Annotated in this window: 50 protein-coding genes (2 of these 50 cut by a window edge); 27 read left to right on the top strand and 23 right to left on the bottom strand. The window is 46.2% G+C overall.

Annotated features, from left to right (window positions below; genetic code table 11):
• From ACXACM_RS05730 to ACXACM_RS05720, 3 genes are all read left to right on the top strand, one after another.
• Positions 1 to 449, top strand: partial view of a DUF808 domain-containing protein gene (locus tag ACXACM_RS05730; RefSeq protein ID WP_474820397.1) — the final stretch only. The gene continues 457 nt to the left of window position 1, outside the view; only the last 449 of its 906 coding nucleotides appear in the window; the start codon falls outside the window, past its left edge; it ends in the stop codon at positions 447 to 449.
• Between the two features lie 21 nt (positions 450 to 470).
• Complete coding sequence (locus ACXACM_RS05725) at positions 471 to 2,195, top strand: DUF4153 domain-containing protein (RefSeq protein ID WP_474820396.1); 1,725 nt, start codon at positions 471 to 473, stop codon at positions 2,193 to 2,195.
• A 288-nt stretch (positions 2,196 to 2,483) separates the two neighbouring features.
• Positions 2,484 to 2,777, top strand: coding sequence for a hypothetical protein (locus ACXACM_RS05720; protein ID WP_474820395.1), 294 nt, complete (start codon positions 2,484 to 2,486; stop codon positions 2,775 to 2,777).
• A gap of 209 nt (positions 2,778 to 2,986) precedes the next feature.
• Here ACXACM_RS05720 and mrcB read toward each other — a convergent pair whose 3' ends face one another.
• Positions 2,987 to 5,317: a penicillin-binding protein 1B gene (gene mrcB / locus ACXACM_RS05715; RefSeq protein WP_474820394.1), complete on the bottom strand. Its 2,331-nt coding sequence runs from the start codon at positions 5,315 to 5,317 to the stop codon at positions 2,987 to 2,989.
• Positions 5,318 to 5,469: 152 nt separating this feature from the next.
• Here mrcB and ACXACM_RS05710 point away from each other — a divergent pair, with 152 nt between their 5' ends.
• Both ACXACM_RS05710 and ACXACM_RS05705 read left to right on the top strand, forming a co-directional pair.
• On the top strand, positions 5,470 to 5,706 hold the full coding sequence (locus ACXACM_RS05710) for a DUF6489 family protein (RefSeq protein ID WP_474820392.1): 237 nt from the start codon (positions 5,470 to 5,472) through the stop codon (positions 5,704 to 5,706).
• Between the two features lie 15 nt (positions 5,707 to 5,721).
• Entirely contained in the window at positions 5,722 to 7,497 is a 1,776-nt protein-coding gene (locus ACXACM_RS05705) for a PHA/PHB synthase family protein (RefSeq protein WP_474820391.1), read from the top strand.
• 49 nt (positions 7,498 to 7,546) lie between these two features.
• On the opposite strand, the gene ACXACM_RS05700 is transcribed toward ACXACM_RS05705, so the two are convergent.
• Positions 7,547 to 7,945 (bottom strand): DUF4168 domain-containing protein, encoded by a 399-nt coding sequence (locus ACXACM_RS05700; RefSeq protein ID WP_474820390.1) that lies wholly within the window; start codon positions 7,943 to 7,945, stop codon positions 7,547 to 7,549.
• A gap of 224 nt (positions 7,946 to 8,169) precedes the next feature.
• Between ACXACM_RS05700 and phaR the strand changes: the two genes are divergently transcribed.
• The 5 genes from phaR (at position 8,170) to ACXACM_RS05675 (ending at position 12,404) form a co-directional block, all read left to right on the top strand.
• The gene (gene phaR / locus ACXACM_RS05695) at positions 8,170 to 8,586 is read left to right on the top strand and encodes a polyhydroxyalkanoate synthesis repressor PhaR (protein WP_474820388.1); all 417 of its coding nucleotides are present in this window, start codon (positions 8,170 to 8,172) and stop codon (positions 8,584 to 8,586) included.
• A 172-nt stretch (positions 8,587 to 8,758) separates the two neighbouring features.
• Positions 8,759 to 9,376, top strand: coding sequence for a phasin family protein (locus tag ACXACM_RS05690; protein ID WP_474820387.1), 618 nt, complete (start codon positions 8,759 to 8,761; stop codon positions 9,374 to 9,376).
• A gap of 26 nt (positions 9,377 to 9,402) precedes the next feature.
• Complete coding sequence (locus tag ACXACM_RS05685; RefSeq protein WP_474820386.1) at positions 9,403 to 9,750, top strand: phasin family protein; 348 nt, start codon at positions 9,403 to 9,405, stop codon at positions 9,748 to 9,750.
• Positions 9,751 to 9,849: 99 nt separating this feature from the next.
• Positions 9,850 to 11,067, top strand: coding sequence for a polyhydroxyalkanoate depolymerase (locus ACXACM_RS05680; RefSeq protein WP_474820385.1), 1,218 nt, complete (start codon positions 9,850 to 9,852; stop codon positions 11,065 to 11,067).
• Between the two features lie 122 nt (positions 11,068 to 11,189).
• Entirely contained in the window at positions 11,190 to 12,404 is a 1,215-nt protein-coding gene (locus ACXACM_RS05675) for a lytic murein transglycosylase (RefSeq protein WP_474820384.1), read from the top strand.
• Between the two features lie 14 nt (positions 12,405 to 12,418).
• On the opposite strand, the gene phbB is transcribed toward ACXACM_RS05675, so the two are convergent.
• A complete protein-coding gene (phbB, locus tag ACXACM_RS05670; RefSeq protein ID WP_474820383.1) occupies positions 12,419 to 13,141 on the bottom strand; it encodes an acetoacetyl-CoA reductase in 723 nt (240 codons plus the stop codon).
• Positions 13,142 to 13,417: 276 nt separating this feature from the next.
• Positions 13,418 to 15,913, bottom strand: coding sequence for an ATP-dependent helicase HrpB (gene hrpB, locus ACXACM_RS05665; RefSeq protein WP_474820382.1), 2,496 nt, complete (start codon positions 15,911 to 15,913; stop codon positions 13,418 to 13,420).
• A 92-nt stretch (positions 15,914 to 16,005) separates the two neighbouring features.
• Between hrpB and thpR the strand changes: the two genes are divergently transcribed.
• The 3 genes from thpR (at position 16,006) to ACXACM_RS05650 (ending at position 19,916) form a co-directional block, all read left to right on the top strand.
• Positions 16,006 to 16,593, top strand: coding sequence for an RNA 2',3'-cyclic phosphodiesterase (gene thpR, locus ACXACM_RS05660; RefSeq protein ID WP_474820381.1), 588 nt, complete (start codon positions 16,006 to 16,008; stop codon positions 16,591 to 16,593).
• A gap of 78 nt (positions 16,594 to 16,671) precedes the next feature.
• Positions 16,672 to 17,526, top strand: a complete 855-nt coding sequence (gene purU, locus ACXACM_RS05655; RefSeq protein ID WP_474820380.1) for a formyltetrahydrofolate deformylase — start codon at positions 16,672 to 16,674, stop codon at positions 17,524 to 17,526.
• 206 nt (positions 17,527 to 17,732) lie between these two features.
• Positions 17,733 to 19,916, top strand: coding sequence for a M3 family metallopeptidase (locus tag ACXACM_RS05650; protein WP_474820378.1), 2,184 nt, complete (start codon positions 17,733 to 17,735; stop codon positions 19,914 to 19,916).
• 53 nt (positions 19,917 to 19,969) lie between these two features.
• On the opposite strand, the gene ACXACM_RS05645 is transcribed toward ACXACM_RS05650, so the two are convergent.
• Together ACXACM_RS05645 and ACXACM_RS05640 are read right to left on the bottom strand one after the other, a co-directional pair.
• On the bottom strand, positions 19,970 to 20,551 hold the full coding sequence (locus ACXACM_RS05645) for a hypothetical protein (RefSeq protein WP_474820377.1): 582 nt from the start codon (positions 20,549 to 20,551) through the stop codon (positions 19,970 to 19,972).
• Positions 20,552 to 20,697: 146 nt separating this feature from the next.
• Complete coding sequence (locus ACXACM_RS05640) at positions 20,698 to 21,534, bottom strand: hypothetical protein (RefSeq protein WP_474820376.1); 837 nt, start codon at positions 21,532 to 21,534, stop codon at positions 20,698 to 20,700.
• 202 nt (positions 21,535 to 21,736) lie between these two features.
• On the opposite strand from ACXACM_RS05640, the gene ACXACM_RS05635 reads away from it, so the two are divergent.
• The gene (locus tag ACXACM_RS05635) at positions 21,737 to 23,536 is read left to right on the top strand and encodes a cation:proton antiporter (RefSeq protein ID WP_474820374.1); all 1,800 of its coding nucleotides are present in this window, start codon (positions 21,737 to 21,739) and stop codon (positions 23,534 to 23,536) included.
• A gap of 260 nt (positions 23,537 to 23,796) precedes the next feature.
• Here the strand turns inward: ACXACM_RS05635 and waaA are convergent, their stop codons facing one another.
• Positions 23,797 to 25,113 (bottom strand): lipid IV(A) 3-deoxy-D-manno-octulosonic acid transferase, encoded by a 1,317-nt coding sequence (gene waaA, locus ACXACM_RS05630; protein WP_474820373.1) that lies wholly within the window; start codon positions 25,111 to 25,113, stop codon positions 23,797 to 23,799.
• A gap of 40 nt (positions 25,114 to 25,153) precedes the next feature.
• Here waaA and ACXACM_RS05625 point away from each other — a divergent pair, with 40 nt between their 5' ends.
• The 3 genes from ACXACM_RS05625 to ACXACM_RS05615 all read left to right on the top strand — a co-directional run bounded on the left by ACXACM_RS05625 (position 25,154) and on the right by ACXACM_RS05615 (position 28,361).
• Entirely contained in the window at positions 25,154 to 26,248 is a 1,095-nt protein-coding gene (locus tag ACXACM_RS05625; RefSeq protein ID WP_474820372.1) for a glycosyltransferase family 9 protein, read from the top strand.
• Positions 26,245 to 27,339 carry a glycosyltransferase gene (locus tag ACXACM_RS05620; RefSeq protein WP_474820370.1) on the top strand — a complete coding sequence of 365 codons (1,095 nt, stop codon included), beginning with the start codon at positions 26,245 to 26,247 and terminating at the stop codon, positions 27,337 to 27,339. The genes ACXACM_RS05625 and ACXACM_RS05620 overlap by 4 nt, the downstream gene beginning before the upstream one ends.
• Before the next feature lie 212 nt (positions 27,340 to 27,551).
• Complete coding sequence (locus tag ACXACM_RS05615; protein WP_474820369.1) at positions 27,552 to 28,361, top strand: VWA domain-containing protein; 810 nt, start codon at positions 27,552 to 27,554, stop codon at positions 28,359 to 28,361.
• 85 nt (positions 28,362 to 28,446) lie between these two features.
• Here ACXACM_RS05615 and rplI read toward each other — a convergent pair whose 3' ends face one another.
• The 11 genes from rplI to ACXACM_RS05560 all read right to left on the bottom strand — a co-directional run bounded on the left by rplI (position 28,447) and on the right by ACXACM_RS05560 (position 38,299).
• Positions 28,447 to 28,899, bottom strand: coding sequence for a 50S ribosomal protein L9 (gene rplI / locus ACXACM_RS05610; RefSeq protein ID WP_474820368.1), 453 nt, complete (start codon positions 28,897 to 28,899; stop codon positions 28,447 to 28,449).
• A 20-nt stretch (positions 28,900 to 28,919) separates the two neighbouring features.
• Positions 28,920 to 29,150: a 30S ribosomal protein S18 gene (gene rpsR, locus ACXACM_RS05605; protein ID WP_070126454.1), complete on the bottom strand. Its 231-nt coding sequence runs from the start codon at positions 29,148 to 29,150 to the stop codon at positions 28,920 to 28,922.
• An 11-nt stretch (positions 29,151 to 29,161) separates the two neighbouring features.
• On the bottom strand, positions 29,162 to 29,560 hold the full coding sequence (gene rpsF, locus ACXACM_RS05600) for a 30S ribosomal protein S6 (RefSeq protein WP_474820366.1): 399 nt from the start codon (positions 29,558 to 29,560) through the stop codon (positions 29,162 to 29,164).
• 157 nt (positions 29,561 to 29,717) lie between these two features.
• A complete protein-coding gene (locus ACXACM_RS05595) occupies positions 29,718 to 30,590 on the bottom strand; it encodes an EamA family transporter (RefSeq protein ID WP_474820365.1) in 873 nt (290 codons plus the stop codon).
• A 106-nt stretch (positions 30,591 to 30,696) separates the two neighbouring features.
• Positions 30,697 to 31,440, bottom strand: coding sequence for a 3-keto-disaccharide hydrolase (locus tag ACXACM_RS05590; protein ID WP_474824237.1), 744 nt, complete (start codon positions 31,438 to 31,440; stop codon positions 30,697 to 30,699).
• 148 nt (positions 31,441 to 31,588) lie between these two features.
• Positions 31,589 to 32,200: a gluconate 2-dehydrogenase subunit 3 family protein gene (locus tag ACXACM_RS05585; RefSeq protein WP_474820363.1), complete on the bottom strand. Its 612-nt coding sequence runs from the start codon at positions 32,198 to 32,200 to the stop codon at positions 31,589 to 31,591.
• 1 nt (position 32,201) lies between these two features.
• Positions 32,202 to 33,884: a GMC oxidoreductase gene (locus ACXACM_RS05580; RefSeq protein ID WP_474820362.1), complete on the bottom strand. Its 1,683-nt coding sequence runs from the start codon at positions 33,882 to 33,884 to the stop codon at positions 32,202 to 32,204.
• Positions 33,885 to 33,925: 41 nt separating this feature from the next.
• Complete coding sequence (locus ACXACM_RS05575; protein WP_474820361.1) at positions 33,926 to 34,819, bottom strand: hydroxypyruvate isomerase family protein; 894 nt, start codon at positions 34,817 to 34,819, stop codon at positions 33,926 to 33,928.
• Entirely contained in the window at positions 34,812 to 36,026 is a 1,215-nt protein-coding gene (locus tag ACXACM_RS05570) for a nucleoside permease (RefSeq protein ID WP_474820359.1), read from the bottom strand. The genes ACXACM_RS05575 and ACXACM_RS05570 overlap by 8 nt, the downstream gene beginning before the upstream one ends.
• A gap of 33 nt (positions 36,027 to 36,059) precedes the next feature.
• Positions 36,060 to 37,115: a sugar phosphate isomerase/epimerase family protein gene (locus ACXACM_RS05565; RefSeq protein ID WP_474820357.1), complete on the bottom strand. Its 1,056-nt coding sequence runs from the start codon at positions 37,113 to 37,115 to the stop codon at positions 36,060 to 36,062.
• A 35-nt stretch (positions 37,116 to 37,150) separates the two neighbouring features.
• A complete protein-coding gene (locus tag ACXACM_RS05560) occupies positions 37,151 to 38,299 on the bottom strand; it encodes a Gfo/Idh/MocA family protein (RefSeq protein WP_474824236.1) in 1,149 nt (382 codons plus the stop codon).
• Positions 38,300 to 38,598: 299 nt separating this feature from the next.
• Between ACXACM_RS05560 and ACXACM_RS05555 the strand changes: the two genes are divergently transcribed.
• Together ACXACM_RS05555 and ACXACM_RS05550 are read left to right on the top strand one after the other, a co-directional pair.
• Positions 38,599 to 39,663, top strand: coding sequence for a LacI family DNA-binding transcriptional regulator (locus tag ACXACM_RS05555; RefSeq protein WP_474824235.1), 1,065 nt, complete (start codon positions 38,599 to 38,601; stop codon positions 39,661 to 39,663).
• A 10-nt stretch (positions 39,664 to 39,673) separates the two neighbouring features.
• A complete protein-coding gene (locus tag ACXACM_RS05550) occupies positions 39,674 to 40,573 on the top strand; it encodes a sugar phosphate isomerase/epimerase family protein (protein ID WP_474820356.1) in 900 nt (299 codons plus the stop codon).
• Positions 40,574 to 40,628: 55 nt separating this feature from the next.
• Here the strand turns inward: ACXACM_RS05550 and acnA are convergent, their stop codons facing one another.
• On the bottom strand, positions 40,629 to 43,346 hold the full coding sequence (gene acnA, locus ACXACM_RS05545; protein WP_474820355.1) for an aconitate hydratase AcnA: 2,718 nt from the start codon (positions 43,344 to 43,346) through the stop codon (positions 40,629 to 40,631).
• Positions 43,347 to 43,566: 220 nt separating this feature from the next.
• On the opposite strand from acnA, the gene ACXACM_RS05540 reads away from it, so the two are divergent.
• Positions 43,567 to 44,235, top strand: coding sequence for a haloacid dehalogenase type II (locus tag ACXACM_RS05540; protein WP_474820353.1), 669 nt, complete (start codon positions 43,567 to 43,569; stop codon positions 44,233 to 44,235).
• Positions 44,236 to 44,250: 15 nt separating this feature from the next.
• Here ACXACM_RS05540 and ACXACM_RS05535 read toward each other — a convergent pair whose 3' ends face one another.
• From ACXACM_RS05535 to ACXACM_RS05525, 3 genes are all read right to left on the bottom strand, one after another.
• Entirely contained in the window at positions 44,251 to 45,666 is a 1,416-nt protein-coding gene (locus ACXACM_RS05535) for a sugar porter family MFS transporter (protein WP_474820351.1), read from the bottom strand.
• A gap of 34 nt (positions 45,667 to 45,700) precedes the next feature.
• Positions 45,701 to 46,480, bottom strand: coding sequence for a ThuA domain-containing protein (locus tag ACXACM_RS05530; RefSeq protein ID WP_474820350.1), 780 nt, complete (start codon positions 46,478 to 46,480; stop codon positions 45,701 to 45,703).
• Between the two features lie 232 nt (positions 46,481 to 46,712).
• The gene (locus ACXACM_RS05525; RefSeq protein WP_474820349.1) at positions 46,713 to 47,900 is read right to left on the bottom strand and encodes a XylR family transcriptional regulator; all 1,188 of its coding nucleotides are present in this window, start codon (positions 47,898 to 47,900) and stop codon (positions 46,713 to 46,715) included.
• A gap of 211 nt (positions 47,901 to 48,111) precedes the next feature.
• On the opposite strand from ACXACM_RS05525, the gene ACXACM_RS05520 reads away from it, so the two are divergent.
• On the top strand, positions 48,112 to 48,804 hold the full coding sequence (locus ACXACM_RS05520) for an NUDIX hydrolase (RefSeq protein WP_474820347.1): 693 nt from the start codon (positions 48,112 to 48,114) through the stop codon (positions 48,802 to 48,804).
• 51 nt (positions 48,805 to 48,855) lie between these two features.
• Here ACXACM_RS05520 and ACXACM_RS05515 read toward each other — a convergent pair whose 3' ends face one another.
• Positions 48,856 to 49,995: an endo-1,4-beta-xylanase gene (locus ACXACM_RS05515; protein ID WP_474820346.1), complete on the bottom strand. Its 1,140-nt coding sequence runs from the start codon at positions 49,993 to 49,995 to the stop codon at positions 48,856 to 48,858.
• A 187-nt stretch (positions 49,996 to 50,182) separates the two neighbouring features.
• Here ACXACM_RS05515 and ACXACM_RS05510 point away from each other — a divergent pair, with 187 nt between their 5' ends.
• From ACXACM_RS05510 to ACXACM_RS05485, 6 genes are all read left to right on the top strand, one after another.
• Positions 50,183 to 51,514: a glycoside-pentoside-hexuronide (GPH):cation symporter gene (locus ACXACM_RS05510; protein ID WP_474820345.1), complete on the top strand. Its 1,332-nt coding sequence runs from the start codon at positions 50,183 to 50,185 to the stop codon at positions 51,512 to 51,514.
• 14 nt (positions 51,515 to 51,528) lie between these two features.
• Positions 51,529 to 52,572: a glycoside hydrolase family 43 protein gene (locus ACXACM_RS05505; protein WP_474820344.1), complete on the top strand. Its 1,044-nt coding sequence runs from the start codon at positions 51,529 to 51,531 to the stop codon at positions 52,570 to 52,572.
• Between the two features lie 61 nt (positions 52,573 to 52,633).
• Complete coding sequence (locus tag ACXACM_RS05500; protein ID WP_474820342.1) at positions 52,634 to 53,764, top strand: endo-1,4-beta-xylanase; 1,131 nt, start codon at positions 52,634 to 52,636, stop codon at positions 53,762 to 53,764.
• 169 nt (positions 53,765 to 53,933) lie between these two features.
• The gene (gene xylB, locus ACXACM_RS05495; RefSeq protein ID WP_474820340.1) at positions 53,934 to 55,382 is read left to right on the top strand and encodes a xylulokinase; all 1,449 of its coding nucleotides are present in this window, start codon (positions 53,934 to 53,936) and stop codon (positions 55,380 to 55,382) included.
• A 139-nt stretch (positions 55,383 to 55,521) separates the two neighbouring features.
• Positions 55,522 to 56,841: a xylose isomerase gene (gene xylA / locus ACXACM_RS05490; RefSeq protein WP_474820339.1), complete on the top strand. Its 1,320-nt coding sequence runs from the start codon at positions 55,522 to 55,524 to the stop codon at positions 56,839 to 56,841.
• Positions 56,842 to 56,959: 118 nt separating this feature from the next.
• A protein-coding gene (locus tag ACXACM_RS05485; RefSeq protein WP_474820338.1) for a Gfo/Idh/MocA family protein crosses the window boundary here: on the top strand, positions 56,960 to 57,671 show its 5' portion. Its footprint extends 260 nt past the window's final position; only the first 712 of its 972 coding nucleotides appear in the window; the start codon lies at positions 56,960 to 56,962; its stop codon lies off the right edge, out of view.

The raw sequence follows: 57,671 nt of genomic DNA, 5'->3' as shown, positions 1-57,671 counted from the left end.
CAGAAATTATTGTTATTGCCCTGGGCAGTGTTCAGACAGCAGATTTCGCCACGCAGGTTGGCGTGCTGTGCGCCTTGAGTATCGCTATTACTGCCGGCGTCTACGGCTTAGTTGCTGGTATCGTAAAGATGGACGACGCAGGGCTGTACTTACTCAGAAAGTCTCTCACCGGAGACTATAATCAGTTTCAACGATTCAGTGGCAGAGCCCTGTTAATCGCTGCACCGTTATTAATGAAGACGCTGGCATTTGTCGGCACTATTGCTATGTTCCTCGTAGGGGGCGGCATACTCACGCACAACATTCCATTTCTTCACCATCTGGCTGAGAGCGTCTCGGGTTTCATACCCGTCCTGGAAGCTGTTACCCCTATTGTATTTGACGGTATAGCTGGCTTTATTGCTGGTTCAATTATCGTGGCTGCGTTGTCACTGTTTAGCAAAAAATAAATCAAAAAGGATTCAACAAGAATGGACTCATCGGACACGCAAACTGGATTGCCTAAACGCCTTATGTTGACGCTATCAGCGTTTCAAGGCATTGCTTTGACATTACTTTATCTTAGCGTGGAACATCAATGGTGGCTGGGGCAAAATCCTACTTGGTTTACTGCGTTGGCCACCTTTGCATTTAGCTTTCCACTACTGATGTTGCTTTGTACAACCCGCGAAAATGCCGTTCAAGCCGCGTGCTATATATTGCCATTTACCCTGCTGCTTTCTTTACTCGGTGCTTATGTGGGGTTCCAGAACGAACCCATCGAGTATGTCAGCAATGAATCGGCTATGTTTATCTTTGGTTTTACCGCGCTTTTGGCCTGTTTCAAGGGGCTTATGTACATACAGTTGCGCCTCAGTGGGACACCTTTAACCTATGCGTCGTTATTCCGCATCTCTTGGCGCAATTTTCTTATTTTCGTTGAATCCTTACTTTTTAAGTTTATCTTCCTGGGGATTTTACACCTTGGAGCTGGCTTGTTCAGCATTGTAGGTATCGACCTTTTTTCAACCTTGCTCGACAAAGCCTGGTTTACCATTCCAGTACTATGCCTCGCTTTTGGATTTGCGGTGGTGATTTTCAGAAATATTATTCATACCGTCGATAACATCGCCACCATTTTGCAAACCCTAATAAAATTTCTTTTACCCGCACTTTCCATTGTATCGTTAGGGTTTCTTATAACCTTGCCTTTTACTGGCCTGACCGCGCTATGGGAAACGGGAAATGGCACTTTTTTGGTGATGAGCCTGCAGTTACTGTCTCTGTTTTTCATTAATGCAGTGTATCAACAGGGTGAGAAAAACCAGCCATACCATCTTCTGTTACACCGTTTAATTTTAACTGCTACTGCACTCTTACCTGTTTATAGTCTTATCTCAGGTTATGGTTTATTACTGCGTATAATGCAATACGGATGGACACTTGACCGCTGTTGGGCGGTGCTCATTTGGGTGCTGCTTGCATGTTTCTCGTTTAGTTACCTCGTGGGTATTGTGAGGTTACGCGACCAATGGTTATCAGCATTGAGTAAAATTAACATCACTATGGGGTTAGTTTTTCTCGCGATGATGTTGTTAGTCAATTCTCCTATTTTAAATTTTCAGTACATTGCCGCTCAAAGTCAGTTGGCCCGTCTCGATAAAAGTGCCACTACATTCGACAAGTTCGACTACTACTATTTTGAAAACAACCTGGGACGTCAAGGCTACCTCGCCATTCAAACGCTCAAAACCCAAGTAGCCGAAACCAACCCTGAAATTCTTGCCATCATAGAACGAATGTATATTCCAGCCCCTGAAGGCGATAAAGATATTACTGAAGAAGCGTTTATCGCCCGTATTAATTATTGGCCAGATGATGCAAGTGCCCCACCGTCATTACTCACTGCATTATACGAACGGGAAGTGGGTAACGATTGGCAGGATCATCGCACGTTTAGTTACTATTTACTGCGAATAGATATGAACGAGGATGGTGAGGTGGAGTCCATTTTCATCCGGGAAAACAATCACACCACGCAGGCGACACTTTGGCTTCTTAACAACGAAGAGTGGAATGCGCACTACATGCCTTCTGTGAATGGCAAGGCTGCGCTCCTCCAGCCCGCTTTGGAAAATGGCGATGTCAAAGTAGTTGAGCCCACCTGGTATGACGTTCAAATTGGAGATATGCGCCTGCGCGCACCTTCACAATAAGCCACATCATTTTTGTCTAGTTACGCAGGCATAAACACAGATGCCTGTGCTAGCTTTTCTCTCTGGTTTTTTTAACCAATATAGCTGGCGAAAAATACTAAAAATTAGTAAAAACCTCATCTCCTGTATCTCAGTAATTATCTTAATATAATTAAATTAATTTAAAATCAAATAGTTAAACTTTTTTCTCGATCTGGCACAACTATCGCAAAAGTAAATGCGACTTAACGATTAACTGCCATGAAGTCAGTAGGAGTGCAGTTTTTTAACACTATCTTTGGAGGAAATATGTTTACTTTACGTCGTCAAATTACCGCACTTACTATTTTAGCTTCAGCGGCTTTAGCAGCACCATCTATGGCAGAGCAAAACACAGTTACACCATTACATCAGTATTTGGATGCCGTGGTTGAACAGCAAATTGTACAGGTGCGCAGCGATATCAATCTTGAGGTTACGCAACTCATTGCTAATGCTACGTACAACGCAGAGCCAGAAATTAACGAACAGACATTAATTGCTGACGTCACGGTCACTGATATTAGCGAACTTGCGGATCAGGAAAACCGCGAAGGAGAATAATGATGATCACATCCAGCGCCCTTCTATTGCTTGCTCTTAGTCCGGTTGGCGCTTTTGTGGCAAGTGCGATGATTTTCAGCGGCGTTAAACTGCTTAACGACCGCTTAAACTAATCCCAACGAGCTCCCGTAGGGCCCTTCCCTCAGAAGAGACATCACAGCAGATACCAGTTTCACTCATGGGCTGTCATGTCTCTTCCTGGGGGCTTTTTACTCATTCCCGAATAAGCGTTCCCACCAGCTTTTTTTCTCTTTTTCTTGTCGAATCGGTTGCCCGTAACAATCTTGACTGGCCGGTGGTAATACATCCAGTATTGCAGGAACACTCATAGAATCAGGACAGCCAGCAATGACTACCTCACCTGTGACTTTGTCAAAATGCGCGATTCCTAGCCCTTCAGGGAATCGTCGAGATAATGATTTCGGCTCCTGCAGCTTTTGATAATTGATGAACACAGGCAGTGCTCCTCCGGCTCCGGTAAGCAGTATTGGCTGGTTATCATCATTACCTACCCACACCGTGATAACATTGTTTCGGTCAAAACCACTAAACCAACTATCCCTATAATCGTCAGTCGTACCAGTTTTACCCCCCATATTGACTCCGGGGAACGTTCTACCGATGCGCGTAGCAGTGCCTTCGGTCGTTACCTTATAAAGTGCGTAATTGAGTAGATAAGTGGCAGCCTCATCTACGCGCTGAGAATAAAACTCCGCATGCTGCCAGATTAAGCGGTCGTTCGATGACACCACCGAAGAAACAGTATGAAGGGGAATATAACGACCATTATTAGAAATCGTCTGATACATCTGGTTTGTTTCGTAGGGTGTTAACGACATCGCCCCCAGAGTCATGGCGGGTACTTCGGGGAACTCACTTTCCACACCCAGACGACGAATGGTATCTGTAATATTCTCCAGTCCCACTTGCATCCCCAGGTTGACAGTTGGTACGTTTAGCGAGTGTGCTAACCCATCAATCAAAGGCACCTGGCCACGGAATTTTTTATCCGCGTTCTTAGGAGACCAGGTTTTACCGCTGGTGTTTTCAAGTGTAATAGGCTCATCTGCCAGAGGCGTAGCCAAATTGTATGCAACAGGGTCTTCCAGCGCTGTCAGGTAGACAGCGGGTTTGATAAGAGAGCCCACCTGACGCTTGGCATCCAAAGCACGGTTGAACCCCTTAAACCCGGCTTCTCTGCTTCCCACAATTGCCCTCACTTCACCACTAGCAATGTCCGTTACCAACATAGCGCCTTGTAAAATGGCTTTACGATCAGATTGCAGGCCCTCCAAAGTATCCCGCATTGCTCTTTCTGCCCGGCGCTGTGCATATATATCCAGCGTGGTGAATACCTTTACTCCTGAATCACGCAATTGCGGGTCAGCGAGTATAGTGGACAGCTCTCTTCGCACCTTGTCCATAAATGCAGGGTGTTTACCACTGGCTAAGCTAGCCCCCGAGGCCAAACCAAGCGGTGCATTAATGTATTGCTCATAGGCCTGGCGATCAATTTCATTGGCTTCGAACAGAATTCGCAAGACCAGGTTTCGACGCTCCAGAACCCGCTCTTCATAGCGACGGGGGTTGTAATATGAAGGCCCTTTTATCATTGCGACCAGAGTTGCAATTTCAGGCGGACTCATTTCATTCGCAGGCCGGTCGAAATAGAAGTAACTGGCTAAACCAAAACCATGGACGGCCATTTCACCATTCTGACCGAGAAACACTTCATTGAGGTAAGCCTGAAGTATGTCGTCTTTGCTGTATCGGGCATCAATTATTAGTGCCATTAACGCTTCTTTTATTTTACGGGTAATGGCCTTTTCTCTGGTGAGATAAAGGTTTTTCACCAACTGCTGTGTGAGAGTACTGCCGCCCTGTACTGTTCTGCCAGCGCGGATATTCGCCACTAGAGCCCTTAAAATAGACAGCGGCGCCACACCGTGATGGTCGTAGAAATCTCTGTCTTCTACTAAAATAAGTGCTTTGGGCAAAAGACTTGGCACATTGTCCAGTTGCACCAGCATTCGGTCTTCCTGGCTACTGCTAACCATACGGGTGACCAGCCATGGCTCCAGACGAATTCGATTAATTTTTTGCTGTGCTGAGAGATCTTCAATACTCGCTATCCGGCTACCACGCCAAGACACTGAGATATGGCGCATGGGTTCATCGCCATCGGGAAATGAAAACGCGCGTCTTTGTACTTCAAGTTTATTATTACCGTACTGGTATTCACCGCTACTGTCGGCTTTGCTCACCCGTCGATAGCCCAAAAGCTTCAGCTCATCGAGTACTTCTTTGGGGGTGATCTCCTGTTCGACATCCAAAACCAATGGGCGGGCAAAGATCTGCGCAGGCACTTCCCATTTGTTGCCTGTGAAGGTGTGCTTGATTTGTGCATCGAGATAAATCATATACCCCAGCAATGTCACTACACCCACCAAAAAGAGCTTGAAGAAAAAGCCCAGCCACCGGCGCCGGGGTTTCGCGCCTATTTTCTTTGATTTTGTCACTTTCGTCTGTTTTTTAGCCACTTATCATGCCACTATAGAATATGTCAAAACAGAGTTTGCGGGTTTCAGCACTGAATTTCCAGTGGCATTCTCAACCCCGCTGTCTTGACGGTATTGTTTCAGCCATGCAACCAGGGTTGCGTATGGTCTAGAAGACCAATATGGAGGACAACATGAAAATATCAATCGACATCGACCTCTCACCTCAAGAGGCCAGAGAGTTCATGGGTTGGCCTGACCTGAGTAAACTCCACGAAGCCACACTCTCGCAACTCAGCGAACAACTAAAAGACGGAAATCAAGAAGCCATGATGGCCATGCTTAAGCCCTACCTGGATGGGAGTCAGCATGCGTTTTCTTTTTATCAAAAAATGCTGGAGACCATGACGACCACAGCCAGCAAAAAATAATCACGGAGGTGTTCTGTGCACGAGCAGGACAAAGAAGACATTTTGGACACACTTAATCAGTATGCTCAGCAGTTCAATGACATGGTTCACAACATACTGACGAAGAAAAACAGCAGCGAGGAGACCGCCGCCATGTTTGACCCTGAAAAACTGGGCTCACTGCTTTCCACCGATACCGTGGAAGTGGATTCAGCCCGCTTAATTCAAACCCAAATGGATTTTATGCGACAACAAACCGAGTTGTGGCAGCAGGCAACAAAGGCCATGCTGGGGGAGAAGGCACAACCGGTAGTGGAAGAGGAACGCAATGACCGCCGGTTTACCCACACAGACTGGCAAGACAATCCGGTGTTTAGTTATTTAAAGCAAGCCTACCTCATCAACTCAAAAATGCTCCAAGGCACTATTGCTGCTATGCAGTTCAAAGATCCCAAATCTGCAGAGCAGGTGAAATTCTATACTCGTCAGTACATCAACTCTGTATCGCCCACGAACTATCTTCTCTCAAACCCAGAGGTCTGCGAGGAAATCCTCAAAACCAAAGGACAGAATATGGTTAAGGGTATCGAAAACTTCATGCGGGACTTAGAAAAAAGTCCGCTGGAAGCCTTTAAAATCACCCAGACCGACATGGACGCATTTACCTTGGGAGAAAACCTCGCCACAACGAAAGGCGAAGTGGTGTATCAAAACGAATTGATGCAACTCATTCACTACACACCAAAACACGACAAGACCTTCGCTAAGCCCGTTTTATTTGTCCCGCCATTTATCAATAAGTATTACATTCTCGATTTGGAAGAGAAGAAGTCTGTGGTGAACGGCCTTCTTGAAAGCGGTTTTTCTGTATTTATGATTTCCTGGGTAAACCCAGATGCTCATTTGGCCGATAGAGATTTTTTTGACTACATGAAAGCAGGCCCGATTGAGGCTCTGGATGCAGTGTGCGCCATTACTGGCAGAGAAAAAGTGAATATGGTGGGTTTTTGCGTCGGCGGCACATTATTGAGCACCGCAGCGGCCTACTTACGGGCAAAAGAGGATACCCGCATTGGTTCTCTGACGCTACTGACCACCCTGCTGGACTTCAGCGAGCCCGGTGAAATTGGTAATTACCTCACTGAAGACGCGCTGCCTATTATGGAGCAAAATGCAGACATTAAAGGTATATATGACGGCCGCATTCTGGGCTTAAGCTTTAGCTTATTGCGAGAGAATAATCTGTTTTGGTCGTACTTCATCAACAATTACCTCAAAGGCAAAGATCCTGCAGCCTTTGATATTCTGTTCTGGAACAGCGACGCCACCAACATTACTGCAGCCTGTTTTAAACAGTATATTCGCACCACTTACTGGGAAGACAAGCTGAAAACGCCGGGGGCTGTGGTTATCGACGGCATCCCCATTGATTTGTCCAAAATCGACATACCAGTGTATTTTCTTACGACACTCGCCGACCATATCGTGCTTTGGCAAGGTGCCTATAAAGGAACACAGTTAGTCAGCGGTGATACCACTTTTGTATTGGCCGGGTCGGGGCATCTGGCTGGCGTTATCAACCCCCCAGTTACCGGGAAATATCCTCACTGGACCAATGAATCCCTGCCTGGGTCTGCAAGTGAGTGGTTTGATGGGGCAACTAAGCACGAAGGTTCGTGGTGGCCTCACTGGCATAACTGGTTAAAACATCAAGGTAAGGCCAAAGTTAATGCGCCGCAACCTGGGGAGAATGACGCCTTTCCCGCTATCGAACCAGCTCCAGGAAGCTACGTACGAAAACAGTTGGGATAAAACAAGAAAGGGCGCTATTTCAGCGCCCTGTTTCAACCGGCAAATAGTTTTACGATTGACTACCGTGCTTCTTCGCAATGTTTAACACTCTTTCACGCAACTGCTCATTAGTCTGTACCAATTGAGCAATGGTGGTGTAAGTGTCGACCTTCAGGCCAGTTTCTTCTATCACAGAAACCATCTCAGATTGGGCGGCCTGCTGAATTTCCTTCATTTTTTCAGGTGACTCTTCACCACTTAATTCCGTTTGGTATTTGTCTGCAACTTTACTCACTGCCGTCATGGCCATTGTAAATTTTTGTAACGTAGCGTCATCAAAATTCTGATTCTGCGTCATCACAGGGTTGGGTGCCTGAACTTCTTTAGTATCTTCTACGGCCTGAGCGGAAAAGTGAACAGTACAAGCTGCGGCGAGGCTCATTACAAAGAGTTTTACAAGTTTAGTCATGGCTATACTCCGTTTTTTTGAATTGCCCTTATCGGGTGCTCAGGATAAGCAGGAGCGATAACCGTGCCACAACAAAATAATCTCGTTAGATCATAACTTTAGGTTTTATCCTTAGTAAGTAAGCCTGCCATTATCGAAAAATGTGTCGCTTATTTTCACACCCTCATTGCTCACACAACCGTTAGTGCGCTACTCTTTCAAAGAAATAAGAAAAAGGTAGCGTCATGATCACTATTAAAAAATACCCTAACAGAAGACTTTACGACACGTCATCCAGTCAGTATGTGAATCTCGAATATATTAAGGGGTTAATTAATGATCGGGAAGAATTCAAGGTTATCGATTCCAAAACAGAAGACGATATAACTAAGTCCCTTCTTTTGCAGATCATCAGTGAATCTGAAGCAGATAAGAACCAATCGTTGCTCACCAATTCATTATTAAAGCAGCTCATCCGGTACTACGATACGGATATGCAACCTTCTGTTCGTCAGTATTTAGAGCAATCATTGCTTACCTTTATAGAACAGCAGGATCAGGCACAAGGTCTGATGAAGAATATGATGGAAAACTCCCCATTTGGTATGTTCAACAAAATGGTTGAACAGAATATGGAAGCCTGGAAGAAAAATCAAAAATGACCTTTATGCTGCCATGCAGCATAAAAACACCTAACCATAGTCAAAACTGTTCTAACAAATAATTGCTGCGACGCAACATAACCCTTGATCTCTCCGCCTTCACTGGTTAATATCTAATCAAATCTTGCTGCATCGCAGCACGCATTCGTTTCTAGTCTGTTAGGAGAAAGACATGTTTGGCTCATTTTCAGAACAATTAAAAAATTCCAGTAAACCCGTTCATACGTTATTTGCGGTTAATACAAAAACACTGGAGAGCTTGTCTGAACAGCAAACTACTTTAATTACTGGCTTGCTGAGCGATAGCGTTCGTTACCTTGAAGCTGTAGCGAAACAAACAGAGTTCAAAGGTGTCATGAATGCAAATTCTGAACTGGCCGAATCTGTTCGTGAACGAATGACCAGCGCTTCTAAAGATGCCTACTCTACTATGAACGCCATGCGTGAAGAAGTGGCAGAAATTATGTCTGTTTCTTTATCTACTGCCAGTGAGGAAGCGAAAAAAGCGACTGAAGGAGTTGTGAAACCAGCAGCTAAGGCCACTGTAAAGGCAGCGGAAAAGAGTACCGAAACAGTAAAAGAAACGGTGACGGAATCTGTCAAAGCAACATCTGAAACGGCAAAACAAACCGTGACTAAAGCTGAAGAAACAACCGCTAAAACTGCTAGCACAGCAAAGAAAACTGCGAATGCTGCTGAGCCAGCTAAAAAGCCAGCAACGCGGACGCGCCGAACCCCGGCAAAGAAAACAACTACCGCAAAACCTGCGGCAACCAAATCAACTAATTGATTCACACTAGAAACTGGAGAACGGTAATGTTTGAACAAATGAACGAGCAAATGAAAACTGCAATGAAGCCTATGTCTGACCTGGCGTCTTTAAACATGAGCACTATGCAAGAACTGGCTGAAAAGCAAAATTCACTTTACAAGTCACTGCTTTCTGAAGGTATGTCTTACTTCGAAACAGCAACGCAACAGAAAGACTTAATGAGCTTGGCTGAAGCTAACAAAGCTTATGCTGAAAGTGTTCAGGAAAAAGTTTCTGACGCTGCTAAAAGTTCTTATGAAGTACTGACTGAAGCACAGCAAAAAGCGGGCGAAATGTTTAAAAGCATTAGCGATGAGATGACCGCTAAATTCCAGGAAGCAGCGAAAGCTTAACTTCTATCGGGCGGCAACAGCCGCCCTTTCCCTTCGAAAAGTGAACCTTTTTCTTTCTCTATAGGTCTTAGCCCCAGCCAGTTTTTGAGGAGAGACGTAATGAATTACCAGGCATATGATTATTTGACTCGCAGTGCATATATTATGCATGAAGGGTTCAGTCTGTTAAATGATATTGCGAACCATCCTTCCAACCTTCTCGCTCACACCTTACCCGGTCGCCTTACCCGCGCTTCGCTGGAAACTGCAATGCGACTGACCCAACGCTACGAAAAGCTGGGGTTTAATATTGATGAAATCAAAATTGAAAATAAGCGGCACAAGGTTCGTGAGGAAATTGTTGTCACCAAGCCCTTTTGCGATTTAATCCATTTCAATCGCGCTGGTGTTAAAGACGACCACAAAGTACTTTTGGTAGCTCCCCTTTCCGGACATTTTGCCACCTTGTTAAAAGGCACTGTGGAAGCCCTGTTACCTGATCACGAGATTTATGTTACTGACTGGGCCGATGCCAGAGAGGTCCCATTGGAAGAAGGGCCGTTCTCATTTGACTGTTATGTTAGCTATCTTATTGAGTTCATGGAATACCTGGGGCCAGGCACTCACCTGATGGCTATATGCCAACCCACGGTTCAGGCATTAATAGCAACCGCGGTGATGGCAGAGCAAAAGAATGACTGTGTCCCCAAATCATTAACGTTAATGGCCGGCCCGCTAGACTGCTCCAAAAACCCAACCCGGGTGAACGAGTTTGCAGAAAAACACCCCATGAGTTGGTTTCGAAACGTTGCCATCATGAAAGTACCCTATGGTTATCCCGGCGAAGGAAGAGAAGTCTACCCAGGGTTCATGCAGCTCGGCGGGTTCATTAGCATGAACCAGCAGTCGCATATGAAGAAATACCAAAATTTTTTCCAAAACCTGGTTTTCGGAGAAGAAGAAGACGCCGATCGCTTTCGTGCGTTTTACGATGAATACATGGCCGTACTGGATATGCCTGCGGAATTTTATTTAGAGACCATCGAAAGGGTGTTTAAAAACAATGAAATTGCACGTGGTGCCATTACTTATCAGGGCAACCCGATAAGCTTTGAAGCCATCGACAACACAGCTCTTCTCACCGTAGAAGGTGCTGATGACGATATTTGTGGTTTAGGACAAACTCAAGCAGCTCAGGATATTTGCAAAAATATCCCTCGCAATATGCGAAAACATCATGTGCAACAGGGTGCTGGCCATTACGGCATATTCAGCGGTTCTAAGTTTCGCAAAAACGTGCGACCAATAATTACTGAATTTATTCATAAGTACGCATAGTTCCAGCGATGTTAGTTGTCGCAGACAAAGAACAGGTTGTCTGCGATTTCTCACTTTCCCTCTCGCACCTTCCCCCATAATTGAGGTAGCATGCCTGAATAATGAAAAAAGAGTTCAGCGCTATGTCAAAATGGATATCCCGTTCACTCGTGGCATCGGTAATTACGATGGTCAGTATAAATACGGCCTTTGCCAACGAAGCCTTCGAACAATGTAAAAGTAACCTCAGCGATCAGGCCGTGTCTGCTGGTATTTCCCAGGATCTCGCTAACCAGGTATTTGCAAAGATTCACTATCAACCTAAAGTGATAAAACTCGATCGCAGCCAACCCGAGTTTGTCCAGACCTTTCCCGGTTACTACAGCAAGCGGGTGAACGACTGGCGCATAGATAAAGGCAGAGCCATGTATGCAGAACACAAGGCGTTACTTGGCGAACTCAGTCATAAATATGGTGTCCCGGCCCACTATTTGGTCGCATTTTGGGGCCTAGAGACCAACTTTGGTTCCTACAAAGGAACTATGAACGTATTGGATTCCCTTACAACCCTGGCATGTGACGAAAGAAGAAGCCGCTTTTTCACGAAGGAACTCATTACCGCAATTAAGCTACTGGACAGAGAATCTCTCAATCAAACCAAAATGGTAGGTTCCTGGGCGGGTGCTATGGGACATACTCAATTCATGCCTTCAGCATATATTCACTACGCCATTGATGGTGACGGCGATGGGCAAGTGAATTTGTGGGAAAGCGAGAAAGACGCCCTCGCATCTGCGGCTAACTTTTTGGCCCAACTGGGTTGGCAACCAGGGTATCGTTGGGGTCGGGAAATCGCGCTACCAGACAATTTCGACTATAAGCAAGCTGGTTATAAACAAAGACGTTCTATTTCCCAGTGGAACGCCATGGGTATAACCAAGCCCGACGGGTCTCCTCTTGGTGAAAGTGACGAAACTGCATTCATCGTCGTACCAGCAGGACACGAGGGCCCGGCTTTCATCGCTTATCATAATTTTCGCATTATCATGCGTTGGAATAACTCTGAATTTTACGCCATTGCGGTGGGCAAGCTGGCCGATCAAATTGCCGGGGAAAGTGGTTTAATATCACCACTGCCCGACCTACCTGCCTACAATATAGATGATATTGTGAAACTTCAGGAGGCTTTGAATAGACTGGGGCATGATGTAGGTAAACCCGATGGCATTATTGGCCCTGCTACACGTGCAGGCTTAAGACAATATCAAATAGATAATAATATGATTGCAGATGGCTTTCCCGGGCTGGATGTGATGAAAGCCATCGGCGTACTAAAAGATCAAGAAAGTCAGGACTGACTTTCGCCTGGCGGCTAGTACATGTGCTGGCCGCCGTTAATTGATAGCGTTGAACCGGTGATAAAGCCAGCCTCATCACCTACCAGGAACATCACACTACGGGCGATGTCTTCTGGTTTGCCCAACCTGCCTACCGGAATTGTCGCGATGATCTTCTTAAGCACTTCTTCTGGCACAGCGCGTACCATGTCAGTATCAACATAACCCGGAGCAATAGCATTTACAGTAACGCCTTTCCCTGCACCTTCGAGAGCTAATGCCTTAGTAAAGCCGTGGATACCTGATTTTGCAGCGGCATAGTTTACCTGCCCGTACTGCCCAGCCTGGCCGTTCACTGACCCAATATTGACAATACGTCCAAAACCCCGCGCACGCATTGAATCAATTACGGCACGACAGGTATTAAAACACGAAGCCAGGTTTGTCTGAATAACGGCATCCCACTGCTCGAAAGACATGCGGTGCATGGTGCCGTCCCGGGTGATCCCGGCATTGTTGATCAATACTTCCACAGGGCCATAGTCTGCGGCTATTTGATCAATGGCGTCTTTTGTTGCCTCGAAATCTGAAACATCAAATTTAAATGAAGGGATCCCCGTTCGTTCAGTGAACGCTTTCGCGGTCTCATCGTTACCACCATAATTTGCTACTACTGTATATCCCGCATCTTTCAATGCAACACATATTGCCTCACCAATTCCTCTGGTACCACCTGTGACTAATGCTACTTTGCTCATTTCGTCTCCCTATATTGTTGACGGTAAAATGTACAACGCATCTATATAAACACGCTAATGAGCAGAATGACAATGCTTTAATGACAGCTTTATGACGATGGTCTCAAAACAAAAAAAGGGGACAAAGTAGAAGGAAAAAAAAGATAATAATTATCAGTACCTTGACAAATATCACGTCTGTCACAATTGTCAACTGGTCAGATCTTTTCGAGTAATAACAACATGTTATCAAACTGTAACTGTATTGACGAAGATCAATTATTAACGCGCTCTCATTTATTTTTTCCGAGGCTTTATAGATTTTCCTGCTTCTGCGGTAACCGGGTCATCTGGCCATCGATGTTTCGGATAGCGCCCCTTCATGTCTTTTTGAACATCAAAATAGCTACCACGCCAAAACGCCGATAAATCAGATGTGGTTTGAATTGGCCTGCCAGCTGGGGACAACAATTCAACAATAATGACTTTATTGTTATCTCCCACCATGAGCAACGTATCGCAACCGAACATTTCCTGGAGACGAACAGAAAGTATGACTTCTCCATCACTTCGATAATTCAGTTTTCGCTTTTCGCCAGATGGCACTAGGATCTGTTGCGGCAGTAGCGTGTCCAGAGCATGTTGCTGGCTCCATGGCAAAGATTCATGACACCATTTGGCCCATGGCAAAGCCTCCAGCTCATTCCAGTGTTTATATGCGCTGAGTTGTTTAGTCAGGAACTTTCTGTCTATAAGCGCTAGTGGCGACAAAGCCTCACGCCATTTTGCCGGTGTATCAAATGCCTGGGGCTGAGAGAGATCGAGAGATTTCGCCAATTGATAACGGTACCACCATTGCCAGTCCTTATCGCTCAGGGGCCACTGCTTACTATCAATTTTCTGTAAGTGACTATACCAGGCTTCGCCAATCGCCAGCTTTTTTGACAAGGCTATTGGCTCTGATTGCAAAATGATGTCGCCAAAACCTTCTATAGCCCGCGCTTCCATTTGCTGCTTTTGAGGATTGTAAACAACCGTTTCTTTGGTTGCGAATGCATTGCAATACAACCGGCGAAGTAACCCTTCATCAATGGGTTCAAGCACACGACATACTACGTCACTGGCAGATAACTGACCGCTAACAACCACTAGCCATGATGCTTTCTCATGGCAACCCGCAGGCATTATCGCGCCCCGTCCACACGCCATTTTATAGCGCCCGTCGCCGCGATAAATACTCACCCTCTGTGCAAACGCAAGTGCCAGGCATGCCGAGAGTGCCTCTTTGCTACTAGCGTCATAGGGCGTATTGAGTTTGATATTTGCTAGCCGGGCATATCGATTAGCTTGCTTTTCGATTCTGCGAATAGTGTATTTATCTGCCCGAGCCATCCAGTCAGACAAATGCAATATGGTATCGGCGGACGGATTTTCCTCCATCACAGCGGCACAATAACAGGCAACATCTGGCAACTGAGGCAGGGCTAACTCATCACAGCGCCGTTTAGCTTCTAACAACATATGCCCAATGTTCGGCGACACTGGCAATGCTGACAACTGACGTCCATAAGGGGTAATACTCCCTTGCTCATCTACGCCCCCCATGGCGGCAAGTTGAGCGAGAGCCAGTTGACATTGTGTACTCGTAGGCGGCGTGAGCAGGGCCATAGCTGATAATCTGGTACCCCAGGCAAGCGCATCGAGCATCAAGCCGGAGATATCTTCCCTGAGAATTTGCGGTTGTGCAAACCGGGCGAGTCTGTGATGGTGTTCTTTACTCCATAAACGATACACTTTACCTGGCCCCAAGCGCCCTGCACGCCCCTTTCTCTGCGTAGCAGAAGCTTGAGATATCATTTGCGTAGTCAAACTGGTAAGGGCCGTCGACGCATGATACGACGGCACATTTTCAAGCCCGCTATCCACCACCACTGTGACACCTTCAATGGTTAAACTCGTTTCTGCGATATTGGTTGCAAGAATAACTTTTCTGCGCTTGTTTTCGTCTGGCACCAATGCCGCTTGTTGCGCATCCTTATTCATTGTGCTGTACAGAAGGTGCATTTGAATATTATGTCTACTGAGAACATCGGACAAGGCGCGACGAACCTGATTTATCAGGGCAACACCAGGCAAGAGCACAAGAATGTCCCCATCATCACGATTAACGCTATCGATGACGGCCCGGGCAGTTTTTTTTGCTACAGAATCTGAATGAGTTTCGCCTAAGTACACTTCTTCGACGGGAAACTGGCGTCCCTCAGTTTTCAATACCCGGGCATCGGGTAATAAGGTTTTTAACTCATCCACATCCAGCGTGGCCGACATTACCAGCAGTCGCAAATCTTCGCGCAACCCCTGCTGAACTTCTATGGCAAGCGCTAAACCAAAATCACTGTGTATACTGCGCTCGTGAAACTCATCAAAAATAATGATGTCTGTACCTGTTAATTCAGGATCGTTTTGAATTAACCGTGACAACACCCCTTCAGTGACAATTTCAAGACGGGTTGACGTACTTGTTTTGGCTTCCCCACGTATGCGATAGCCTACTGTTTTACCGACGTCTTCTCCTAGCAACGAAGCCAGATAAGCAGCCAGATTTCGCACCACCACCCGGCGCGGCTGTAGCATAATGATCTTTTTATCTGGATCAGCAAGTAAGGATAGGGGTAAAACTGTTGATTTACCGGCGCCCGGCGGCGCACCAACAATGACATTGCCTTGTTCCAATTGGTTTAACAGGGGGGTCACTAGTGTGCTGGCGGGTAGTTGATTTTGGCTTGGGTGCATCAAAACACTTTGGTGGTTGCTACAATCACGCTATTTTACCTTTCTCGAAGCATGCTAGCCACCATAGATAAAAACATAAAGTAGATAACCTAATGCGAAGTTTTATTGGTCTTGACCTTTCAATTACGGAAAAGCTGTCTCTTGAGCATTGGCGGGAAAAAGCGCTGCCTGACATTCAGAACAAGCCCAAGCGCGGAACCGCTAATGGGGCTTATGCGGTGCCCTCCGCCAACTTCCATATTACCCTCGCCTTTCTGGGTAATATCACACCGCGCCAACAGGATGCACTGATACCCGCCCTGGATGCATTAAATTCCAAACCTTTTGAGTTGTACTTAGACACCACGGGTTACTGGCAAGGTCCAAAAATCGTCTTTGCCGCCCCATCAACGGCACCTGAAGCACTTTTTCGCCTGGCCGCCAATGTTAGAAAAGCAGCGCGTTCCGCCAATATAAATATCGACGGCAAGGCTTACCAACCTCACGTAACTTTGGTGAGAAAAGCCAGTAATAGCACACCGCCACCATTGTTTATGCCATCGTTAACAGTGAGAGCAGATGCTTTTCATTTATTTGAATCAGTATCTGTACCCTCTGGCGTGCAATATCCCATCAGGGAATCCTGGACACTCACTCCTGATTTGTCTGTTCGCGAACAACTCAAACGCGGTTTACTATGAGTTATGTCAATTCGAGCTTTACAGATGGCCCAGTGATGGGTAAAACATCACAATCCTGAATTTACATATACAGATATCATGCAACAAACATTTCGCCTGGTTATCGACTGCCCGGACAAAATAGGGCTTGTCGCCCGTGTGTCACAGTTTCTGGCTGACCACGGCGCTACTATTGTCGAAGCCAACCATCACACCGACCTGCAAACTGGTCGTTTTTTTATGCGCCATGAAATTGGTGCCGATTCTATACGCTTGGATTACGCTGCTTTCGTTGAAGCTTTCACCCCTGTAGCCAATGAATTCCAAATGAATTGGAAATTAACAGATTCAAGAGTTAAACACCGTGTTGCCCTTCTGGCGAGCCTCGAGTCTCACTGCCTGGTAGATTTACTGCACAGATGGCATACAGGCGAACTCCATTGCGATATTCCACTTATCATTGGTAACCACCCGCAAATGAAGCAGTTTGCAGATTGGTACAAAGTGCCTTTCCACTGGGTGGATTTTAAGGCGTTAGGTAAAGAACAAGCATTCTCACAAATTGAGACACTCTTAGACGAGTACAAGATTGACCTCACCGTCCTAGCGCGTTTTATGCAAATTTTACCAGACACTCTATGCAGTAAGCTGCAAGGCAAAGCCATTAACATACATCACAGCTTTCTGCCTTCTTTTGCTGGCGCCAGACCTTATCAACAAGCCTACGACCGTGGCGTAAAACTTATTGGTGCTACTTGCCACTACGTGACGAAAGATCTCGACGAAGGCCCAATTATTGAGCAAAGTGTTAAACGCATTAGTCACAGTGATACTGCCGCTGATATGGTTCGAAAAGGAAAGGACTGTGAAGTTACTGCGCTGGCACACGGCGTTCGTTATCACCTGGAAGACAGGGTAATTATACATCGCAACAAAACTGTAGTGTTTGCGTAGCAGACAACGCGATAACAAGCTTCCTGAAAACCCGCTCAATGGCAGCGGGTTTTTTCTTTCCATCTATACCCGCCTATTGTCTTGTGTTTTTGTCGTTTGCCGATAAGCATTGTACTCATCCGAACATAAAGGGTTACACTGGAAAATGACAGAAAATGGGATCATACCCTGACAAAACATTAATAACGATAACGATGGAATTATCTATGGGAAAATTAACTTACACTCTTGCCGCAGTGGCAGTCTCTATTGCAATTGGGGGATGTTCTGATCCTTCGCCAACTAAAACATCACCGGTAGATAACACCAGTGCACAACAAGCAGCATCGCCTGCTTTCGACAATGTATTACTCCAGGAATATCAAGGTCCTTATGGTGGCGTACCCCAGTTCGACAAAATGGAATTAGCAGATATCAAACCGGCGCTGGAAGAAGCTATGGCGCTGAACATGGCTGAGATAGAAGCAATTGCCAACAACACTGATACCCCTACTTTTGACAACACCATTGTGGCAATGGAGCGCGCCGGCAGTGCACTAAGTCGCGTGTTTACCTATTACGGCATCTGGAGCTCAAATAAATCAAGCCCGGAATTTCGCGAGATCCGCGCAGAGATGTCGCCTGTCCTGTCCAGTTTTTTCACCAAAATTACACAGAATGAAGCTTTGTTTGCCCGTATAAAAGCGGTTTATGAAAGTGATGCGCTAGAAGCTCTCACTCCTGAGGAGCAACGCATTACATGGATCACTTACAACAGGTTTGCCCGAAATGGTGCAACCCTGGATGGCGAAGCAAAAGCACGATACGCAGAAATAAGTAAAGAACTGGCAACACTATACAATCAGTTTTCTACAAATGTGTTAGCAGATGAAGAAAATTACGTGACTTATATCACGGAAAGTCAATTGAGTGGACTCCCTGATTCTTTCGTCAAGGGAGCGGCAGCTGCTGCCAAGGAAAGAGGCCAGGAAGGTAAGTATGCAATTACTAACACGCGTTCATCTATGGACCCTTTTCTCACCTACAGCACCAACCGGGCCTTGCGGGAGCAGGTATGGCGAACCTATTACAACCGTGGCGACAATAGTGATGAGTTTGACAACAACGCCATCATAAAGAAAATCCTGAAATTGCGGGATGAGCGAGTAGAGCTACTAGGTTATGAAAACTACGCCCAGTGGCGGTTGGAAGATCGCATGGCTAAAACGCCGGAAAACGCCATGGATCTGATGATGAAAGTCTGGCCTGCTGCTATCGCGCGTGTGGAAGAAGAAGTTGCTGATATGCAGGCCATTGCCGATGCTGAAGGTGCCGATATCACAATTGCGCCATGGGACTATCGCTTCTACGCAGAAAAAGTTCGTCAAGCCAAGTACGACCTTAATTCCAACGAAGTAAAACAGTATTTGCAACTCGACAAGCTCCGCGAAGCGATGTTTTACGTTGCAGGAAGATTGTTTAATTTCGATTTTACGCCAGTTAAAGACGGTAGCGTGCCCGTATTCCATCCTGATGTTAAGGTGTGGGAAGTGACTGACAAAGACTCTGGAAAGTTAATAGGTTTGTGGTACTTAGATCCCTTTGCTCGTCAGGGCAAGCGCTCCGGCGCATGGGCCACTACCTATCGCAGGTACACTACCTTCGATGGTGAGACCACTGTATTGGCGTCCAACAACTCTAATTTTGTAAAAGGCGCTGATGGAGAGCCCACACTGATTTCCTGGGATGACGCTGAAACCTACTTCCATGAGTTTGGCCACGCCCTTCATTTCTTATCTGCAGATGTGAAGTATCCTACTTCACACTCAGGCGTCCGGGATTACACCGAGTTCCAATCCCAGTTGCTCGAACGGTGGCTGACAACAGATGAGGTCATCGACAAATATTTAGTTCATTACAAAACCGGCGAGCCTATTCCTGAAGAATTAGTAGCCAAAATCAAAAAAGCCTCTACTTTCAATGAAGGTTTCAAAACTACTGAGTATATGGCTTCAGCAATAATGGATTTGCTTTACCACACCACTGCACCTGAAGGCATCGACCCCGATACATTCGAGCGGGAGCAACTTGCCAAACTAAACATGCCTGAAGAAATTGTGATGCGACACAGGAGCACACATTTTGGTCATGTGTTCTCAGGTGAAGGTTACGCATCATCTTATTACGGATACATGTGGGCCGAAGTTCTTACTGCTGACGCTGCAGAAGCTTTCGCGCAAGCGCCAGGTGGGTTCTATGATGAAGCATTAGCTGGAAAGTTAGTGAAATACTTATTCTCGGTACGCAACGCCATGGACCCAGCAGAGGCTTACCGACTGTTCAGGGGCAGAGATGCGCAGGTAGATGCATTGATGCGGGACAGAGGCTTCCCTCTTCCTTCTGAAAACTAACCCTTAACCGTAAAAGCCTCTGTAATTTCACAGGGGCTTTTTCTTAGAACAGCCTAAAAACCTATTCTGTAAGCCATATGAATTTGGTTATCGGCGCTGCGGTCCCACGACAATGTTAAATCAGAACTGTTAGCTCGCCAGGATTCCCGTCGAAGAGCAAACGACAGCGTGTGCGCTTCTTGCCACCCTTCGGTTTCGAAATAAACTGAAAATGTTGTGCTGTCCGGAAGGGCAAATGACCCGCTCATAGGCAAGTCTAAACTGTGAGCAGGCCGCAACTGAGACGCAAGTCCCATTCTATAGTCTGGCTGCTGCCACCAGGTAATGAGCTCATAAGCGCGGGATGTCACCCGCTGATTAAACACGCCAAACTCCAAAACACCCCGCCCGTAGCGCGCGACCGCCTCCAAGTTAATGGCGCTGGTAATCGATGTTGCAATACTCAGGCGGTAGTCTTTTTGTCGACAGCCATCAAATTTAATTTTGTTTTTAGACAGGGAAACAGAGACGGCATCAGCTATATCTATCTTGTCGCTCAGCCACTCCTCGGCTTTTTCGCCAAAAGATGCACTCGCAAGACACGTACCCGGGGCTAATAACACCGATGCAAGAAGTGAAAGACAGTAATACTTCATTATCACATTACCCCGTTTATGTGCCTTTCAGCCGAGTGGACGCGTTTACAATGAGTAAAGTATAGACAATGAACAAAATTTATTGGGTATAAAAATTAATGCTTGGGCATTATTTCTACACCCTCTGAGGGATCGAGAAAACTTGTCTATCTAAACTTAAGTACGGCGAGCTTAGCACTGCTGTATGGGGTGCTTTCCTGAGTGATCCACACCTCTCCATGTTCGCCATAACACACCCCTTCGACCTGTGTGAATTCCGGAAGAAAGTCGACTGTTTTTACCTCATACTCTGCATTGAGCGTAGCAATAAATGATTTGAACAGACCGAACGCATTACTGTGATAGCCCACCAACACAAATTCCTGGTATTGTTCGCTCCAGTCAGCGCCAGTAACCACACCTGGCAAACCTTTCACGGAGTATTTCGAAGTAAGTACTTGCTTATCGACATCTGTCGGTAATTGGTAGACATGTGAAATGCCAGTATCCCAGCTTTTAGAAAAAATGATGAGATTTTCGTCTCGATAAGTCATCGCCTCACCGTCAAAATCATGGGCGTACGGCTGATTTTGCGCAGGTCGATTGTTTTCGTAAGAAAGCATCATGGTTTGTTCCACATCACTGTGTTGTGCGGAAATTCGATAAATGTTCACTGTTGCTCGTTTGCCAGCATTATTGCCAATGTCGCCGATATAAAGATTCTCTGCATCACCGGTCAGGGTTTCCCAGTCGCGATTGGTGGCAGCCACTTCAACTCTGCCCGTGATCTCCCCATGTCGATTTATCACAAATACTTCCGGCTTATTCCCCGAATCATTAATGGTAAATGCCATATCGTCGCGACAGAACAACCCAGATGTTTCTGATAAATCCGTAGCAAGTGTATTCACTGAATCCACGGAAAAACCGTGCTGGGGAACAGCAGAAACTGAACAACCCGCTATCATCCAAAGTGGGGTTAATAAAAATAAAACTCGGCGCACCTTAACGATATTCCTTTCATGTTTATATCAACTAATTGATAGTAAGCGATTAAAGCAAACTCTTATAGCATACTTAAGTGTATATCAATGCTGTTTGCGGCTAATCCGCATGATTAAAAACACAGTATAAATCAACAGAATGAAAAACAAATGCCGCTAGTCATGCTGATTGCACAAATGACAGCAACAGAAGGAACACATTGTGTCAGACCCACTACTCAGTTTAGTTAGCGTTGGACTGCTCTCTATTTTTTGCCAGTTCCTGGCATACAAAATAAGATTACCTGCCATTTTGCCGTTGTTGATCACAGGTATCGTTGTCGGCCCCGTTTTCGGCATTTTAGATGCCGATGCCTTGTTCGGGGATCTCCTTTTTCCCATCGTATCACTCTCGGTTGCCATTATTCTTTTCGAAGGTTCACTAACGTTAAAATTTAGTGACATTGCAGGCCATGGAAATATGGTTCGTAATTTGTGCAGTATAGGCGTTTTCGTCACCTGGGTTGTGGCGGCGGTTGCAGCACACTATAGCCTCGGGCTCAGTTGGCAACTGTCAGCGTTGTTTGGCGCTTTGGTAACCGTAACCGGGCCTACGGTTATCGTGCCCATGATCCGCACCGTCCGGCCCAAAATAAATGTGGCAAATATCCTTCGGTGGGAAGGCATTGTTATTGACCCTATCGGAGCCTTACTGGCAGTACTGGTCTACGAGTACATCGTCGCGTCTCAGGAAACGGCGCTGCTTCACACGCTTATAGCGTTTGGTAAAACCGTTGGAATTGGCACTCTACTAGGCGTTGGTGCTGGTTATTTACTAGGTCTGGCACTACGAAAAAAACTCGTTCCTCACTATCTTCAGAACACCGCAGTGTTGACCCTGATACTCGGAGTCTTTGCTATTTCGAATCATGTGGCTCATGAATCAGGCTTGTTAGCAGTGACAATCACCGGCATGGTCCTGGCCAACATGAAAGACGTTGAAGTGGAGGATATTCTCGAATTTAAAGAAACCCTGAGTGTACTGCTAATTTCCGGGCTCTTTATTATTCTGGCCTCCCGACTCAACCTGGATAGTGTCTTTAATGTCGGTTCCGGTGTACTCATCGTTTTAGCAGCGATCATGTTCGTCGCCCGACCTTTGTCAGTACTTGCATCCTCAATTGGTACAGGCCTGAACTGGCGTGAATTAGCACTTATCAGTTGGATAGCACCTCGGGGAATTGTCGCTGCCGCTGTATCAGCGTTGTTTTCTTTAAAACTGGAACAAATAGGCTATGAAGGTGCAGGTGTCGTCGTTCCCATTGTGTTTATAGTGATCATTGCCACAGTGGTGATTCAAAGTCTGTCAGCCAAATACGTCGCCCAGTTTCTTGGTGTCCGTTCCCCTCCACCCAATGGATTTCTGATTTTCGGCGGGAGTAAATTTAACCGCCTGCTGGCAAAAGAACTTATTCAGCATAACCTTCCGGTTTGTATCGCCGACACTAACTGGGATGCAATAAAAGCTTCCCGTATGATGGAAATTCCCGCTTATTTTGGCAACCCCACGTCAGATCACGCGGCTCGAACCCTGGATTTAGGTACCTTTGGAACAGTCCTGATCATGTCTCCATATAAACAACTCAACCCAATGATTGCCTATCACTTTGAATACACCGTGGGGAAAGATCGGGTTTGGGGCCTGACCAACAACGAACAAACCGCGCGTCCCAGTCATCAGGTTGGGACGCAATATGCTAAAACACTGACCTTATTTGACGAAGGTGTGACATACGGCTACCTGGCCTCTGCTGTTTCAAATGGCGCGAAAGTAAAAACCACAGGTTTGAGTGACGAGTTTAGTTTTGAGGACTACGTGAAAACCTACAAAGATCGTGCTATTCCCCTTGTTGCTCTGGATGAAAATAACCGAACACACGCGTTTTTAAATGGCAGGGAATTAAAACCAAAATCTGGATGGAAGGTGATAAGTCTGATAATACCTGACAGCGAACCTGTGTGATGTAAATTGGCACCCTATCCGCGGACAGGGTGCCTCTCCCTGGAAAACTGTGCAATCAAGCGCTCCCCTCTGTTCTTATTATTGGATGCTTTATTGTTTGTTTTTTACTTGATTTACACTGTCGGCCAGTTAATAGCAATTATGTGGCCAACTTTAAATAATCATTTAATTTCAGTAATATAATGAATTTATAGTATATTATACAAACACTCGGTGACGCCGCAGGTTCCTTTGTGGTGCACAACTATCTCCGCACGCCCTCACTTGGTGCACTGTATAGACTTTTGAACAAGCTTTGCTGTTATATTTACCGCACCTTTATTAGCTTCTAACACGCCAAAACCTGCTCGACCTGCGCGTTCTGCACTAAACTGGTTTTCCAGCCACGATGCACACTGATGGGTTAGTGCTTGCTCGTCATCAACGATAACTAGCGCCCCTTTTTCCTGTAGATACTGGCAGATTACCGGGTTATTGTATGTATTGGGCCCCATGATTATTGGCAATCTCCACGCAGCGGGTTCCAACGCATTATGACCGCCTTTATCGGCCAAACTACCTCCAACAAAAGCGATGTCGGCTACACCATAGGCGTCGTTCAACTTACCCATTTCGTCAATCAGAAATACCTGCACATTGTTATCTACACAATGATTTTCAGAGGAGGAAGTGAAGGGAACGTTGGATTCCAACAGGAGCTGCCTGACAGTGTCAAATCGCTCGGGGTGTCTTGGTACCAGAATTAGCAGCAAAGAAGGGTGGGCAACAAGTAAATGCTTATGGCAGGCCAGCAATGCCGCTTCTTCACCATCATGGGTGCTGCCGCCGATAATTACTGGCCGCTCACCTTTCTTTAACCCCCACAGGTCGGGCGATGAACTCTCTTTTCGGCTAACCTGGTCAAATTTAATATTGTTGGTAAGTGTTAACTTACCTTCTGGCATACCTAGGAATTTGTAGTTATCATAGTCCCGTTGTCCTTGGGCACACACATGTGAAATCTTATTTAACATGGGTGAAAACAACAGGCTGATCTTTTTATACCGCTGTGCCGACCGGGTTGTCATTCTTGCATTGGCAACGATTACAGGAATTTTCCGACGCCAGCAGCTGTGAATTAGGTTTGGCCACAATTCGACTTCTGTAATTACCACCACCTTTGGCTTTACCCTTTTCAACATACCAGCCATGGCCATATGCAAATCGTAGGGTAAATAAAAATGATGTACTGAGTCTTTAAAAATATCCCTCACCCGTGCAGAGCCTGTAGGTGTGGTTGTGGTAACGGTAATGGCCGTACCCGGCTCTTGTTGCATAATTTTCTTGATCAATACAGACGCGGCCACCACCTCTCCAACGGAAACACAGTGAAACAGGTAACCATGGGGTGCTTTTGGTCGCATGACAAAGCCGAACCGCTCGAATCGACGACGATTGTACTCATTACTTCGTTTTTGCCCGCGAATGATTAAATTGGCAAAGGCAAACGGAATAGCTAATGCCAGTAAGAATGAATACAACCATCTAAATGCATCTTCCGCCAGTGAAGGGGTCCATTCTTTGTTCTTATTTTTCATATAGTGTCTTTTCTCACCGTCATTAAAGTGTCGTGTAAATTTGTTTAGATCGACAGGTATAGTACAAGTATTCCACGACGAAATGACATCCAACACGACACAACCAAAGGTACTCTTTGTAAAATTAAGTGCAATTGGAGACATTGTAATGGCCTCTGGTCTGCCGTCCAATATAAAAGAAGGGTTGAATGCCGCCGAAGTGTACTGGTTGGTGGAAGCTCCTTATGCCGACTTTGTTCGTGCCCACACTTACGTTGATGGCGTCATTCCCTGGCCCAAGCAAGCCTGGTCTTTACTGTTTAAACAAAAAAAATGGCGGAAATTGTTTAGCGAAATACGTCGCTTCAGACGTCAACTTAAACATTTACAAATAGATGTGGCTATTGATGCTCAGGGACTATTGAAAAGCGCAGCTCTGTGCTGGTTGAGCGGCGCACGTCGCAGAATTGGATTTCGCAGTAAAGAGCACAGTCACTGGTTATTAACAGAGTCTATCGACAAACCCGTTTCTGAGAACATGTGTTCTGAATATATTGCGCTGGGAGCTCACTTGGGAGCAACCAATTACACCATGCACCTGCCTGCAGGTAAAAGCGCCATAACATCCGTTAACGTGCTCCTTGAGCAGTACAATCTTTTACCGGCATTTGTCGTACTTTGCCCATTTACCACTCGCCCACAAAAGCACTGGCCTCAATCTTACTGGCAACGGCTAATTAATCTGGTACAGGCTGAATTTTCATTACCTGTGGTCATACTCGGCGGGCCCGGTGACACCGATGCTGCAGAGGAGCTTGCTAGTACCAACGAAAATACGATTAATCTGGCAGGCAAGTTAAGCCTCAGTGCCAGTGGTGCAATATTGACCCACGCACAGGGGGTTATTGGTGTCGACACGGGGCTGACACACCTTGCCATTGCCCACGGGCGTCCGGTACTGGCCCTATTTGGTTCAACCCGCCCGTACACACGAACACCATCGAATAATACCAACGTTTTATTTCAGCCTTTACCTTGCGCACCATGCAAGCGAAAGCCTAGCTGCGACGGCGCATTTACCTGTATGTCGGCCATTCATCCCGAAGACGTTCTTGCCCACCTGCAGACATCACTCCCTACGGCAGTTGCGTTTTGACTATTCGCGTACTCCATATTGAATTAGGCCGGCACCTCTACGGAGGTGCAAAGCAAGTGGTTTATTTGCTCAATACCCTTGATACAGACATGACAAGCAATATTTTGGTGTGTCCTGAAGACAGTGATATTGCAAAGTTGAATCTGGCAAATTGCCATACAGTGCCGATCCCTTACAGTGGCGATCTGGATATCTCTTTTCCTTTCAGACTAAAAAGGCTTATTGCAAAACATCAGCCTCATATCGTCCATGTTCATAGCCGCCGGGGAGCTGATGTATGGGGCGGATTGACATCATCACTTTGCCATATTCCCGCCATTTGTACCCGGCGGGTAGACAACCCGGAAGGAAAAATGGCACGTTTCAAATATCAGTATTACGATGCCATCATCAGTATCTCTAACGGCGTCCAGCGAGTAATTTCGCCACACTGTAATGAGCAGGTACAACACGTCATTCATTCGGCGGTTGATACCTCTGACTTTCATCATCAGCCCGACCGCATTTGGTTTAACGAAGAATTTTCTATACCGCACAGCCATAACGTAGTTGCAAGTTTTGCACAACTTATTCCACGCAAAGGACAAGCAGACATCATTCTTGCGATGAAGGATGTGCATAAAGTATTTCCCAACGTGGTTTGTTTACTCTTTGGCAAAGGTAAACTGAAAAATCATTATCAGGAGTTGATAGATAAACATAATTTAAGCAACTGTGTGCGTCTTTGTGGATTCACCGAAGACGTTCCCAAAATATTGCCTAACATCGACATTTTAGTGCACCCGGCATACGCCGAAGGACTAGGTATTATTCTGCTTCAGGCTGGAGCTTGTAGTAAACCTATCATAAGTTGCCCGGTTGGAGGAATTCCGGAAATAATCATCCACGGAAAAACCGGTTTCATGATTGAACCCGGTAAAGTGTCACAATTGGAAAAGGCTATTTTGCACCTTCTTGAGCAACCTCGGGAAAGGAATAAATTAGGTTTAGCACTCAATGAACATGTAAACGCCCATTTTACTCCTCGCGCAATGGCAGCTCAATACGAAACCCTGTATCAACAACTCTTACAAAAACGGGATCAAAATTAACCCGAAAATACTCTACTAAAGTACTAGATTTTTTTTGCCAAATACTTTTCTTTTGTCGAAGAATCTGACGAAATTTATTCCAAACAGGCGCCAAAAATAGATAACCCCTTGTTTTAAAGACAATTTCCAACTCGGCATAGTTCATGCTAATCAAGCGTGCGTGCTAAGTTTGTTAGCGCTCTACCTAATCATCTTTATAAAGGAATCCACAGATGAATATTAAAAAATTATCAAAGTCAGCCTTGCGTAAAGCGGGTGTTATCGCAGGTTTGACAATCGGAGGTATGTTGTTTGGTGCCGCTTCAGCACAAGCGGCGGCAATAAAAACTGATATTGTTATGATTGTTGATGAGTCTGGCTCTATGGGCGGTGTTCAGGCTAACTTACGTAACAACATTGGTTTGTTCGCATCTATTCTGTCTGCCGGTGGTATTGATGCGCAGTACGCGTTGGTAGGCTACGGCAGAAGTGGTGATCTTATCCGTCTTATCACAGACTTCACTGACCCTGCAGGGTTTGCGACAGCAGCTGCAAACCTGGTTGCTAGCGGTGGTACAGAGCCAGCTTATGATGCAACGGCCTATGCACTTAACTCACTGGCGGCAGAAACAGGGAACCTGACTTACCGTGCAGATGCTGTTAAAAACATGATTTTGTATACCGATGAACGTTCAAATGGCGATAGCGAGTACACAGCGGCATCACTGGACGCGCTTTTAAAAGCAAACAGCTCGCTGTTTAATGCTGTTGTGTCTACAACTGCTTTTACTGATTTGGTTAATCTTGCTGTCAATAATGGTGGTCAGTTCTTCGACCTTGACTTCCTTAACACGAATGACCAGCAAGTAGTGGAAGATTTTGTTACCCAGTTTGCTCAAGTGAAACTACAGGAAACTATCGACTTCTGTGTTGCAAACCCAAATGACCCTGCGTGCCAAAATGTACAGGTTCCTGCGCCTGCTACATTAGCGTTGTTCGTTCTTGCTGGCCTTGGCTTTGCCAGTCGTCGTAAATTCGCTTAAGCCTTAGTTTAACGGGTTCGTTGAACCCGATTTCCAAGCATAAAAAAACCGCTCACATGAGCGGTTTTTTTGATTCTTTCAGCGATTACGCTTCTGCGATAACAACCAACTTAACAGTAGTCATAACATCAGAGTGCAATTGCAGATCGATATCGTATTCACCAGTTTCACGTAAAGTACCTGTAGGCAGTTTAACTTCTGCTTTAGTCACTTCTACGCCAGCAGCAGTTACTGCATCAGCGATGTCACGTGTACCGATAGAACCGAACAATTTGCCTTCGTCACCAGCTGGAGCAGCAATAGTTACTTCACCCAACGCAGTTACTTTGTCAGCACGGGCTTGAGCTGCAGCCAACTGATCAGCAATTTTTGCTTCCAATTCTGCACGACGTGCTTCAAATTTTTCGATGTTAGCTTTCGTTGCAGGAACTGCTTTTCCTTGAGGGAAAAGGAAGTTACGTGCAAAACCAGCTTTAACAGATACCTGATCGCCCAGACCACCAAGGTTAGCGATTTTGTCTAATAAGATGATTTCCATCTAGGTTACTCCTTCGCCAATTACTTGTTGTGTGAATCTGTGTACGGCAGCAACGCTAAAAAACGCGCACGTTTGATAGCTGTTGACAGCTGACGCTGATACTTAGCACTGGTACCAGTGATACGGCTAGGAACGATTTTACCGCTCTCAGTGATGTAGTTTTTCAGTGTAGCAATATCTTTATAATCGATTTGCTCAACACCTTCTGCAGAAAAACGGCAGAACTTACGACGTCTGAAAAAACGAGCCATGATTGATCTCCTTACGCGTTGTCTTCAGTGGTTTCAGTTTTCTTTTCCGCGCGCTCAGGGCGTGGAGCAGAATCGTCACGACGCTCACGACGTTCTTCCTTCATCATAGGAGAAGGTTCAGTCACAGCATTCTTCGTGCGCATAACCAGGTTACGCAGGATCACATCGTTAAAGCGGAAAGCATTTTCCAGCTCGTCAACAGCTTCTGCAGTTGCTTCAGCGTTGATCATAACGTAGTGTGCTTTGTGAAGCTTTTCGATTGGGTAAGCCAGTTGACGACGACCCCAGTCTTCTAAACGATGAATTTGACCACCGTCTTGCTTCAGGATAGTGGTATAACGCTCGATCATACCAGGTACTTGTTCACTCTGATCAGGGTGAACCATAAATACGATTTCGTAATGACGCATTACACGCTCCTTACGGTTGTAGCCTCGACAGTACAGCCAGACTGTATAGAGACAAGGAACTTAAAGTAAGATGGCTGTAAGGGCGCGCATTATATAGATGATCTGGTTACTACACAAGCAAATATGTTGTAGAAAAGCATAGTCTGCTGAGTACAGGTTAACTTGCGACGAGTACAGCAACACCAACCAGTGCAGCCGACGACCACAACATTGTACTACGACTGATCTTATCTCCCATGATTGCTGCCACCATCAGAGAAAATATGGCACTGGTAGCAATCAGCGTTTGAACAATACCCGCCTTGGCATTGGCGAAGCCCAGCATTTGAAAATACATGGCCAGGACAGTACCGAGGAAAGTCGCAAGGGCAAAAATCCCCCACACTCTGGCTTTGATTTGTACTTTCGGTAGCCACTTCTCACGGCGGCCTGCCATAAGTAAAGCCACGAAAACAACTCCCCCAGCCAATCGCCAACAGGTGGCTTCTGTTGCACCAATATTATAGCTGGTTAATATATCGCGGCTGATAACCGCTCCCACGGCCTGACAAACTGCAGCAGCGGCAGCAAAAAGATAACCTGTTGAAGGCACAATATGCGGTGACATTTTACGTGTCGACTTAATGACCATATCCACCGAGAGAATTACGACAGCCACGCCCAACCACTGCTTCCAATTAAGCCATTCAGCTATCCAGACCATAGCCAGTAACGCAGCAAAAATAGGCGCTAGAGTTTCAGTGACCAACACGGTCTGGCTGTCTCCTATGCGCTTTAATGCAAGAAAGAAACAAGTATCACCAATGCCAATACCAACTACACCGCTGACCAACAGCCATATATAAGCCTCAACAGGAAGATGAGAAAAGGGAATAAAAACCACACAGACTAAGCTGAGTAACACCAGTGTGACGATACCTTTATACAAATTCATCGACAGTGCTGAAAAGCTATCACCCAATTGACGAAACATACGTGCGGCAATAGCCCAAAAAAGTGCGGTGGCAAGGGCGGCGAGTTCACCGGTCATGGTTATTACTGATAGTTATGGATTACGAGGGACAGCATGCTATCAAAATAAGCATGCTGTGAGTAGTGATCTTGGTGAGAAGTAAACGTCTCAGGCCAAACAGTAGTTAGTTACGAAAATCGGTCAACGTATTGTCTTTAATTTCCCGCGCCCAGATGTTTCTAAAAGAAACCGGGTTTGAATGATCCTGCAGTTGCAAGGGTGCGCAGCCGTGCTCTTCATATGATGGCCCGCCTATCCACTCAGTTTTACCCAATATTTCAGTATGATTTTGAACCAGTACACCATTAATTAACACGGTAACGTAAGCAGGCTTTATTAATTTCCCGTCAGTAAACTTGGGAGCATTAAAGATGATATCGTAACTTTGCCACTCTCCAGGTGGATGCAATGGATTTACCAATGGGATTGACTGCTTGTAGATACTGCCAGCCTGACCATTGGGGTAGGTTTTATTGTCATAGGAGTCGAGAATTTGTACCTCGTAGCGCTGCTGAAGAAAAATACCCGAATTATTCCGCTCTTGACCTTTCATTCCTTTAACTTCTGGTGGGGTTTTCCACTCGAGGTGCAGTTGTACATCACAAAAGCTTTGTTTGGAGACTATATCCCCTGTTCCGGGTTTTACGGTTAAAATATTGTCATTCACCAGCCACTTCGCTTCACCGCCCTTGCTACTTTCCCAGGCATGAAGATCCTGACCGTCGAATAATACAATAGCATCTGACGGTGCTTGCCCCGGCCTTGCTGAAATTACTGCTGGTACCGGCTCCCACACCTCAGACTTTTTAGCCTGCTCATGAGGGGTCAGGGTTTCGGTGGCAGCCACAGTCGAAAAGCCCGCGACCATCACAGCAATACCCATGGAATTTAACCAAATCTGTTTCACTTTATTGTTCCTTTCTACAACAAGGGACATCAACTCTTATCCCTCGCAAAATTAACACTAAACCCAGCCTGACCTTTACCACGACGAGACCTGTCAACAAGGCAATGAATCATGTTGCCCAAGCAGCTTGTCCTTTTTTATAGGGCACGTTACCGTCGTACCGAGTGGGAATAGGGTCGTAACGAAGCACTTGTGTGCCGCCTACTTTAGACGTAAAGAAGCAGAAAATGACCAGCTGTTTAATAAGGGAAAAATAATGGGGGAGTACAGCTACTTCTTGAGGACCCCAAGAGTTCGGTCGCCGGGTATCCACACTCCACAATCCTTTATCTTTGTTATACTGACGGGCCTCATCATCTAAATTGGTTAACATGGCCAGCTTGTTCTCGCCACTGAGTAACAGGAAATCTTTCCCGTACTGTGATTTTGCAGAAGCGTTCAGCTTTAACAAACCATCCCTAAACGTTTTTTGTAGCGCGGGGGTATAACAATCTGCAACTAATACCGCCATCATACTGCCGACATCAGCATCCTTCGCGCCAGGGCTGGTCGTGCGAGGCAAAATAACCTCGCCAATTTCATTCATATACGCCACATCATCTTTTGAAAAGCCCGTTGCTTTGAGTGGGACGGATGGAAACTCCACGTAAGCCATAACATCGCCCATCATGGCAACCCCTGAAGCAGCAGTAATCATTTTAAGTAAATCACGACGATTCATATTACAGATTCCCCTTCTTTAACTCTTCCACAGCAAAGTGCGCTGCCCTGGCAGTCATCGCCATATACGTCAATGAAGGATTCACACATGATGCAGAGGTCATAGCAGCACCATCGGTGACAAACACATTGGGTGCATCCCATACCTGATTGTTGCCATTTAGCACGGAGGTTTTCGGGTCCCGCCCCATCCGGGCAGTACCCATTTCGTGAATACCCATTCCCGGCGCATATTCAGATTCAAAACCCCTGACATTTTTTAATCCCGCAGCTTCGAACATGTCAACTGCATCCTGCTTCATGTCCTTGCGCATCCTGCGCTCGTTTTCCTTTATCTCTACGTCGACTGCAAGCACTGGTAGCCCCCACTTGTCCTTTTTGTTTTCATCGAGATAGATACGATTTTCATGGTAAGGCAACATTTCACCAAAGGCCGTTGCACCGATATTCCAGCCACCTGGCTCGACCATGGCTTCTTTAAGGCCTGCTCCAATCCCCATCTCTGCAATATCTTTGCTCCACCCACCTCGGCCTGCACCTCCCTGGTAGCCGAAACCGCGCAGATAGTCACGCTTATCATCGCCCCAATTTCTAAAACGCGGAATGTAAAAACCTGCAGGACGACGCCCTTTGTAGTACCTGTCATCGTAACCTTCAACCGGTGCGCTTGCCCCCACTCTGAAATGATGATCCATGACGTTGTGACCTAGTTCGCCACTGCTACTGCCAAGCCCACCTTCCCAAACATCTGTCGCCGAATTCATTAACAGCCAGGTAGAATTGAAAGCCGACGCATTAACGAATACGATTTTGCTGTTAAACACATAAGTTTGATTAGTTTCCGCATCGATGATCTCGACACCCGAGGCCCGTTTGGTGTCTTTGTCATAAATAATTTCTTTAACAATGGAAAATGGACGTAGTGTGAGGTTACCTGTCGCTACAGCAGCCGGCAGTGTAGATGACTGTGTGGAAAAGTAACCCCCGAAAGGACAGCCAAGCCAGCACTTATTCCGGAATTGACAGCCGACTCGAATATCATTGATGCCTTGGGTAATATTCGCGGTTCGTGCATGGATGATTTGACGACTACCGTTAAACGCTTTTTTCACTCTTGCTGCAACGTCTTTCTCAACAATGTTAAGCGGAATGGGAGGCATAAAGTGCCCGTCTGGCAGTACATCCATGCCTTCCCGGGTGCCGCTGATACCAGCGAATTTCTCTACATAGTCATACCAAGGTGCTAAATCTTCGTAACGGATAGGCCAGTCGACAGCGATACCTTCTTTAGCATTTGCCGTGAAGTCTTCCGTGTTCAAGCGATAACTTTGACGCCCCCAAAGCAGTGACCGTCCGCCAACGTGATAACCGCGGTACCAATCAAAACGTTTCTTTTCTACGTAAGGTGCGTCTTTCTCATTGGCCCACATGCCAAATGTAGGCTCATTTAAAGGGTAGTCTCTACGCAGCACCGGATAGCCTGCCTTCATTTCCTGCGTGGCTAACCCCCGGTGCGGGTAATCCCAGGATTCCTTATGCGCATTTACGTAATCTTTAACGTGCTCGATATTCTTACCGCGCTCCAGCATGAGCACTTTCAGCCCCTTTTCTGTGAGTTCTTTGGCAGCCCAGCCGCCACTGATCCCCGAGCCTACAACGATTGCATCGTACGTGTTATTTGCCATGTTTTTTCCCCTTAAACATATGCGGCAACGCCTTGACCTGTTTAAACATCACAAATGCGAACCGCTTGACTAAGCGATTGTAGTTTGTCTGCCTGATTATCTGGTGTCGGTAGAAATTCCTGAGCTAGATAGCCGGTGAAGTTCAAGTCCGCTATTGCTTTTGCAATGGCGGGATAATATAACTCTTGGGATTCATCAATCTCATGCCTCCCAGGCACACCGGCCGTGTGGTAGTGGCCAAAATACTGATGGTTTTCACGAATGGTGCGAATGATGTCCCCTTCGCTTATCTGCATATGATAGATGTCATACAACAATTTAAAATGGTTTGAACCGAGACGTCGGCACAGCTCAATACCCCAGGCCGAGTTATCTGCCATGTAATCAGGATGATCGATTTTGCTGTTAAACAATTCCATTTGCAGCACTACGCCATGTTTCTCTGCGTGAGGGACGATTTTCGACAAGCCTGTTACGGCGTTTTTCAGCCCTGTTTCGTTGTCCATACCCCGTTTGTTGCCACTAAAGCAAATGAGGTTTGTGTATCCAGCCTCTGCTACCTTTTCAATGTGGGTAAGATATCGAGGAATGAGCTTGTCGTGAAAACGGGCATCACACCAGCCATCTTCAAGATTGAGCTCTGCACCGTTGCACATTGAACAATCAACGCCGTGCTTTTTAAGAATATGCCACTCGTCCGGCCCCACCAAATCGATAGCAGCAAAACCCATGTCCTTTACAGCAACGCATAGTTCATCTAACGACAAGTCCCGATAGGTCCAGCGTGCTACTGCATGGCGAATGTTGCCTTTTAGTGTTGTGTTATCTGTTTCAGTACCATGGGCAGAGGCCTTAAGAGAAAGCGTGCCAGCTGTGGTTAGCCCAATACCAGAAAAAGCCAAGCCTTTGAGAACTGTTCTTCTTGAACTATGCATTTGCAGATACCTTTTCGTTTTTAAAAGCCAAAGCGAACAGAGCCAGCACAACCGCGGCAAACCCTGCTGGGAATAACCAAATACTTGTCCAGTCACTGACCCCATTTGCGGTGTATGAATCTGTAATTTTTCCTGCTACCCAGAACCCTATCAGCATACCCATACCGTAGGTTGCAAGCGTGATAAGGCCCTGCGCTGCACTTTTTACTTTCTCACCGGCCTTGGCATCGGTATATATTTGTCCGGATACAAAAAAGAAGTCGTAACAGATGCCATGTAACGCAATACCCAGTATTAGCATGAACATACCATTGCCGGCATCGCCATAGGCAAACAACATATAACGTAGTACCCAGGCCAACATCCCCAGTACTAAAGTCGCTTTGATCCCAAAGCGATTCAAAAACACCGGTAGGGCAAGAATAAAGATTGCCTCTGAAACCTGCCCCAACGTCATTTTGCCAGTAGGATTTTCGACGCCAATTCCCGCCAGAAAGGGGTTCGCATTTTGGTAGTAGAACGCCAGTGGTATACAAATCAACACAGAAGAGATGAAAAACACAAGGAAGCTGCGGTCTTTTAACATGGACAATGCGTTCAGACCTAGCATTTCAGAGATGCCGCCGGTACTTCCCGCGCCTTTTGGCGGCGTAGCTGGTAATGTAAAACTAAATATACCCAAAACTAAAGATGCGACGGCACACAACAAGAAGGTGTTTCGTAACATGCCCTCACCGATAGCTGCCTGGGAATCCCAGGAAAATACGTAGCTGATAACGAGGCCAGCAACAATCCAACCAATAGTACCCCATACTCTGACCTTACCGAACTCTTTCGAAGGATCTGTCATTTGACTGAACGACACTGAGTTTACTAATGCTAATGTAGGCATATAAGCAATCATGTAGCCAAGTACATAAGGATAGAAAGATGCAAAGTTCTCCGCCTGGTACATCATGTACATAAGCACGGCGCCGGCGAGATGTAAAATCCCAAGGATCCGTTCAGCATTGAAAAAGCGGTCGGCGATAAGCCCCACAACGAAAGGAGCGATGATGGCGCCCCACGACTGGGTGGAAAACGCCATACCTATTTCACCACCGTTGGCATTTAACGTCTGTCCCAAATAGGTACCCAGGGTAACGAACCATCCTCCCCAAATAAAAAACTGGAGAAACATCATGATACTCAGGCGCGTCATTATCATTCTTATATCCTCAAGAAGGTGCGTAGCACCTCGTTATTCATCCAAACCCAAAATTCTGCGGTTACGACTCTCACTGCTTCCTGCCCCGGCAAAATCATCGAAGGCCACGCTGGTAGGTTGAATGATGTGTTCTGCGATAAACGGAGCCCCTTCTGCAGCACCTTGTGCTGGATCTTTTAAACAGCACTCCCACTCCAGCACTGCCCAGCCTGTAAACCCGTACTGCGTCAATTTACTAAAAATACCTTTGAAATCGACTTGTCCGTCTCCCAGTGAGCGAAAGCGTCCGGGCCGCTCTACCCAATCCTGGTAGCCGCCGTACACACCACTGCGTCCATTGGGATTAAACTCTGCGTCTTTGACGTGAAACATCTTAATGCGGCTGTGATACCGATCGATAAAATCGAGGTAATCAAGTTGCTGCAATACAAAATGGCTCGGATCAAACAGAATGTTTGCTCGTGGATGATTATCAACGGCTTCGAGAAAACGTTCGAAGGTAGCACCGTCGTGTAAATCCTCTCCCGGATGAATTTCGTAGCACACATCAACGCCTGCATCGTCAAATGCATCAAGAATAGGCTTCCAGCGTGTTGCAAGCTCTTTAAACCCTGCTTCGACCAGTCCGGGCGGACGCTGCGGCCAGGGGTATACTAAGTGCCACATGAGTGCACCGGAGAATGTGGCGTGGGCGTTCAGACCTAAACGCTGACTGGCTTTAGCCGCAAACTTAAGTTGCTGAATTGCCCATTCAGTGCGTGCTTTAGGGTTTCCATGTAAATGCTCGGGTGCAAAGCTGTCGAAGAGTTCGTCGTAGGCGGGGTGAACAGCAACCAACTGACCTTGCAGATGCGTCGACAATTCTGTTATCACCACACCGGCTTTTTCACATACCGCTTTGGCTTCGTCACAATATGCTTGGCTATTGGCGGCTTGCTCCAAGTCAAAAATCTTGGGGTCAGTGGGCACCTGTATACCTTTATAGCCCAATTCACCGGCCCATTCGGCCATGCCTTGAAGTGAATTAAACGGCGCTTCATCGCCGACAAATTGGGCAAGAAAAATAGCCGGCCCTTGAATTGCTGACATACTTTATTTCCTTTCAGAAGTAATTAAAGACACGCTTATTCTGTGTCCGGAATAGCATGCCATTTGACGTCACTGGCACCGCTCTCTAACATGGCCTGGATAAAAGCCATACCGCGTAAACCGCTTTGCAGCCCGGGCACGCCAGATGCTTTCCCGACTTCTCCTGCACGTATTGCTGCAGCAAAATCTGTGTACAAGTTGGCCATAGCCTCTAAGTATCCTTCCGGATGTCCTGCAGGTGTACGACAACGACGGGATGCTTCAGAATACAGACCTGGTTGACCCGCTCCAGCCCGGTATACGCTGAATGGTTCGCCTAGTGGTCGATAAATCACCGAATTTGGCTCCATTTGATGCCATTCAAGACCTCCTTTGTCACCATATACTCGGATTTTCAGCGCATTTTCTTCGCCGGCACAAATTTGGCTGGCAATTAAGACTCCTCGGGCACCTGTTTGTGTTCGGAAAAATGCGGTACCGTCATCGTCTAAACGCCGCCCTTCTACAACCGTGTTCATTTCTGCACACAAGCTTGTTACCGTTTCTCCGCTAATAAACTCGGCTAAACCAAACGCGTGCGTGCCAATATCACCCATGCAACCAGAGCCACCAGACTGGGATGGGTCAGTTCGCCAGGACGCCTGCTTATTGTCGTGCTCTTCGGCATTGGTTAGCCAACCTTGTGGATACTCGACCAGCACCTTTCTTACTTTTCCGATCTTGCCGTCTTCCACCATGGCTTTGGCCTGCCACACCATTGGATACCCGAGGTAAGTATGTGCAAGCCCGTAAAGGCGGTTAGAAGCTTTTACTACACGAGCAAGCGTTTTTGCTTCCTGTAGATTTAACGCAGCTGGCTTCTCGCAAAAAACGTGAAATCCGGCCTCAATAGCTGCAACAGAAACAGGCACGTGCAAATGGTTTGGCGTTACCACTACGACCACTTCCATTCTTTGCTCACAAGGCAATGCTGTCTCGCCTGTCAGCATCGCTTCCCAGGACGAATAGACGCGGTTGTCGTCCAGCCCTAAGCCGTCACCGGTTCTTTTATTGTTTCCTTCGTCACGACTAAATGCGCCGCAAACCAATTCGTACTGTCCATCTAACCCAGCAGCATGACGATGCACTGCGCCTATAAAAGCGCCTTCGCCACCACCTACCATGCCCATACGGATCCGTTGCATCGCAGCCATGTCACCTCCTAGATTCAGCGCATTGTTACAAAGTTGTAATTAGTGTAAAAATGTAACGGATTACATTCTAACATGTCAATGTATTTTCTGCTTACATAGTATTTCAATAGGTCAGATGACTATTTACATGACAAATGTGTATATTTAATGTTTTAAAAATGAAAATTTAGCTGGATTTTTTTACTCTCATAGGTAATTCTACAGAATACAATGTAATGCGTTACATTTCTTATCGACCTTTTCGCGATATGGAAAATAGCTGGCGCAAGAGCAAATACAGAGAACCACAGATGTCTAATATTCGTGAAGTGGCAGACAAAGCAGGTGTATCTGTAGCAACCGTTTCACGAGCGCTACAGCATCCCGAGCGAGTGTCCCCTAAAACACGGGATAAAGTAATGACCGCAGTTAAAGCCGTAGGTTATAAGCCCAACCTCATGGCTGTAAAATTTCGTTCAGGAAAAACACACAACCTTGTAGTACTTGTGCCGACTATAGCTACCGTTTTTTTTGCACGGGTTATTAGTGGTATGCAGGAAGCAGCAGCAGAGCTCGGATACGCCCTTCTACTGGGAAATACCCTGGGACGTGATGATATCGAAGCAGGTTATGCAAAAATGGTTCAAACTTCCCAGGCTGATGGTTTAATTCAGTTAAGAGCGAAAAACCCATTCGATCACGAGGATATTGCCGACGACATTTTATTACCTATGGTGAATGCCTGTGAGGTCTTAGATTCTCCGCTATTTCCTACCGTTGTACTGGACAACCGGGCTGCCGCCAGAGAGATGACGACTCATTTACTCTCTTTAGGACACAGGCGAATTGCATTAATAAAAGGCCCCGCAGAAAGTCCTCTCACCAGGGACAGGCTCACCGGGTATCGCGATGCATTGGAAAACGCAGGTCTTGAATTTGACCCCAATTTACTGTTCCCCGGCGATTTCACGTTACAGGCAGGCCTCGCTGCAGCACAACGCATTCTGGCACTTGATGACAGACCTACCGCAGTATTCTGTGAAAACGATGAAACTGCTATTGGCGCTGTACAGGGTTTCAAGGCTGCCGGGCTGCGTATCCCCGAAGACATTTCCGTAGCAGGCTTTGATAACATTGATTTTGCCGCGTACTGTGACCCGCCTTTAACAACAATTGCCCAGCCCGCAGAGGCCTTTGGTCGTGCCGCAGTTAATTTACTGATAGATGTACTTGAAGGAAAAATTAAAAAGGCCCCACGAGTAATCATGCCCTTTGAGTTGATTTTAAGAAAGAGTACCGGCATAGCTCCCCACAGGCGAACGTCACCGGAGCAGGTTAAATACGAAGAACTCGTTGAAAGAAATCATATTGAGTAAGGAATGAACCATGTCTGAAAATATTAAGGTGCAAGAATCTTTTTTTACGAAAACAGGCTTTAACAGATTGAATCGCCGTCAATTTACCAAACTTGGGGCGTTATCCCTGGGTATGATGGCTGCCCCCAATCTGGCTTTAGCCCAAGCCAAAGCTCATTTGCGCGTAGGCCTTCAATTATACACGCTTAGAGAGATGATGGCGGTTAGTGTTCCTGCAGTATTAAAGCTGGTAGCTGCAGTTGGGTATAAAGAGTTGGAGTTTGCCGGTTATTTTGGCCATTCGCCCAAGGCTATTCGTAAGATCATCGACGGTGAAGGCCTGTCAGCGCCATCTTCTCATGTACCATTAGATATTTTTAGAAAGGATGGCATCAATAAAGTTATCGAAACCGCACAGGAAATAGGTCACAAATACGTTGTTATACCCTACCTGACTGAAGAGCAACGAGGCACATCCATCGATGTGTATAGACACTTGTCTGAGGAATGTAACGTATGGGGAGAAGCGTGTAGAAAGCACGGCCTGGTTCTGGCCTACCATAATCACGCATTCGAGTTTATCAGCACGGATGGAGTCGAGCCGTATGACGTACTTCTCACTGAAGTCGACCCTCAGAACATGGCGATGGAGCTGGATTTATACTGGACTGCTAAAGCTGGCAAAGATCCACTGGCTTATTTTGCAAACCATCCAGGCCGCTTTAAACTTTGGCACGTTAAAGATATGGACAAATCTGGCCAGTTCGCGGATGTCGGCACAGGCATCATAGATTTTGACGCTATTTTTGCACAGTCAAAGCAAGCCGGTGTTGAACACCGTTTCGTCGAGCGCGACAAAACAGACGACAAACTTAAGACCATTCAACAAGGCTTTAAAGCCGTACACGCATTAATGGAAGGCGCATCTTAATAAAACGTAACTGAGAATGGATACCCCGCTTCACAGCGGGGTAACGTTGTTGATATTACGATGATTTCTGCAGGTATTCCCTGATGACATAATGTAGTATTCCACCGTGTTCAAAGTAAGTGAACTCGTTGTCAGTATCAATTCGAACATCCATTTTAAAACGCTTGCTCTCACCATCGTCTGAAACAGCGACCACATCCACCTCTTTTTGCCCACGGCTGACGGCGTCAATAGTAAAGGTTTCATCACCGCGGAGCTCAAGACTTTCAGCGCTGTCAGAAGGCTTAAATTGTAACGGCAAGATTCCCATACCAATGAGATTAGAGCGGTGTATACGCTCATAACTCTCTACCATTACCGCTTTTACACCGAGTAACGACGGTCCTTTTGCTGCCCAGTCGCGACTTGAACCTGTGCCATATTCTTTCCCTCCAATCACTACAGCTGGGACGCCTTCGTCTTTATATTTCATCGCAGCATGAAAGATTGACATTTTTTCACCACTTGGGAAGTGGGTGGTTGCGCTGCCAGAGGTGCCAGGTGCAAGCTGGTTTTTAAGGCGCACATTCGCGAACGTCCCCCGCATCATGACTTCGTGGTTGCCCCTGCGTGACCCAAGCGAATTGAAGTCTTCGGGCGCAATTCCCTGCTCCTGAAGATATAGACCTGCAGGGCTATCAGGGGCAATGGCACCTGCTGGAGAGATGTGATCAGTGGTAATAGAATCACCGACTTTTACCAGACATCGCGCATTTGTTATTTGCGAGAGCGCTGCAGGTTCAACTCCCATGTTCTCAAAGAAGGGAGGCTGCTTGATATAACTTGAATCAGGCCAATCATAAACGGAGGTTTTAGCAACTGTAAGGTCGTTCCATACGTCGTTACCCTTGAAAACATCTGCGTATTTTTGCTTGAACAATTCACCAGATACGTGCTCGGCGATGTGTTGTTGAATTTCCTCCTCGCTGGGCCAGATATCTCTCAGATACACAGGTTTTCCTTCGCTACTGGTACCGAGTGGTTCACGGGTGATATCAGCCCGCATATTACCTGCTAATGCATAAGCAACCACAAGGGGTGGAGATGCCAGATAATTTGCAGCTACATCAGGGTGAATTCGCCCTTCAAAGTTTCGATTACCTGACAGTACTGACGTCACCGTTAATTTTGCTTTTTGCACCGCATCACTGATTTGGTCAGGCAAGGGACCAGAGTTACCAATACACGTTGTACAACCATAACCCACCAAATTGAACCCAAGCGCCTCCAGTGGTGCCATTAAGCCGGCATCTTCAAGGTACTGTGTAACCACCTGCGAGCCCGGAGCCAATGATGTTTTCACCCAGGGTTTTCTGGCTAAGCCCAGCGCTACAGCTTTTTTGGCCAATAAGCCGGCACCAATAAGTACTGAAGGGTTTGAAGTGTTTGTACAACTGGTTATAGCAGCAATAACAATTGCACCATCTTCAAGGTTGAACCTGGCACCGTTAAAATCAACGAAGGAGTCTGTTTCCTCGTCAACTTCGGCCATATCACCGCCCTCGGAAACGAACTTCGCTTCTTCTTCCACGACTTTTACGTCAATTTGAGACTGATACCACTGGGTAAAAGCATCCGCCGCTTTATCAAGCGCAATACGGTCTTGCGGTCTTTTGGGGCCAGCCACAGATGGCACAACTTCATTGAGATCTAACTCAAGGGTTTCGTGGTAAACCGCGTCTTTTGTATGATCATCGTGCCATAAGTTGGCTGCCTTTGCGTATTTCTCAACCAGCTCAACCTGAGATTCATCCCGCCCTGTGAGGCGCAAATAGTCCAGCGCCACATCGTCAATAGGGAAGATGCCGCAGGTTGCGCCATATTCAGGCGCCATATTCGCTATTGTCGCACGATCGGCCGTTGTCAGATATTTGATACCAGGGCCATAGAATTCTACGAACTTACCTACTACGCCATGTGCGCGCAATTGTTCTGTAATGGTAAGTACCATATCAGTGGCCGTAACGCCTGGCGCAAGCTTGCCACTTAAACGGAAACCAACGACTTCTGGACGCAGCATCGTGACAGGCTGTCCTAACATGGCGGCTTCAGCTTCAATGCCACCGACACCCCAGCCAAGCACGCCCAAGCCGTTGATCATAGTAGTATGGGAATCTGTTCCCACCAACGTGTCCGGGTATACCCATGTCTTATCGCCGTCTTCAAGAGTAAAAGCACAACGTGCCAGATATTCCAGATTAACCTGGTGCACAATACCGCGCCCAGGGGGGACAACGACAAAATTGTTAAAAGAAGACTGCCCCCATTTAAGGAACTGATAGCGTTCTTTATTTCTCGTGACTTCGATATCTGTATTCTTTTCAAATGCGTCTTGTGAGCCAAAATGATCCACCATCACCGAGTGGTCAATAACCAGCTCTACTGGATTGAGCGGATTTATCGCCTTCGCGTCTCCTCCAAGCGCATTAACAGCATCTCTCATAGCAGCCAAATCAACGATGGCTGGTACGCCAGTAAAGTCCTGCAGAATGACCCTCGCAGGTACAAAGGCTATTTCCTGCTGACTTTGCTCATTGGTGTCCCAGCGCGCGACACTTTCAATATCATCGCTGGACACGAAGGGGCTATTTTCATGACGAATAAGATTTTCTAACAATATCTTGATGCAAAAAGGTAACCGGTCGAGATCGTATTTATCAGCGAGACCATCGAAGCTCACCGCCGTATACACTTTTCCACCACTTTCTAATTGAGTTGTTTGTTGATAATTCACGCGTTCACCACCTGTTCGATTGACGAAGCGCCCACGAGGCACGCAGCCCTTAAGGACGGAAGAATGTAACCTTCATACGGTTCACACCTGAAAAAAAGTTCACAGAAAAATAGGTTACTCCAAACGGGCGAGTATACGCCGCAAATAAACTTTACTTACCCTGGAGGCGTATGGATAAATACATCCTTAATCCGTACTTCGGCAAAATCGAGGAACATACATGTCTCCCACGTCATTGATTTTCGATATTAACGAGACCCTGTTAGACATGGCAGCAGTTAAACAAGCTATTGCGCAGGTGTTGGACAACGAAGATTTAGTACCGCTGTGGTTTTCCACCTTACTGCATTATTCACTGGTAGATAATGTCACCGGTAAGTTCCACAATTTTAGCGATATTGGCGCGGCAGCTTTGGTCATGGTCTGCCATGCTCACCAGCGTGCTATAACAATGGACGAAGCCCAAAAGGCGATTATACCGGCAATGACAAGTTTGCCAGCGCACAAAGATGTCAAACCCGCTCTTCAGCGTTTAAAGAATGCAGGCTTCACTCTCACTGCGTTATCAAATTCCGCGCACGAGGGTTTGCAAAACCAATTGCAGCATGCAGATATCATCACTTTATTTGACAATGTTCTTAGCGTTGAACAAATTGGGGTATATAAGCCCAGCGCGGCAGTTTACCAGTGGGCCGTAGATGAAATTGGCTCACATATTGAGCGAACCATGATGGTCGCAGCTCATGGCTGGGACACTACCGGGGCCAAAGCTGCGGGCTTGCAGGCGGCCTTTGTCAGCCGCCCGGGTAAAATGCCTTATCCTTTAGGCATCGATGCTGATATAACCGTAAATGATATACAAGCTTTGGCAGATCACTTAGGCGCATAAATGCGCCTAAGTGATTCACCCTTCCATTTCTTCGAGCTCTTTTCCTCGGGTTTCGCTTACAAAGCGAATTACAAAGATCACCGACAACAGCGCACAGAACGCATAAAAACCATAGGCTCCCGCCAGGCCGATACCTGCAAGTAACATTGGGAAAGACAAGGTAATGCCAAAGTTTGTCAGCCATTGCACCAACCCTGCCACAGCCAAACCGGAGCCCCGCATTTGATTGGGAAACATTTCCCCCAACATAACCCACATTACTGGCCCCCACGAAAAATTAAAGCAAAATACGTACAGATTAGCAGCAATAAGCGCTACTGGCCCCCATACTCCGAGTACCAGCCTGCCGTCATCACCAGTTTGCGCATTCGAGAAGGCCAAAACAACTGCAGCCAAGGTGATAGTCATGCCCACAGAGCCCCACTTGAGAAGAGGCTTTCGTCCGATTTTGTCAATAATGAGCAGGGTGATAATACAAGCGCCGATACTGATACCACCGCTAATTACATTAATTAGCAGCGCATCGCCCTCGGAGAAACCCACAGCCTGCCAAAGTACGGCACCATAGTAAAAAACCACATTAATACCAACCAACTGCTGCAGTGCCGCCAGGCCAATACCTACCCAAACAATTGGGCGCAGTCCACTGCCCGATGGGTTAACCACATCGCGCAAGCGGGGTTGGTGATCATTGGCCAATGACGCTTTAATATCGGTTAGCTTCTGTGCTACGCCTTGAGAAAACAGTTTATTAAGAACATTGGACGCCTGGTCAGTTTTGCCTTTGGCAACAAGGAACCGGGGGCTTTCAGGAATAAAACACAGCATCAATAGAAATAATGATGCTGGAATAAGCTCCATCCAGAACATCCATCGCCACGCAGCAAAATCGAGCCATAATGGCTGAGTGGAACCTGACGCAATATCTGCCAATAAGTAGTTGCTGACAAAAGCGGCAAATAAACCACTGATAATGGCAATTTGCTGGATCGAAGTTAGCATGCCGCGATATTTTGCCGGAGACACTTCTGCGATGTATGCCGGTGCCATTACGGATGCCGCCCCAACAGCTAAGCCACCTAAGATACGGTAAACAATAAACTCGCCGCTGCTATCAGCTACACCTGAACCCCAGGCACTGATGATAAACAATACCGCCGCTACCAACAGTAGCGTCCTGCGACCTAACCGGTCTGCCAGCCAGCCAGCGAAGAATGCACCAAAGGCACAGCCCAACAACATACTGGATACGTTAAAACCTGTGCCCATGCTCTGTGACTGAAAGGCAGTTTGTAGTCCATCCACTGTGCCGTTGATAACACCGCTGTCAAAGCCGAATAAAAAGCCACCGATAGTGGCAACCACACTTATAAATATGACAAACCCATTGTTTACGCATTCACGGTTTGTTGAATGTTGCGCTTCATTCATTCTTATTTCCTTTTTAACTTCTTTTTGCACAACGCTAATGTGCGTTACGCAAGCCCTTACCCGTTGCTGCCCAGTAGATCCCTCCTGCCAGATGCCATTGAAACGCCTCTATTTCATAAGTACCAGCCATATGTCCTAATGATGTATAAAACGACCTGCCTCCGTCAAAGTAGTGATACCAGGCGATTGGGTGAAATGCCCCCATACCATTACCTTTTATATTTTCCCAATCTGCTTTAGTGTCATAAGTATTCTCATCTACTGAGATCAGGTAGTTTAGGCCGCTGACGTGAGGAGGAGAGAATTCATACCATTCTTCTGTCCATATTTGCCTGTCTGCGAATCCGTGCATACCGGGAAAACCTGCGTCCAGAATACGTATTTGAGCAGTCTGTACGGGAGGGTGGATGACAAAAGTATGCCCTACTAATTGCTGATACCAAGGCCACGACTTTTCCGTGTCAGTTGCGCTGTGAATACCAACAAAACCGTTACCTGCGCGGATAAATTCGGTAAGTTGTAGTTGCTGTTGCTCGTTGAGCACATCTCCTGTTGTGGAAAGGAAAATAACAGCGTCAAAACGCGCTAAGTCCTTACTATTAAAAATATTCGCGTCTTCATGCCATTCAACTGAGAAAAAGTGTTTTTCAGCAAGATTCTGAATAGTTTCCACACCTCTGTGCTGTGATTTATGATGCCAACCCGCAGTTTTGGTAAACAACAGTACGTCAAATTCGGTTGCATGGGCGCGTTCGATTAAGGCTGCAATAACCAAAACCACGATCAGTGGGCACATTCTCATAAGTTTTAACATTCACATTCCTGAGAGCGCCAATCTTGCACCCTAATGTTAATAGCCATAATGCCTTTATATTCGCGATGAAGTCTACATTAGCTATGTTTTATGAGTCTTGATTACGACGTTATGAATTTTTGTTAGCGCCAAAAAATGTTAGTAAATTGTTGCAACTAATTAACTGGCGTAAGTCATTTGAAGGGCTGTTAAAGAACGCATTGTCGATCATATTCTTGCAAAGTTAGCGAGTTTATCGCGACTTCGAAGCCCTTTCGTGATGTTCGTCTCTGTATTGAGTGGGCGTTAGGCCAAAATGCTTTTTGAAAATAGCATACATATACTGAAGGGAAGGATAGCCGCTTTGCAAAGCGACGCTTTTCGTTGCTAAATCCGTTTCTTCCAATAAGTTTCGCGCCTTGTCGAGTTTTTCGTTGTGAATTTCAGTATGCACAGTATGCCCGCGCTCCAGAATAAAGCGCTGTTCTAAATTTGAACGTGAAATTCCAATAAAATCTGTCACCTGATCCACCTTGATCCCCTTGGTAGCGTTTTGTCTGATAAACTGCATTGCCTGAATCACATAGGGGTCGTGGAGTGCTTTAAAATCAGATGACTGTCTGGCGGATATTCCTGCGGGCGGAATAAGTACTCTTACCGTGTTGGAAGATGGTCTTGTCAGTCTTCTATGCAATAGTTTCGCTGCGCGATAACCCATTTCAACCGCCCCCTGGGTAACAGAGCTCAGACTTATTCTACTGAGGTGCCGGGCGATATCATCATCATCAATGCCTATAACAGAAACTTTTTCAGGAACTGCAATATTTGCCAACTCACAGGCTTGTAAAATATGACGCGCGCGACTATCTGTTACGGCTATTATACCTATAGGCTTCGGTAGACTATGCAGCCAGTCTGCCAATCTGTTTATGGCATAATGCCAGGTCTCAGGGCTGGTCGCTAACCCCTGATAGTAAAATTCTTCATAGCCCTCCGATTTCATAAGATGCTTATAGATTTTCTCTCGCTCTAAGGCCCACAAATGTGACGCATCAGCCGGAGCACCATAGAAGCCGAATCTTTCTAACCCTCTGCTCTTGAGGTGATTAAACGCCTGTTTAACCACCTGATAGTTGTCAGTGGCAACATAAGGCACAGGCGGGTAATCACATTCATCAAAATAGGAACTGCCCACACCAATAACAGGCTTGTCCGATTGTGACAATGCCTGCCTGATTTCTGCTGAATCAAAATCGGCAATCACGCCATCGCCAGACCACTCGTCGATGTGATCCAGTCTCGCAATAAAGTCTTCCTCGAGGTAGACATCCCAGTTAACTTTCGATGCCTGTAAGTAATTACCTACACCTTCAATTACCTGTCGATCGTAGATTTTATTCGCATTGAACAGAAGAGAAATACTATGCTTTACGTCAAACAACTTGCGCCTCCATGGGAATCGCGAAACGGCTTTACTTACTTAACCCAATACTAAGTAGACTCGAGCTTAACAATAACAAAAATAATTGATTGTCTTGCTGCCGTGTTACTGAACTACATCTTAATGTAAAAACGACTATTATAAAATCGTAAAATATTTTAACCTCTATTAACATTATTTTTAATTTAAATCTAAGAAAAGTATATTTGCCGTGCTTAACTCAAAAAGTAAAAAATTTCTCCCCCACCTTTCTGTAGACAATATTGTATTTGGTATAATTAACGGTGAATTACACGTTCTTATTGCCGAATATAACGAAGGGGATGCGAAAGGAAAGCAGGGACTTCTGGGTGGTTGGATCGGCATTGATGAAGATATAGACGATGCAGCTAAACGACTTGTTAGCGCAATTACCGGCGAGCATAATTTTCACATGGAACAACTCCGGGCGTTTGGCGCACCGGACAGGTTTAAAATAGGCAGAGTTATTACCATTGCCTATTACACATTAGTTAGACCTGAAAACTATTCTTTTCACCCAGGCTTCACAGCAGACGATGTCAGATGGCATCCGGCAAATAAGCTTCCTCAACTCATTTACGACCACAATCAGCTGATTCACTTTGCACTAGAGCAGCTCAAACGAAAAATAAGGTTCGAGCCCATTGGCTTTAATCTACTACCAGAAAAATTTACCCTTCGGCAGCTGCTGGAGGTTTATGAAGCCATTTTAGGCATCAAACTGGATAAACCCAATTTCCGCCGAAAAATTCTAAAAATGAATTTACTCGTCGATTGCAAAGAAAAACAAAAAGGAGTTACCCACAGAGCAGCCAACTTTTATCGCTTCGATCCCGTGGTTTATGAAAAACTCTGCGAACACGGCTTTAATTTTGAATTTTAACCATAAACAATAAATTAAGAGCCCAAATTAAATCTGGGCCCTCCTCGGTTGCTACCTTTCCCCAGCACTGGGTAATCGCTTTGCGAAAGCTTTCAACTGTTTGTCGTGGTCAAATAACAGCGGATAATCTTTCCGACCAGGCATCGGCCAGTCGTTTCGCCATGAGTGCCCATCGTGAACTCCCCAAAACGTAACGCGCCCTATCTTATCGCTATGGCGATTGAATATTGAAAACAGCGCTTCGTATCGGTTTGCCAGCTCTTGTAACTTTTCTTCAGGCAGCGTTACTTTGTAAGGGTTATATTCGTCTTGCAGGGCAACAGACATACCGACATCAGCCCCCATATCCCCATCTTCGGGAAAAGGTAGAACAGAAATGTCCAACTCGGTGATCATCACATCCACACCCTCTGCAGAAAACGCTTTAATACTCGACTCCACATCCTCGAAAGAAGGGTATTCTAATGCGTAGTGGGCCTGCATACCTATACCATCGATTTTAATGCCTTTTGACTTCAGACGTTGCACCAACCTTATTACCCCTTCACGCTTAGCTGGTTTGAACAGGTTATAATCGTTATAGTATAAATTAGCGTCTGGTGCCGCAGCGTGGGCGAACTCAAACGCTAAGTCGATGTAATCTTCACCAATAATCTGATACCACAACGACTGCCTTAATGAACCATCTTCATTAAACGCTTCATTGACTACATCCCATGCGTAAACACGCCCTTTATACCGACCAGCGACCACTTCGATGTGATTTTTCATCAACGCAATCAGTTCTTCTCTGCTTTTTTTACTTCCGTCTTCACGGTGAAATACCCAATCTGGTGCCTGGCTATGCCAAACAAGCGTATGTCCTACAAGCCGCATGTTTTGAGATTCGGCAAACGTCACCAGGGCATCGGGGTGCACAAAATTAAACTCCCCGGGCTGCGGATGGATCTCTTCCCATTTCATCATATTTTCCGGAGTGAGCGTATTGTAGTGCTGTGTAAGCAAGGCACTATCAGCAACATTTTCAATGTGCAGTTCATTCACTGCCGCTCCGATAGAAAACTTTTCCTCAAAAGCACGTTTCAGACTGAATTGTTCGCCGTCGTCGGTACCTTTGCGATGATCACTGCTACACGCTGTCAACGTGATGATTGAACTCAACAGACAGACTCCAATTACACTTAATTTCACTTCACACTCCTTATAGTCAAAAACACTATAAAGTTTGATAGACAACTGGTTAATAGACAAACAATTATTTTTAATAATGCTATTACATTTTTACGTTTTTATGTGGACTTTTAATTTACACAATATACTTTACATTAACAAAGGCGGGTTATAGTATTTTTGACAATTAGAATTAGAGAGATGGTTCGTGAAAGCAGCAACATTAAGTGCTAAACAAAAGTTTGGGTATGGACTAGGAGATACCGCAAGTAACATCGTGTTTCAGATGGTTGCTAATTTCATGCTGATTTTTTACACCGATGTATTCGGAATAACCGCTGCGGCAGCGGGAACCTTACTATTGGTTGTTCGCTTGTTCGACGGAATAACTGACCCTGTAATGGGAACCATTGCAGATAGAACCAGGGCGAAGCTGGGAGGATACCGCCCGTATCTCTTATATCTGGCAGTGCCTTTTGGCGTTTTCGCAGTACTCGCGTTCTATACGCCAGACTGGTCTTATAACGCAAAACTCATCTATGCGTATATCACATATGGTTTGCTGATGACGGTATATACAGCAATCAATATCCCATATGGCGCGTTAGGTGGCACAATGACGACCGATCCAACGGAACGGGCATCACTGCAATCTTACCGCTTTGCAATGGCAATGTTTGCGATGTTCCTGGTTGTGTGGGCAATTCCAAAAATGGTAGCCGCTTTTGGGGGTGGTAATGACCAGCAGGGGTACCCAATTGCGATGATAGTCATGAGTGTGCTTGCAATTATCTGTTTTGTCTTATGTTTTATATTCACCAGTGAAGAAAAGTTCGAGAATTGCGAAAATGAAAAAGCCAAACTGAGCGACTTCTACACTCTGGTCAGAAACAGTCAGTGGACATTAGTAGCGATTATCAGCCTGGTAACGCTGATATTAATTGGGGTACGCTCGTCGGTTGCACCACACTACATAAAGTATTATTTACAGGCTCCAGAGCTTATCTCGCCATTTCTCACCGTTGCTGCGGTTGGATCAGTGTTAGGTGCAGTTTCAACCCACCTACTAACTAAAAAGATAGCCAAAATCAGACTTTTTAAAATAGCGCTATGTGTAATTATCGCTTCTCACCTGCTATTTTTTGTTGTTCCACCAGCCAGTATCGCAATTATTTTCGTTCTGTTTTTCGTCGCAAACTTCGCTCACATGATTATCACCCCGCTGATGTTTTCAATGGTGGCTGACACTATTGATTTTGGTGAGAAGTTAAGCGGCAAAAAACTTACTGCTATTGCTTTTTCCGGACATTTACTCGCCATAAAGCTCGGTTTCGCCATTGGCGGAGCCCTCGCCGGCTGGCTACTTTCAATATTTGGATATGTCGCCAATCAACCTCAGTCGGAAGAAGCCTTACAAGGTATTTTGATTGCGTTTGCAGGCATACCCACATTGTGCATGGTGGCAGCCTTGTTCTTTATTTCCAGATATCGTCTGACAGAAACAGCAGTGTTAGATATACAACAATCTATTTCAAAGTAGCAAACAGGATTATTATGCAATTAAGCCACGCAGAAGAAGTGCAGCTCAAAGACGCAGAGCGTGCTGAAACGCTAACAAAATCGCAAAAAGATACGCCACTTGTAGAGCACATATTTACGGCCGATCCTTCGGCACACGTATTTGATGGAAAAATATATGTGTACCCATCGCACGATATAGAGAGTGACAACGGCCTAACTGTGAATGACGATGGCGATCAGTATGCAATGCGTGATTACCACGTTTTGTCATTATCAGATGACTTAAGTGAAGCGACCGATCATGGTATTGCCCTAGCCCTTGAGGACATTCCTTGGGCGAGTGAGCAGCTTTGGGCTCCTGATGCGGCCAAGAAAGATGACACTTACTACTTTTACTTTCCTGCCCGAGACAGAGAAGGACTCTTTCGTATTGGCGTAGCAACCTCTGATAATCCTGCAGGTCCTTTTGTTGCCGAAGAGAATTATATTGCAGGAACGTACAGCATAGATCCGGCTGTTTTTGAAGATGACGATGGCAGTTTCTATTTGTACTTTGGAGGTTTGTGGGGTGGCCAATTAGAGCACTGGGAAAATAACGAATACTCGGCGACTGCGAAGCAACTCGATGCTGATGATCCTGCATTTAGCCCCAGAGTCGCCAAACTCAGTGACAACATGACGACCTTAGACACACTGCCTGAAGAAATACTCATATACGATGCGTCCGGAGAGTTAATCAAGGCCGGTGACAATGACCGCCGCTTTTTTGAAGCAGCATGGATGCATAAACACAACGGGGTGTACTATTTTTCTTACTCTACCGGAGATACCCATAAGATCGTTTATGCCACTGGAACGTCCCCACTCGGTCCATTTACTTATCAGGGAACAATTTTAGAGCCCGTGCTGGGTTGGACTAACCATCACAGTATTGTTTCCTACAAAGATAAATGGTTTCTGTTCTATCACGACAGCACGCTATCTAAAGGTAAGTCACATTTGCGGAGTGTTAAGATGGCCGAGCTCAAACACGATAATGATGGCAAGATATTGGCTTACAACGCGTATCACGAGTGAGCCTTTGTGCCAAACAGATGACATTGCCCTGACAACTCTCCCTACTTTTGGAGTATCCACAATGACGAGACTGCTTTGTGCTATTGGTTTATCTATATGTACCAGTTGGTCACCATTAACTTCGGCAAATACCTCGTCACTGAAGACGCATTACTCATCTGATTTTAAAGTAGGCGCAGCAGTTAGCCGTGAAATAGTAAATGGGCATTCTCCCGATGCTGATGCCATCGTTGCCAAGCACTTCAACACACTCACTGTTGAAAATGACATGAAGGCAGAAATCGTCAGCCCAGGGCGAGGGCAGTATGACTTTTCACATGCTGACAAGTTTATTGATTACGCCGAAAAGCACGAGGCTTTCGTAATTGGTCACACGTTGATTTGGCATAACCAAACGCCGCCGTGGTTTTTTGCAGACGAGAACGGTATGCCCTATTCTGCGGAGCAACAGAAGAGAGTGCTAGAGCAGCATATCAAAGTGATGGCACAACATTATGCAGGCAAAGTTGACGCCTGGGATGTGGTAAATGAAGTCATAGACGACAATGGTGAATATCGACCAACAATTTGGGTTAGGCAGATTGGCAATGGTGACAGGCTGATAAAGCTGGCTTTCAGTACAACACAAAAGTACGCACCGGATACCGAACTTTATTACAATGATTTCAATGCATGGAAGCCCGGTAAAGTGAAAGGTATTGTCCGGATGATCAGAATGCTCAAAAAAGCTGGCATTCGTATCGATGGTATCGGCATTCAAGGTCATTGGGGTTTAAACTACCCCAGTATTGAACTTATTGAAAATGCTATCGATGCCTATGCTGCAGAAGGCGTGAAAGTGATGGTTAGTGAAATAGATATTGATGTGCTTCCCATCACAAAAGAAGGACAGGTGATTGGTACGGGCTTGTTACACAAGCAATTTCAGGAACCGGAATTTGAAGTATTTCTCGACCCTTACAAAAATGGGCTTCCTGCCGATGTTGAAGCACAACTCAACGCCCGCTGGACCGAACTGTTCGCATTGTTCAAACGGAAGTCCGACAAAATTGACCGCGTGACGTTTTGGGGCGTGGACGACTCCACTTCATGGAAAAATTATTATCCGGTAGATGACAGAACTAATTATCCGCTTATGTGGAATAGAGATTTCACCGCAAAGGGAGCCCTCAAAACGATTTTGGCGCTGTAATTATGAGCCACCGTTTCACCTCCCCTGGACAGTTTAGTGGCTGAGTCTCCTCGCTCTCAATGCTCTTGTTTTAACAGCGAACCAAATAAACATAAATTTACCTGGCACTTTTCATAATTGTCCCCGGCCCGTACTTCGTTAACTATACGTTAAAAAATGAGGACAGATTATGAATTACGTGGGTATCGACATCGGCACTTCGGGTGTTAAAACAATCGTGTGCGATGCGTCCGGCCAGGTTGTAGACAGTGAGTCTCATGCTCTCACTGTTAGCACTCCTTTCCCCAAATGGTCAGAACAGAACCCGGCAGAATGGTGGGATGCAATAGATTACACGATGACGGCATTGGGTGAGCGTGGCAGTCTGGACAACGTCAAGGCTATCGGTTTGGCCGGCCAGATGCACGGCGCTGTACTTATCGACAACAACGGCAATGTTATACGACCCGCCATCTTGTGGAACGATGGCCGTAGCGAGCAACAGTGCGTAGACCTGATGAACGCATGCCAAGACGCAAAACGCATTACAGGCAACCTAATCATGCCCGGTTTTACCGCTCCCAAAGTCAAGTGGGTACAGGAGGCTGAGCCAGATAACTTTGCTCGCATCGATAAAGTACTTTTGCCCAAAGACTATGTCCGGTATCTGTTAACTGGTACGTTTGTAAGCGATATGTCTGATGCTGCAGGAACCTGTTGGTTAGATACTCAAAAGCGTGATTGGTCCGATGAACTTTTAGCTGCGACCGGACTCACGCGGGAAAACATGCCGGATTTGGTCGAAGGGCCAGTTTCAACTGGGCGACTCAAAAAGCATATTGCTAAAAAATGGCAGATGCAGGAGGTTCAGATCGTCGGTGGCGCAGGTGACAATGCCGCCGGAGCAATTGGCAGTGGTATTACAGAAACCGGGCAAGCGATGATATCCTTGGGAACATCCGGTGTCATTTTTGCTGTTACTGATCGTTTTGTCGCCAACCCCGATGCTGCATTGCACAGTTTTTGCCATGCTATCCCCGATAAATGGCACGCTATGTCGGTGCACTTAAGCGCTGCTTCGTGCTTGCAGTGGTTTGCCAACATTGCGGCAGGGGGGGATGTACAAGCGTTGCTGGATGAACTAGGCGACATCCCGGCTCCTCCGTCAGAACAGAACTGCTATTTCATTCCATACCTTAGCGGGGAAAGGACACCACACAACAATCCAAATCTTACTGGTCGATTTTGTGGTCTTACCCATAATACAGCGCGAAAAGATATGACTTACGCCGTGCTGGAAGGCGTTGCATTTTCCTTCAGGGACGGACTACAAGTTATGCAAGATGCTGGTGTTACTCTTGAGTCTGTTTCAGTTATCGGTGGTGGAGCACGTAGCCGTGTGTGGCGACAACTTATCGCTGACGTGCTTGGCATTGATATCACCTATCGTCAGGGCGGCGAAGTTGGCCCTGCTCTAGGTGCGGCCAGGTTAGCCCAACTCAACGAACACGACAGAGACGATATTTGCCGGCTGTGTCCGGTGCCTGATGCCATCGAGCACCATAGCCCAGATGGAACCCGCACCGAGAGACTAAATCGGCGCTATGACGTTTTCAGAACACTAGCTGGTCAACAATGATTGCGCGGGATTCGGCCCATTGTGAATTGCCTATCACCTATTAATAAGCAGAAGGCTGTTAATAAAAAACATAATTGTTAGCAGCTTGTAAACACTCAATAATCGCAAGCTATATACTATTTATTACGGAGAGTCATCCATGTCTCAATATTTTGAGTCCATCGATAAAATTAAATACGAAGGACCTTCTTCGGAAAATCCTCTCGCTTTCAGGCATTACAAAGAAGACGAAGTGGTGCTGGGTAAAACCATGAAAGAGCACCTGCGCTTTGCAGCGTGTTACTGGCATAACTTTTGTTGGGATGGTGCCGACGTATTTGGCGCGGGTACATTTCAACGTCCCTGGTTACGCCCTGGAGACGCTATGGAACGCGCCAAGCAAAAAGCTGATGTCGCTTTTGAATTCTTTAGCAAACTTGGTATTCCCTATTACTGTTTCCATGATGTAGACGTGAGCCCGGAAGGTAACAACCTCAAGGAATACACTGAAAACTTCGCTGTAATGACCGACGTGTTGGAGCAAAAACAGGAAGAGACTGGCCTGGCGCTACTGTGGGGTACAGCGAATCTGTTCAGTAACCCTCGTTTTGCTGGTGGCGCGGCAACAAGCCCTGATCCCGAAGTGTTTTCTTATGGCGCAACACAGGTATTTAATGCGCTTAACGCAACTAAGCGTCTTGGCGGAGCCAACTATGTATTATGGGGTGGTCGTGAAGGTTACGAAACACTGTTAAATACGGATTTGCGTCAGGAGCGCAAGCAGCTTGGTCGCTTTATGCAAATGGTAGTAGAGCACAAGCATAAAATTGGTTTTACCGGTACCCTGCTTATTGAACCCAAGCCTCAGGAACCGACGAAGCACCAGTACGACTACGACACAGCAACAGTGTTTGGGTTCCTTAAAGAGTATGGTCTGGAAAACGAGTTTGCGGTAAATATCGAAACTAACCATGCCACACTGGCTGGTCACTCCTTTCACCACGAAGTGGCCACTGCCATATCCCTTGGTATTTTTGGAAGCGTTGACGCCAACCGGGGAGATGCACAGAACGGATGGGATACTGACCAATTCCCCATTAATGTGGATGAGCTCACTCTGGTAATGTATGAAATTCTAAAATCTGGTGGCTTTACCACTGGTGGCTTTAATTTTGATACAAAACTGCGCCGCCAAAGTAATGATCCTGCCGACTTATTCTACGGCCACATCGGTGGCATGGACCACCTGGCGATGGCACTCAAACGGGCAGCTAAACTGATAGAAGACGACTTTCTCGGCCAAGCGGTATCAGCCCGTTACAAAGGCTGGAACACCGATTTAGGCAAAGGGATTATTGACGGCAACTTCTCACTTGAAACGTTATCTGAGCTTGCTCTAAACCAAAACCTGACGCCTGCACATAAAAGCGGTCAGCAAGAATTACTGGAAAACAAAGTAAACCGTATTATTTACGGCTAGTATACACTACGTCTGGTCAATACAAAGGCAGGGAACAAACACCCTGCCTTTTTTATTTGCAACCTGACAGGGAACCCACGATAGTAACAACATCACGCGTCAAATCTGGAAATGTACTATGCAGAAAAAAGTAAGATGGGGAATCATATCAACCGCGCGAATTGCAGAAACCTTCGCCCGGGATATCAGGCGTTGTGCCAGCGCCGAGTTATGCGCCGTTGCATCCCGTTCTCAGGAAAGTGCCGACGCCTTTGCCGAGCGCCTCGACATTCCGCAGGCTTTCGGAAGTTATGAATCGCTACTTAGCGACCCAAACATTGATGCCATATACGTAGCAACTCCCCACACACTGCACGCCGAGAATTCCATCATGGCGCTTAAGGCAGGTAAACATGTACTTTGTGAAAAACCGGCCACCACATCAGAGGCAGAATTACAACGTATATTACAGGTTGCTAAATCACAAAAACGTTTTTATATGGAGGCCATGTGGACCTACTTTTTACCAGCTATCACAACTGCCTTCGAGTGGGTGAGTGCGGGAAGAATCGGCACGCCACTTCACCTCAAAGCCAGCTTTGGGTTTCCCAAGCTCTACTCTCCTGACTGTCGGGAATACGCCCTGGAATTAGGCGGAGGATGCTTGCTGGATATGGGTATTTACCCCATTGCTTTTGATGCCTTGCTCAACAAACAAGAAACAGAACCGCAAATGATTCATTACTCACAGGCCCCCAACGGAGCAGACAATGACGTGTTATGGTTTCATCGCAATGGTAGCCTCATTTCAACTTTACACACCAGCTTTAAAAGCCGTCTGGGGAACGAAG

It is taken from the genome of Alteromonas sp. AWQ4_252, from assembly GCF_056158205.1.
The sequence above is the reverse complement of the archived record's forward strand: the minus strand, read 5'-3'. Positions and strand labels throughout refer to the sequence as shown.

Bases quoted from the DNA above. Each gene is read 5' to 3' on its own strand.
- ACXACM_RS05725 (WP_474820396.1), top strand. From the start codon at position 471: ATGGACTCATCGGACACGCAAACTGGATTGCCTAAACGCCTTATGTTG.
- ACXACM_RS05720 (WP_474820395.1), top strand. From the start codon at position 2,484: ATGTTTACTTTACGTCGTCAAATTACCGCACTTACTATTTTAGCTTCA.
- ACXACM_RS05710 (WP_474820392.1), top strand. From the start codon at position 5,470: ATGAAAATATCAATCGACATCGACCTCTCACCTCAAGAGGCCAGAGAG.
- ACXACM_RS05700 (WP_474820390.1), bottom strand. From the start codon at position 7,945: ATGACTAAACTTGTAAAACTCTTTGTAATGAGCCTCGCCGCAGCTTGT.
- phaR (WP_474820388.1), top strand. From the start codon at position 8,170: ATGATCACTATTAAAAAATACCCTAACAGAAGACTTTACGACACGTCA.
- ACXACM_RS05690 (WP_474820387.1), top strand. From the start codon at position 8,759: ATGTTTGGCTCATTTTCAGAACAATTAAAAAATTCCAGTAAACCCGTT.
- ACXACM_RS05685 (WP_474820386.1), top strand. From the start codon at position 9,403: ATGTTTGAACAAATGAACGAGCAAATGAAAACTGCAATGAAGCCTATG.
- ACXACM_RS05680 (WP_474820385.1), top strand. From the start codon at position 9,850: ATGAATTACCAGGCATATGATTATTTGACTCGCAGTGCATATATTATG.
- ACXACM_RS05675 (WP_474820384.1), top strand. From the start codon at position 11,190: ATGTCAAAATGGATATCCCGTTCACTCGTGGCATCGGTAATTACGATG.
- phbB (WP_474820383.1), bottom strand. From the start codon at position 13,141: ATGAGCAAAGTAGCATTAGTCACAGGTGGTACCAGAGGAATTGGTGAG.
- hrpB (WP_474820382.1), bottom strand. From the start codon at position 15,913: ATGCACCCAAGCCAAAATCAACTACCCGCCAGCACACTAGTGACCCCC.
- thpR (WP_474820381.1), top strand. From the start codon at position 16,006: ATGCGAAGTTTTATTGGTCTTGACCTTTCAATTACGGAAAAGCTGTCT.
- purU (WP_474820380.1), top strand. From the start codon at position 16,672: ATGCAACAAACATTTCGCCTGGTTATCGACTGCCCGGACAAAATAGGG.
- ACXACM_RS05650 (WP_474820378.1), top strand. From the start codon at position 17,733: ATGGGAAAATTAACTTACACTCTTGCCGCAGTGGCAGTCTCTATTGCA.
- ACXACM_RS05645 (WP_474820377.1), bottom strand. From the start codon at position 20,551: ATGAAGTATTACTGTCTTTCACTTCTTGCATCGGTGTTATTAGCCCCG.
- waaA (WP_474820373.1), bottom strand. From the start codon at position 25,113: ATGAAAAATAAGAACAAAGAATGGACCCCTTCACTGGCGGAAGATGCA.
- ACXACM_RS05615 (WP_474820369.1), top strand. From the start codon at position 27,552: ATGAATATTAAAAAATTATCAAAGTCAGCCTTGCGTAAAGCGGGTGTT.
- rplI (WP_474820368.1), bottom strand. From the start codon at position 28,899: ATGGAAATCATCTTATTAGACAAAATCGCTAACCTTGGTGGTCTGGGC.
- rpsR (WP_070126454.1), bottom strand. From the start codon at position 29,150: ATGGCTCGTTTTTTCAGACGTCGTAAGTTCTGCCGTTTTTCTGCAGAA.
- rpsF (WP_474820366.1), bottom strand. From the start codon at position 29,560: ATGCGTCATTACGAAATCGTATTTATGGTTCACCCTGATCAGAGTGAA.
- ACXACM_RS05595 (WP_474820365.1), bottom strand. From the start codon at position 30,590: ATGACCGGTGAACTCGCCGCCCTTGCCACCGCACTTTTTTGGGCTATT.
- ACXACM_RS05590 (WP_474824237.1), bottom strand. From the start codon at position 31,440: ATGGTCGCGGGCTTTTCGACTGTGGCTGCCACCGAAACCCTGACCCCT.
- ACXACM_RS05585 (WP_474820363.1), bottom strand. From the start codon at position 32,200: ATGAATCGTCGTGATTTACTTAAAATGATTACTGCTGCTTCAGGGGTT.
- ACXACM_RS05580 (WP_474820362.1), bottom strand. From the start codon at position 33,884: ATGGCAAATAACACGTACGATGCAATCGTTGTAGGCTCGGGGATCAGT.
- ACXACM_RS05575 (WP_474820361.1), bottom strand. From the start codon at position 34,819: ATGCATAGTTCAAGAAGAACAGTTCTCAAAGGCTTGGCTTTTTCTGGT.
- ACXACM_RS05570 (WP_474820359.1), bottom strand. From the start codon at position 36,026: ATGATAATGACGCGCCTGAGTATCATGATGTTTCTCCAGTTTTTTATT.
- ACXACM_RS05565 (WP_474820357.1), bottom strand. From the start codon at position 37,115: ATGTCAGCAATTCAAGGGCCGGCTATTTTTCTTGCCCAATTTGTCGGC.
- ACXACM_RS05560 (WP_474824236.1), bottom strand. From the start codon at position 38,299: ATGCAACGGATCCGTATGGGCATGGTAGGTGGTGGCGAAGGCGCTTTT.
- ACXACM_RS05555 (WP_474824235.1), top strand. From the start codon at position 38,599: ATGTCTAATATTCGTGAAGTGGCAGACAAAGCAGGTGTATCTGTAGCA.
- ACXACM_RS05550 (WP_474820356.1), top strand. From the start codon at position 39,674: ATGTCTGAAAATATTAAGGTGCAAGAATCTTTTTTTACGAAAACAGGC.
- ACXACM_RS05540 (WP_474820353.1), top strand. From the start codon at position 43,567: ATGTCTCCCACGTCATTGATTTTCGATATTAACGAGACCCTGTTAGAC.
- ACXACM_RS05535 (WP_474820351.1), bottom strand. From the start codon at position 45,666: ATGAATGAAGCGCAACATTCAACAAACCGTGAATGCGTAAACAATGGG.
- ACXACM_RS05530 (WP_474820350.1), bottom strand. From the start codon at position 46,480: ATGTTAAAACTTATGAGAATGTGCCCACTGATCGTGGTTTTGGTTATT.
- ACXACM_RS05505 (WP_474820344.1), top strand. From the start codon at position 51,529: ATGCAATTAAGCCACGCAGAAGAAGTGCAGCTCAAAGACGCAGAGCGT.
- ACXACM_RS05500 (WP_474820342.1), top strand. From the start codon at position 52,634: ATGACGAGACTGCTTTGTGCTATTGGTTTATCTATATGTACCAGTTGG.
- xylB (WP_474820340.1), top strand. From the start codon at position 53,934: ATGAATTACGTGGGTATCGACATCGGCACTTCGGGTGTTAAAACAATC.
- xylA (WP_474820339.1), top strand. From the start codon at position 55,522: ATGTCTCAATATTTTGAGTCCATCGATAAAATTAAATACGAAGGACCT.